General features: G+C 55.7%; 31 protein-coding genes and 1 tRNA gene. 16 read left to right on the top strand and 16 right to left on the bottom strand.

Annotated elements, in window-relative coordinates; translation table 11 throughout:
* Nucleotides 1-104 precede the first annotated feature (104 nt).
* Both mltC and AK59_RS0113115 read left to right on the top strand, forming a co-directional pair.
* The gene (gene mltC, locus AK59_RS0113120) at nucleotides 105-1,181 is read left to right on the top strand and encodes a membrane-bound lytic murein transglycosylase MltC (protein ID WP_013098675.1); all 1,077 of its coding nucleotides are present in this window, start codon (nucleotides 105-107) and stop codon (nucleotides 1,179-1,181) included.
* A 259-nt stretch (nucleotides 1,182-1,440) separates the two neighbouring features.
* Nucleotides 1,441-2,697, top strand: a complete 1,257-nt coding sequence (locus AK59_RS0113115) for a nucleoside permease (protein ID WP_013098677.1) — start codon at nucleotides 1,441-1,443, stop codon at nucleotides 2,695-2,697.
* A gap of 33 nt (nucleotides 2,698-2,730) precedes the next feature.
* Here AK59_RS0113115 and citG read toward each other — a convergent pair whose 3' ends face one another.
* Genes citG through AK59_RS0113075 form a run of 8 tightly spaced genes read right to left on the bottom strand, consistent with a single transcriptional unit; the run spans nucleotide 2,731 to nucleotide 10,039 of the window.
* Entirely contained in the window at nucleotides 2,731-3,534 is an 804-nt protein-coding gene (citG, locus tag AK59_RS0113110) for a triphosphoribosyl-dephospho-CoA synthase CitG (RefSeq protein WP_029882974.1), read from the bottom strand.
* Nucleotides 3,512-4,051: a citrate lyase holo-[acyl-carrier protein] synthase gene (gene citX, locus AK59_RS0113105; protein ID WP_029882973.1), complete on the bottom strand. Its 540-nt coding sequence runs from the start codon at nucleotides 4,049-4,051 to the stop codon at nucleotides 3,512-3,514. Before citX ends, citG begins: the two co-directional genes overlap by 23 nt.
* A 2-nt stretch (nucleotides 4,052-4,053) precedes the next feature.
* Nucleotides 4,054-5,571 (bottom strand): citrate lyase subunit alpha, encoded by a 1,518-nt coding sequence (gene citF / locus AK59_RS0113100; protein ID WP_029882972.1) that lies wholly within the window; start codon nucleotides 5,569-5,571, stop codon nucleotides 4,054-4,056.
* Nucleotides 5,572-5,581: 10 nt separating this feature from the next.
* Nucleotides 5,582-6,457, bottom strand: coding sequence for a citrate (pro-3S)-lyase subunit beta (citE, locus tag AK59_RS0113095; RefSeq protein ID WP_013098681.1), 876 nt, complete (start codon nucleotides 6,455-6,457; stop codon nucleotides 5,582-5,584).
* Entirely contained in the window at nucleotides 6,454-6,747 is a 294-nt protein-coding gene (citD, locus tag AK59_RS0113090; protein ID WP_013098682.1) for a citrate lyase acyl carrier protein, read from the bottom strand. The genes citE and citD overlap by 4 nt, the downstream gene beginning before the upstream one ends.
* 16 nt (nucleotides 6,748-6,763) lie before the next feature.
* Complete coding sequence (citC, locus tag AK59_RS0113085) at nucleotides 6,764-7,786, bottom strand: [citrate (pro-3S)-lyase] ligase (protein WP_013098683.1); 1,023 nt, start codon at nucleotides 7,784-7,786, stop codon at nucleotides 6,764-6,766.
* 10 nt (nucleotides 7,787-7,796) lie between these two features.
* Nucleotides 7,797-8,660 (bottom strand): fumarylacetoacetate hydrolase family protein, encoded by an 864-nt coding sequence (locus AK59_RS0113080; protein ID WP_029882971.1) that lies wholly within the window; start codon nucleotides 8,658-8,660, stop codon nucleotides 7,797-7,799.
* Between the two features lie 17 nt (nucleotides 8,661-8,677).
* Nucleotides 8,678-10,039, bottom strand: coding sequence for a 2-hydroxycarboxylate transporter family protein (locus AK59_RS0113075; protein WP_029882970.1), 1,362 nt, complete (start codon nucleotides 10,037-10,039; stop codon nucleotides 8,678-8,680).
* A gap of 344 nt (nucleotides 10,040-10,383) precedes the next feature.
* Here AK59_RS0113075 and AK59_RS0113070 point away from each other — a divergent pair, with 344 nt between their 5' ends.
* Together AK59_RS0113070 and AK59_RS0113065 are read left to right on the top strand one after the other, a co-directional pair.
* Nucleotides 10,384-12,021, top strand: a complete 1,638-nt coding sequence (locus AK59_RS0113070) for an ATP-binding protein (RefSeq protein WP_029882969.1) — start codon at nucleotides 10,384-10,386, stop codon at nucleotides 12,019-12,021.
* Nucleotides 12,011-12,703 carry a response regulator gene (locus tag AK59_RS0113065; protein WP_013098687.1) on the top strand — a complete coding sequence of 231 codons (693 nt, stop codon included), beginning with the start codon at nucleotides 12,011-12,013 and terminating at the stop codon, nucleotides 12,701-12,703. The genes AK59_RS0113070 and AK59_RS0113065 overlap by 11 nt, the downstream gene beginning before the upstream one ends.
* A gap of 86 nt (nucleotides 12,704-12,789) precedes the next feature.
* On the opposite strand, the gene AK59_RS0113060 is transcribed toward AK59_RS0113065, so the two are convergent.
* Complete coding sequence (locus AK59_RS0113060) at nucleotides 12,790-14,925, bottom strand: ornithine decarboxylase (protein ID WP_029882968.1); 2,136 nt, start codon at nucleotides 14,923-14,925, stop codon at nucleotides 12,790-12,792.
* 182 nt (nucleotides 14,926-15,107) lie between these two features.
* On the opposite strand from AK59_RS0113060, the gene AK59_RS0113055 reads away from it, so the two are divergent.
* A complete protein-coding gene (locus tag AK59_RS0113055) occupies nucleotides 15,108-15,821 on the top strand; it encodes a DUF554 domain-containing protein (protein WP_013098689.1) in 714 nt (237 codons plus the stop codon).
* 95 nt (nucleotides 15,822-15,916) lie between these two features.
* Nucleotides 15,917-15,992 (top strand) — tRNA-Phe (locus AK59_RS0113050).
* Between the two features lie 266 nt (nucleotides 15,993-16,258).
* Here AK59_RS0113050 and AK59_RS0113045 read toward each other — a convergent pair.
* The 4 genes from AK59_RS0113045 to AK59_RS0113030 all read right to left on the bottom strand — a co-directional run bounded on the left by AK59_RS0113045 (nucleotide 16,259) and on the right by AK59_RS0113030 (nucleotide 19,705).
* Nucleotides 16,259-16,750: a GNAT family N-acetyltransferase gene (locus tag AK59_RS0113045; RefSeq protein WP_029882967.1), complete on the bottom strand. Its 492-nt coding sequence runs from the start codon at nucleotides 16,748-16,750 to the stop codon at nucleotides 16,259-16,261.
* Complete coding sequence (locus tag AK59_RS0113040) at nucleotides 16,747-17,040, bottom strand: type II toxin-antitoxin system TacA family antitoxin (RefSeq protein ID WP_029882966.1); 294 nt, start codon at nucleotides 17,038-17,040, stop codon at nucleotides 16,747-16,749. The genes AK59_RS0113045 and AK59_RS0113040 overlap by 4 nt, the downstream gene beginning before the upstream one ends.
* Nucleotides 17,041-17,288: 248 nt before the next feature.
* On the bottom strand, nucleotides 17,289-19,076 hold the full coding sequence (locus AK59_RS0113035) for a hybrid sensor histidine kinase/response regulator (protein WP_029882965.1): 1,788 nt from the start codon (nucleotides 19,074-19,076) through the stop codon (nucleotides 17,289-17,291).
* Complete coding sequence (locus AK59_RS0113030) at nucleotides 19,073-19,705, bottom strand: response regulator transcription factor (protein ID WP_013098693.1); 633 nt, start codon at nucleotides 19,703-19,705, stop codon at nucleotides 19,073-19,075. Before AK59_RS0113030 ends, AK59_RS0113035 begins: the two co-directional genes overlap by 4 nt.
* Before the next feature lie 175 nt (nucleotides 19,706-19,880).
* Here AK59_RS0113030 and AK59_RS0113025 point away from each other — a divergent pair, with 175 nt between their 5' ends.
* Together AK59_RS0113025 and AK59_RS0113020 are read left to right on the top strand one after the other, a co-directional pair.
* Nucleotides 19,881-20,195, top strand: coding sequence for a lipoprotein (locus tag AK59_RS0113025; protein ID WP_013098694.1), 315 nt, complete (start codon nucleotides 19,881-19,883; stop codon nucleotides 20,193-20,195).
* Between the two features lie 116 nt (nucleotides 20,196-20,311).
* Nucleotides 20,312-23,329 carry an autotransporter outer membrane beta-barrel domain-containing protein gene (locus AK59_RS0113020; RefSeq protein ID WP_029882964.1) on the top strand — a complete coding sequence of 1,006 codons (3,018 nt, stop codon included), beginning with the start codon at nucleotides 20,312-20,314 and terminating at the stop codon, nucleotides 23,327-23,329.
* A gap of 81 nt (nucleotides 23,330-23,410) precedes the next feature.
* Here AK59_RS0113020 and AK59_RS0113015 read toward each other — a convergent pair whose 3' ends face one another.
* Nucleotides 23,411-23,938 (bottom strand): LuxR C-terminal-related transcriptional regulator, encoded by a 528-nt coding sequence (locus AK59_RS0113015; protein ID WP_050491987.1) that lies wholly within the window; start codon nucleotides 23,936-23,938, stop codon nucleotides 23,411-23,413.
* Between the two features lie 670 nt (nucleotides 23,939-24,608).
* Here AK59_RS0113015 and pgaA point away from each other — a divergent pair.
* The 4 genes from pgaA to pgaD are packed head-to-tail and all read left to right on the top strand — an operon-like array spanning nucleotide 24,609 to nucleotide 30,742.
* Entirely contained in the window at nucleotides 24,609-27,047 is a 2,439-nt protein-coding gene (gene pgaA, locus AK59_RS0113010; RefSeq protein WP_032618567.1) for a poly-beta-1,6 N-acetyl-D-glucosamine export porin PgaA, read from the top strand.
* A gap of 8 nt (nucleotides 27,048-27,055) precedes the next feature.
* A complete protein-coding gene (gene pgaB, locus AK59_RS0113005; RefSeq protein WP_029882961.1) occupies nucleotides 27,056-28,993 on the top strand; it encodes a poly-beta-1,6-N-acetyl-D-glucosamine N-deacetylase PgaB in 1,938 nt (645 codons plus the stop codon).
* Nucleotides 28,986-30,317, top strand: a complete 1,332-nt coding sequence (pgaC, locus tag AK59_RS0113000; protein WP_029882960.1) for a poly-beta-1,6-N-acetyl-D-glucosamine synthase — start codon at nucleotides 28,986-28,988, stop codon at nucleotides 30,315-30,317. The genes pgaB and pgaC overlap by 8 nt, the downstream gene beginning before the upstream one ends.
* Nucleotides 30,314-30,742 carry a poly-beta-1,6-N-acetyl-D-glucosamine biosynthesis protein PgaD gene (pgaD, locus tag AK59_RS0112995; protein ID WP_013098699.1) on the top strand — a complete coding sequence of 143 codons (429 nt, stop codon included), beginning with the start codon at nucleotides 30,314-30,316 and terminating at the stop codon, nucleotides 30,740-30,742. Before pgaC ends, pgaD begins: the two co-directional genes overlap by 4 nt.
* 47 nt (nucleotides 30,743-30,789) lie before the next feature.
* Here pgaD and gss read toward each other — a convergent pair whose 3' ends face one another.
* Nucleotides 30,790-32,652, bottom strand: a complete 1,863-nt coding sequence (gss, locus tag AK59_RS0112990; RefSeq protein ID WP_029882959.1) for a bifunctional glutathionylspermidine amidase/synthase — start codon at nucleotides 32,650-32,652, stop codon at nucleotides 30,790-30,792.
* Between the two features lie 183 nt (nucleotides 32,653-32,835).
* Here gss and yghU point away from each other — a divergent pair, with 183 nt between their 5' ends.
* Both yghU and AK59_RS0112980 read left to right on the top strand, forming a co-directional pair.
* The gene (gene yghU, locus AK59_RS0112985; RefSeq protein WP_013098701.1) at nucleotides 32,836-33,705 is read left to right on the top strand and encodes a glutathione-dependent disulfide-bond oxidoreductase; all 870 of its coding nucleotides are present in this window, start codon (nucleotides 32,836-32,838) and stop codon (nucleotides 33,703-33,705) included.
* A gap of 160 nt (nucleotides 33,706-33,865) precedes the next feature.
* Nucleotides 33,866-34,198, top strand: coding sequence for a glycine zipper domain-containing protein (locus tag AK59_RS0112980; RefSeq protein WP_013098702.1), 333 nt, complete (start codon nucleotides 33,866-33,868; stop codon nucleotides 34,196-34,198).
* A gap of 270 nt (nucleotides 34,199-34,468) precedes the next feature.
* On the opposite strand, the gene AK59_RS0112975 is transcribed toward AK59_RS0112980, so the two are convergent.
* On the bottom strand, nucleotides 34,469-36,016 hold the full coding sequence (locus AK59_RS0112975; RefSeq protein ID WP_029882958.1) for a methyl-accepting chemotaxis protein: 1,548 nt from the start codon (nucleotides 36,014-36,016) through the stop codon (nucleotides 34,469-34,471).
* A 552-nt stretch (nucleotides 36,017-36,568) separates the two neighbouring features.
* Here AK59_RS0112975 and AK59_RS0112970 point away from each other — a divergent pair.
* On the top strand, nucleotides 36,569-39,115 hold the full coding sequence (locus tag AK59_RS0112970) for an autotransporter outer membrane beta-barrel domain-containing protein (protein WP_231501497.1): 2,547 nt from the start codon (nucleotides 36,569-36,571) through the stop codon (nucleotides 39,113-39,115).
* A gap of 178 nt (nucleotides 39,116-39,293) precedes the next feature.
* A complete protein-coding gene (locus AK59_RS0112965; protein ID WP_023622102.1) occupies nucleotides 39,294-40,334 on the top strand; it encodes an aldo/keto reductase in 1,041 nt (346 codons plus the stop codon).
* The last annotated feature ends 43 nt before the right edge of the window (nucleotides 40,335-40,377 follow it).

Raw genomic sequence — 40,377 nt, 5'->3', positions numbered from 1 at the left:
AAGGGTAAAGACGCCCACATCGAAGGTTATCCGCCGCCGAAAAAATAACAGCGCGCGGGGGAAACCCCGCCGTTCAAGCAAACACAACACGCACTCCCGGAATGATGAAAAAAATTTTAGCGCTAGCCCTTGTTGCGCCGTTGCTTGTCTCGTGTTCATCCAAAAAAGGCGATGAATACAATGAAGCCTGGGTTAAGGACACCAACGGTTTTGATATTTTGATGGGGCAGTTTGCCCACAACATCGAGAACATATGGGGATTTAACGAAGTTCTTATCGCCGGACCTAAGGATTACGTTAAGTACACCGACGCCTACCAGACCCGTAGCCACATCAACTTCGATGACGGTACGATCACGGTTGAAACCATCGCGGGGACTGACCCTGCGGCGCATTTACGGCAGGCCATTATCAAAACCCTGCTGATGGGCGACGATCCGGGATCTATCGATCTCTACTCCGACGCCGACGACATTACCATTTCTAAAGAGCCGTTCCTGTACGGTCAGGTCGTGGACCAGACCGGTCAGCCTATCCGCTGGGAAGGCCGCGCCACGAAATTCGCCGACTATCTGCTGCAAACGCGTCTGAAAAGCCGTACCAACGGCCTGAAAGTGATTTATAGCGTCACAATTAACCTGGTGCCGAACCACCTCGACAAGCGTGCGCATAAGTATCTGGGCATGGTGCGTCAGGCGTCACGTAAATATGGCGTGGATGAGTCGCTGATCCTGGCGATCATGCAGACCGAATCGTCCTTTAACCCGTACGCCGTGAGCCGTTCCGACGCGCTGGGGCTGATGCAGGTTGTCCAGCACAGCGCCGGTAAAGACGTGTTCCGCGCACAGGGGAAATCCGGCACGCCGAGCCGTAGCTATCTGTTTGACCCGCAAAGCAACATTGATACCGGTACGGCCTATCTGGCGATGCTGAATAATGTCTATCTGGGCGGGATTGATAACCCAACCTCACGTCGTTATGCGGTCATTACCGCGTACAACGGCGGTGCAGGCAGCGTGCTGCGTGTCTTCTCGAATGACAAAGTGCAGGCCGCAAATATCATCAACAGCATGGCGCCGGGGGATGTGTACGCCACCCTCACCACCCGCCACCCGTCTGCGGAATCCCGTCGTTATCTGTATAAGGTGAATACGGCGCAGAAGAACTATCGTCGCCGCTAGAAAATAACACCCCTCACCCTGCCCTCTCCCAAAGGGAGAGGGTTAGGGTGAGGGGGCATCAGGCCGCACCTACCCCATCTCACCCCACCCATACGAAAATGTTATTTGCATCACAATCCAAACTGCAAATTAATGTGGATTGCATTTTTTTGCGGGAGGTAACAAAACATATCGTTGCCAACTGATAGAATTGCATCAAATAACAACCCTGAATGTTCCTATAACAACATATCTCCCGCTCACTTGTGAGGAAAGTAACATGAACCTTAAGCTGCAGCTTAAAATATTGTCGTTTCTGCAGTTCTGCCTGTGGGGTAGCTGGCTGACTACACTCGGCTCCTATATGTTTGTGACGCTCAAGTTCGATGGTGCGTCAATCGGTGCCGTCTACAGCTCGCTGGGTATCGCGGCGGTCTTTATGCCAACGCTGCTGGGGATCGTGGCGGATAAATGGTTGAGTGCGAAATGGCTGTACATGCTTTGCCACCTGGTGGGTGCGGGGACGCTGTTTATGGCAGCCCAGGTCACCACGCCGGGGGCGATGTTTATGGTGATCCTGCTTAACTCGCTGGCCTACATGCCAACGCTTGGGCTGATCAACACCATCTCCTACTACCGCCTGAAATCCGCCGATATGGATATCGTGACCGACTTCCCGCCTATCCGTATCTGGGGCACCATCGGTTTTATTATGGCAATGTGGGGCGTGAGCTTCGCGGGCTTTGAACTGAGCCATATGCAGCTCTACATCGGTGCGGCGCTCTCCGTGGTGCTGGCACTGTTTACCCTGACGCTGCCGCATATTCCGGTATCTAACCAGCAGAAAAACCAGAGCTGGAGCACCATGCTCGGCCTGGACGCTTTCGCGCTGTTTAAAAACAAACGCATGGCGATCTTCTTTATCTTCTCCATGCTGCTGGGCGCGGAACTGCAAATCACCAACATGTTCGGCAATACCTTCCTGCACAGCTTCGATAATAACCCGCTGTTCTCAGGCAGCTTTATCGTTGAGCATGCGTCGGTAATGATGTCCATCTCGCAGATCTCTGAGACGCTGTTCATCCTGACCATCCCGTTCTTCCTGAGCCGCTACGGCATCAAGAACGTCATGCTGATCAGTATTGCCGCGTGGATGCTGCGCTTCGGTCTGTTCGCCTACGGCGACCCAAGCCCGTTCGGCACCGTGCTGCTGGTTCTGTCGATGATTGTTTACGGCTGCGCCTTCGACTTCTTCAACATCTCCGGTTCGGTGTTTGTGGAAAAAGAGGTGAAACCTGAAATCCGCGCCAGCGCACAGGGTATGTTCCTGATGATGACCAACGGCTTCGGCTGTATCCTGGGCGGTGTGGTGAGCGGTAAAGTGGTTGAGATGTATACCACCAACGGCATTACCGACTGGCAGCCAGTGTGGCTTATCTTCGCCGCATACTCGCTGGTGCTGTTCTTCGCGTTTATCGTGCTGTTCCAGTACAAGCATGTACGCGAACCGCACGGCGCACAGCCAGTCGCGCATTGATTATTGTGCCGGGTAGGCGAAGCCGCCACCCGGCTATTTTATTGCAGCAAGCACCCACCCCACCGACAGCAAATCCGCGCTGCCGCCCGGGCTCAGGTTGCGTTCAATTAATGCGTTATCCATTCTACGCAACGCTTCACCATCCCAGCCGTCAGCCAGCAGTTCCCGCGCATAGTCCTGAACGTAGCCCAGCCCCTCAATGCCGCCGCGCGACACCAGATTGCTGTCCTGATTGATTGCCATCAGGCGTAACAGCAGGCCGTGAAGTGAATGTCCGTTCCACTGCGCCAGCGCTTTACGCACCGTCGCAAAACCACTCTCCGCCTCGCCGCGCGCGCCGGTTAAGCCGTACTGCCGGAACTGCCGCTCCCCCGCCGTCGCCTGCCCGCTGCGTTCGGCCAGCTCTCGCGAAACCAGCCCGTGGCAAATGTTACTCACCTCACAACAGAGGCTTTCTGCGGAGATATTTTTCACACGCCCGGCGGCGAAGCAGAGTAAACCAAGGGCAAAAATGCCCCCTTTGTGCGTGTTCACCCCGTTCGTCGCGGCATACATCGCCTGCTCACAGGCCATCCCCATCGGGCGGAGGATCCGTAACTGTTCGCCTGCGGGTTTATCGGCATGCGTGTTACCTAGCTCAGCAAAGCGCGAAAACCACGGCGTAATCGCCATAATGCTGCGGACAAACAGCGCGTGATCCATATCGCGATGGGAGCCGTTATTGAGCCTGTCCACCAGCCCCGGTTTCGGTGTCAGCGCCAGCTCCTGCCACAGCGCCTCTGCGGCAAGCGCGGGGACGTCAAGCGGGCGCGGTTTAGTCGCGAGCAAACCAGTCATCGATCATCTTCTCCACGCGCGCCACCACCTGCTCCACAGGATGTTTGCGCGAACGGGAACAGGCGTGGGCAGGTTCATCGCAAATCAGACAGCGTCTGAGATTTGAGCCCAGCGACTGACGTCCAACGTGGCCGTTTTCAGGGCAAATCACATCCAGATCCCACAGCCTGCCAAGCGGGTGCGTCTGCTCCAGCTCCGCACAGTGGGCTTTGATTTCTGCCGCGGGATGGGCCACGCACCACAGCGCTTCGGGCCCGGTCGGGAGCCACAGCACCTGGCGGTCCAGCACCTGCCAACGGTTTTCCCACAATAGCTGGTCGCACATTTGTAACGCCACGCCCATGGTGTTGCGATAGCGCAGGCTGTCTTTGATCTCCCCGGGTGTTACCAGCGTGAGGGAGATCACCGGTTGTTGATAGTGCGTAAGCCAGTCAGCCTGACGGGCTGCGCGGCGCTCTTTCGCCGCCAGCAGCGCGTCCAGGCTGACACCCGCCCGCACGGGTGTCGCAATGGTCATATTCACTCCTTTACCTGTCGAACGGTGTCGATCACGCTGCCGTCGCGGTAGCGGATCACCCCGACAATTTTGTCGGTGAATTCAATTGGTTTCGGTACGCCTGTCAGCGAAATTGCCCGCTCATAGAGGGCGTTGATATCCACAACCTTCAGCCCTGCTTCCATGAGGCGTTCGCGGATCTCCGGGCGCGCCGGGTTGACCGCAATGCCGTGATCGGTGACCAGCACGTCGATGCTTTCGCCCGGCGTGAGGCGTGTGGTAACGCGCTTCACCACCGTCGGAATGCGGCTACGCAGCAGCGGCGCAACGACGATGGTCAGGTTCGCCGCGGCGGCCACGTCGCAGTGCCCGCCGGACGCGCCGCGCATCACACCATCGGAGCCGGTAATCACGTTAACGTTGAAATCGACGTCAATCTCCAGCGCGCTGAGGATCACTACGTCCAGTTGGTCGCAGCTTGCCGCCTTACTGCCGGGGTTGGCGTAGACGTTAGTGGAGATCTCCACGTGGTTCGGGTTGCGCGCCAGCGAGGCCGCCGCCTGGCCGTCGAAGCACTGGGTATCGAGCAGCTTTTCAATCAGCCCCTTCTCGTGCAGATCCACCAGGCTGCCGGTGATGCCACCCAGCGCAAAGCGTGCCTTCACGCCGCTGCGCTCCATCTTCTCTTCCATAAAGCGGGTACAGGCGGTGGCCGCCGCGCCGGAGCCGGTCTGCATCGAGAAGCCCGGTTTAAAATAGCCGGAGTGCTCAATCACATCCGCCGCATAGCGGGCAATCATCAGCTCGCGCGGGTTACTGGTGACGCGCGCCGCGCCGACGCTGATTTTTGCCGGATCGCCCACGCTCTCCACCTGCACGATGTAGTCCACCTGATCCTGCACCAGGCTGGCGGGCATATTGGGGAACGGCACCAGCGCTTCCGTCAACAACACCACCTTGCGGGCAAAATGGGCGTCCACCATCGCGTAGCCCAACGAGCCGCAGCACGATTTCCCGTGCGTGCCGTTGGCGTTACCAAACTCATCGCTGCACGGCACGCCAAGAAACGCCACGTCAATGTTCAGCTCACCGTCCTGCAGCAGCTTTACGCGCCCGCCGTGAGAGTGAATTTGTACCGGCTCGTCCATCAGCCCGTGGGAGATGGCATCCGCCAGCTTGCCACGCATGCCGGAGGTGTAGATCCGGGCGATCACCCCGCTTGCAATATGCTCGATCAGCGCGTCGTTGCAGGTCATCAGCGAGCTGGAGGCGAGGGTCAGGTTTTTGAAGCCCATCCGCGCCAGCAGCGCCACGACGGTGTTGATCACCCGGTCGCCTTCACGAAACGCGTGGTGGAAGGAGATGGTCATTCCGTCCTTCAGGCCGCTACGCCTCACCGCCTCTTCAATGGAGGCGCAGAGTTTACGGCTGTGTTTCGCGTCGCTGTCCGCCAGCCACGGCGTGGCGCTGTGGGCGGTATCAAACGGTTTTAACTCCCGCAGATGGGGAAAATTCACATGGAGAAGTTCTGTCTGGTTCATTGTGTCATCCTTACCGACGCACGCCGGAGGCCGCCGCGCGTTCGAGCACCACCTGCGCGTGGTTAATAATCGGTGCATCCACCATCTTGCCGTTGAGGGATACCACGCCAAGGCCGTTACGTTCGCCCTCTTCTGCCGCTTCAATCACCCGCAGGGCGTGATCCACCTCTTCCTGGGTCGGCGCGTAGGCGTTATGCAGCAGGTCTATCTGGCGCGGGTTAATCAGCGATTTGCCGTTAAAGCCCATCTTGCGGATCAGATCGACCTCGCGCAGGAATCCGGCCTCATCGTTAACGTCTGACCACACCACGTCGAAGGCGTCGATGCCTGCTGCGCGAGCGGCGTGCAGCACGGCGCAGCGGGCGTAGAACAGCTCGGTGCCGTCGCCGCGCTCGGTCTGCATGTCCATCACGTAGTCAAAAGCCGCCAGCGCAATGCCGATCAGGCGCGGCGAGCTGCGGGCAATCGCCACGGCGTTGATAACGCCAATGGCCGATTCAATCGCCGCCATCACGCGGGTGGAACCAACCTCGCGCCCGCACTCCTGCTCGATACGCTCAAGGTGGCCTTCCAGCTCGTAGATGTCGTCCGGGGTGTCGGTTTTCGGCAGGCGGATCACATCCACGCCGGCGCGCACGGCGGCTTCCAGATCCAGCAAGCCAAACGGCGTGCTCAGCGGGTTTATGCGCACCACGGTTTCGATGTCCTGATACATCGGGTGCTGCAGGGCGTGGAACACCAGCATTCGCGCGGTGTCTTTCTCGCGCAGAGCAACGGCATCTTCAAGGTCAAACATTATGGAGTCTGGACGGTAGATAAACGCGGTTGAAAGCATGGCGGCGTTGGCGCCCGGCAGGAACAACATACTGCGGCGGAGTTTGCTCATTTCAGCGCCCCCCAGTTAATGGCCTGTTCATCGGCAGCACGCAGAAGCGCACTTTGCAGGCGGGCGCGGATCACACAGTCCAGCGCCCCTTTGTCTTCAATAATGATAAGTCCCTGGTGCACGTTCATGGCGCGCAATGTCTCGTTGACCACCTGGCGAATTTGCTCGCCAAACTGCTTAATCACTTCACTGTGGATGACTATCTCCAGCTCGCCGTGAGCGGGAGCAATTTTCACCATCAGGTCGCTGGACTCCTGCGTTCCGGCCAGCGCCTCCCTTACAATTTTCATGATAAATTCCTGGTAGTTAAGCGACTTCGGCACTCGCACGGTAGTGTGTTTCGAGGTGCGCGAAGGTGGAGTCCGGGACAATCTCCCGGATCCGGGAAAACTGCTGAGTCTTGAGCAAGCGGCGCACTTCGGACGCTGAAATGGCATTGCCGGTGGCCTTGATGCGCGGCATTTCCACCACCTCAATCTGCGGGCTCAGCAAGGCGTGCAGCGTCTGGTTGTACTGACGGGTGATATCGCAAAACGGCTCGGAGCCGATAAAACGATGGGTAATGCCCAGCGCCGGTGCGATAAAGTCGCGGAAGATCAGCACGTCGATTTCGCTCCACGCCTGCTGCACTTTGCCGGTCTCTTTCAAAAAGTAGGCCGGGAAGGTGGCGCGGGAGATGATGTACTGTGAGCCTTCGTGCACGGTCACATTTGGCAGATGCGCGACGCCCGCACGCACCATTCCGAGGCGCGCGCTGAACGGAAAGAACGAGGCATCTTCACGCACCACAAACAGGTGCAGGGCGTCACACTGCATCGCCGCCTGCTCCACCAGATGACGGTGGCCGAGGGTGAACGGGTTGGCGTTCATCACTATCGCGCCAGTCTTCTCCCCGCCCTTGCGCATCCTGCCCAGGGAACGGCAGTAACGCTCGATCCCCTGCGGAGTGTTCTCCATCAGCACGGCGTTGTTGCCGCTCTGGGCAATCGGCCAGAAGCCGCTACGCGCAAAGCGCTCCTTATTGCACGGTCGCGTGCAGAGGAAGAGGTGAAAATGACCGCGCTCCAGCGCCGCATTCTGCACCTCCGCCAGCAAGCGCGCGCTGAGGTTCTCGCCGCGAAGCTGCTCGTTCACGGCCACACACTTGATGACGTTGGCGGCAAGACCGGCGCAACCCACCAGTTGCGCGCCGGACCAGGCTTCGACAAACAGCGTGATGTCGTTGTCCAGGCCAAGGCCGCTGTCTGCCAGCAGGTAACGGATCTGGCTTAAGCGTTCCGGGTGTTTCGCCACCAGCGTGTGGCGAAAATCGATGGGTTGACTGTTCATGCCGCCTTTCTCAGTGTGCCGCCGCAAGCCCGATGGCTGGCGCTTCCACAATCACGTTGCTCAGATGACCGATATGCTCGATCTCCACTTCAATGCGATCCCCCTCTTTCATAAACAGCGGCGGATTACGCTTTTTACCCACCCCGCCCGGGGAGCCGGTGATGATCACATCGCCCGGACTTAAGCGGGTAAAGGTGCTGATGTACTCGATCAGCTCCGCAACCTTGTGGATCATGCTGCTGGTGTTATCTTCCTGCACCATGCGGCCATTCAGCCAGGTGCGGATCGCCAGCCTGTGCGGGTCCGGGATCTCATCGGCCGTTGCCATCCACGGGCCAAACGCGCCGGTCTGACGCCAGTTCTTACCGGCTGTAAACCAGGTGTGCTGCCAGTCGCGGGCGGAGCCGTCCATATAGCAGCTGTAGCCCGCCACGTGGCGCAGCGCCTCGTCACGGCTGATGTTTTCCCCGCCCTTGCCGATGATCACCGCCAGCTCGCCTTCGTAGTCGAATTCGCTGGAGTGACGCGGCTTCAGCACCGGCTCGTTGTGGCCGGTCTGCGAATCCGGGAAGCGCACGAACAGCGTCGGTGCCGGGTTGTGCTGGTCAAACTCCTTGCGCTTGTCGGCGTAGTTCATGCCCACGCAGAGGATTTTTTCCGGCTGCTCAATCACCGGTAAGAAGGTGATGGCGCTCATCGGCACGTCCACGGCATCGTTCAGGTAACGGGTGGCCTGCGCCAGCCCGTTGCCCTGCAGCAGCGCTTTGAGGTCGCTGTAGCGGTCGCCGAGACGGCGACCTAAATCAATCACACCTTCGGCCTGGACGATGCCGTAGCTGCGTTTTCCCTGGTATAAAAAGCTTGCGAGTTTCATTGTTCTTTCCTGAAAACTTAAACGAGGAAGTTGCCCAGAATCAGCAGTGAGATAGAGACGTTAATCGCGCCGCCGATACGGGTAGCAATCTGGGCGAAGGGCATCAGGCTCATACGGTTGCCTGCGGTCAGGATCGCCACGTCACCGGTACCGCCCTGGCCACTCTGGCAGCAGGAGACGATGGCGACATCAATCGGGTGCATACCAATCTTTTTGCCGACGAAGAAGCCGGTCGCCACCAGTGAAGAGACGGTACTGATAATCACCAGCAGGTTAGTCAGCGTGAAGGCCGCGACCAGTTCATGCCATGGGGTGATCGCCACACCGACTGCGAAGAGGATGGGATAGGTCACCGAGGTCTGGAAGAATTTGTACACCACCTGAGAGCCTTCCAGCAGACGCGGAGAGGCACCGTTGCAGAGCTTCACCAGCACCGCCATAAACAGCATGCCAACCGGCGCAGGCAGACCAATCAGCTTGTGGCCGAGCATGCCCAGCATGTAGAGCAGCACCGCCAGCAACGCACCGGAGGCGATGGTGGTGACGTCCGCTTTGCCAGAGAACGCCGGTTGAGAAACGGTGGCATCGGCATTCGCGCGGTTCGGCATCAGCTGACCTTCACCGGTCAGGTGTGGATAACGCTTGCCCAGTTGGTTCAGACAGCCGGAGATGATGATAGCGGTCAGTCCGCCGAGCATGACCATCGGCAGCACGCGACCGAGCGCCACGCCCTGATCCATGTGCAGCAGGGTGGCGTAGCCGATGGAGAGCGGGATAGCCCCTTCGCCCACGCCGCCTGCCATAATCGGCAGAATGATAAAGAAGAAGATCTGGAACGGCTCAAGACCCAGCGCCAGACCCACGCCCATCCCCACCAGCATGCCGACGATCTCGCCGCACAGCATCGGGAAGAAGATGCGCAGGAAGCCCTGAATCAGCACGGTGCGGTTCATGCTCATGATGCTGCCGACAATAATGCAGCAGATGTAGAGATAAAGAATGTTGGTGGATTTATAGAACTTAGTGGTGGATTCCACTACCACATCCGGCAACAGGCCGTAATAGACCAGCGCGGAGGGGATAAAGGTGGCGCAAATCGCCGCCGCGCCGAGCTTGCCGACAATCGGCAGGCGTTTGCCGAACTCACCGCAGGCAAAGCCGAAGAACGCCAGCGTCGCCACCATCACCACGATATCGCTTGGCAGTTTTCCGCCCAGACAATCAATGGCAATCAGCACGCCCGCCAGGACAAACAGCGGCAGAGGAATAATCCCGATTTTCCAGGTATCCATAATATGCCACCAGCGCTCTTTGAGCGATGGCCGCTGAATATCAATCGGGTCGTGGGTAACAGAGAAAGAATCGTCAGTTGTGCTCATAATAAGCCCCTTAGTTATTTTGTGCGTTCAGCTTAGAGTCACAAAGGCTTACTTTATGTGAGGAATGGCATATTAAAAGCGAAGTTTTAATGGCGACTATGGTTTTAATGGTTTCTTTTATTTAATGTGATTTGCCCCTTATTTATTGCCGTGGTTTTTATGGTTTCTTTTCTAAACCGAACAAACAAATAACATTTACACGGTGGTGTTTAAGGGAAAACCCTTTCAGATAATTCTTTTGCAGGCCTTGCTGTGCAAGGGATCACAAGTTTTCGGCAAAGCGGGTATCCACGCGAAAAAAGATGATATATTGACAAACTTCGTTGATACCACGCGTGATTGTTATGAAAGTATCGTTTCAGATTAAGCTGTTTGTTTCGCTGGTTGTCTTTTTCTCAGTGCTTTTTGCTTTGCTGGGCGGATATTATTATGTCGACGTTAGCCGACAGCTTTATCAGGAAATGAGCGCACGCGCAAAAATACAAGCGGAAGAGATCGCCCTTATTCCGTCATTACGAAAAGAGGTCGAACAAAAAGATATCAACGCCATTCACGATTTTATGCAGAAAATAGCCACCCACAGTGATGCCAGTTTTATTGTGATTGGCGATAACAAAGGGCTGCATCTGTTTCATTCCGTTTTTGCCGACAGAGTGGGCCATACGCTGGTCGGCGGAGACAACGAAGAGGTCCTGCGCGGTAAAAGCACCACCACCATCCGCAAGGGAGGATTAGGCATTTCGCTGCGCAGCAAAGCGCCCATTTTTAACGATGCCGGTCAGGTAGTGGGAATTGTCTCGGTAGGCTATCTCACCAGCTATCTTGAAACCATCACCGTCAGTAAAGTGGTTAACATCCTGATCGCCGCCGTACTGTTACTGCTTGCCCTCTTTATCTTCTCCTGGTTCTTTACCCGCAGTATCAAGAAGCAGATTTTCTCCCTGGAGCCGCGAGAGATTGGTCTGCTGGTGCGCCAGCAGAAGGCGATGATGGAGTCCATTTATGAAGGGGTGATCGCCATTGACGATGAACGGCGAATAGAAGTGATTAACCAGGCGGCACGCAAACTGCTGGGCCTGAGCCAGCCGGCCCGGGAACTGCGCGGACAGCTGATAAGCGAGGTAATCGATCCTGTTCCGTTCTTCGAAACACAAACGATGCTCGCCAAAGATACCCATGACGAGATTTGCCGCTTTAACGATCTCACGGTGATCGCCAGCCGGGTGCGCATCATGCTTGAGAACTCTCTGCAGGGCTGGGTGATCACCTTCCGCGATCGCAACGAGATCGACTCGCTCAGCGCCCAGCTCAGCCAGGTCAAACGCTATGTTGATAACCTGCGCATTATGCGTCACGAGCAGCTAAACCGGATGACTACCCTCTCCGGCCTGCTGCATATGGGCCGCTACGAGGAGGCGATTGGCTACATTCAGGCGCAGTCGGAACACGCTCAGGAGCTGCTGGACTTTATCTCTTCGCGCTTCAGCTCCCCGACCCTGTGCGGCCTGCTGCTGGGGAAAGCCGCGCGGGCGCGGGAGAAAGGCGTCGAGCTGAACTTCGACCCGACCTGTCGTCTGGACAGACCGTTCCTGGCGCTGCCTGAAGAGGCGCTGATTTCTATCATTGGCAACCTGCTGGATAACGCCATTGAAGCGACCCAGCGCTCGCCGCTTCCGCATGCTCCTGTGGAAGTGCTGATAAAACTGAGCGAACAAGAACTCATCATCGAAGTGGCCGATCAGGGCGTTGGCATTAAACCGGAGATCCGTGACAGGATATTTGAGCGCGGCATCACCACCAAAACGCGCGGCGATCACGGCATTGGTTTGTATCTGATCGAAAGCTATGTCACACAGGCTGGCGGTGCAATTGAGGTTGCCGATAATACGCCGCGGGGGGCGATTTTCTCACTGTTTATCCCCGCCACGGGAACCGCCCGGCATCCCGCACAGGAACAGGAAGATACCGATTATGCAACATGAACTTATCGACGTACTGATAGTTGAAGACGAGAACGAACTGGCGCAACTGCACGCAGAGCTGATCGGCAAACATCCGCGTCTTAGACTGGTGGGGATTGCCTCGTCGCTGGCGCAAGCGCAGGTTGAGCTTGAAAGTAAACAGCCGCAGCTGATGTTGCTGGATAACTACCTGCCGGACGGGAAAGGCATCACCCTTATCAGTAACCCGATGCTCGCCCGCGCCAACTGTTCGGTGATTTTCATCACCGCCGCCAGCGATATGGACACCTGCAGCCAGGCCATTCGTAACGGGGCGTTTGATTACATCCTGAAGCCGGTTTCCTGGAAGCGGCTCAGCCAGTCGCTGGAGCGTTTTGTGCAGTTTGCTGAGCAACAGCGGGTCTGGAAGATTGTTGACCAGCAGAACGTCGATTCTTTATACCAGCTACAGGCGAAAAACTACCGCCAGGACAACGGCAGCAAAGGCATTGAGGAAAATACACTGGCGCGGGTGCAGGCGCTGTTTAACGACAAGGCGACGCACTGTTTTACGGTGGATGAGGTGGTGAGTGAAACGGGGCTGAGTAAAACCACCACCCGGCGCTATCTGGAGCACTGCGTGGAGGCAGGTTTTCTGACGGTGGAGATGCTGTACGGCAAGATTGGGCATCCGCGGAGGATGTACAAGCGTAGTGCGGCTTAACACCCCTCACCCCAAAGGGGCGAGGGTGAAAAGACGGCTCCGTGCAATCCCCTCTCCCCTTTGGGGAGAGGGTTAGGGTGAGGGGGCTACTTTAATACATACCCATAAAGCCGCTTAATCCCGTCGGCATCCTTTTCGCTGTAAACGCCCTGCAGCTCCGGCGAGAAGCCCGGCAGCAGGTTAATCCCCTCTTCCAGCGCAAGGAAGTAGCGCTGCACCGCCCCGCCCCAGACTTCTCCCGGCACCACGCACAGAACGCCAGGCGGATACGGCAGCGCGCCTTCGGCGGCAATGCGCCCTTGCGCATCACGGATGCGCACCAGCTCCACGTTCCCGCGAATGTACGCCTGATTGGCATCCTGCGGATTCATCACTACCGCGGGCAGGCTCTCCTTGCGGAACATCGCTTTCTGCAGATCTTTCACATCAAAACTGACGTAGAGATCGTGCATCTCCTGACACAGCTGGCGGAGTGTGTAATCCCGGTAGCGTACCGGGTATTTCTGATAGATGGTCGGCAACACGTCCGCCAGCGGCGTATCGTCTTCAATATGCTGTTCAAACTGGCCAAGCATCGCCACCAGCTGCGCCAGCTTCTCGCTGCTTTCGGCAGGCGTCAGCAGGAAGAGGATCGAGTTCAGATCGCACTTCTCCGGCACGATGCCATTTTCCCGCAGATAGTGCGCAAGGATGGTCGCCGGAATACCAAAATCAGTATATTCCCCGGTTTCAGCATCGATGCCCGGCGTGGTCAGCAGTAGCTTGCACGGATCGACAAAGTACTGATCGCGGGCATAGCCCTCAAATCCGTGCCATTTGGCCCCCGGCTCAAAGCTGAAGAAGCGACGTTCGCTGGCGATGGCCTGAGTTGGATGATCCTGCCACGGACGGCCTGCCACCACTGGCGGAATAAACGGTTTGATCATATGGCAATTTGCAATGATCGCCTTACGCGCTTCAATCCCCAGCTCGACGCACTCCGCCCACAGCCTGCGTCCGCTCTCCCCTTCGTGAATTTTTGCGTTCACATCCAGCGCTGCAAACAGGGGATAAAACGGGCTGGTGGAGGCGTGCAGCATAAATGCGTTGTTCAGGCGCTTGTGCGGACAGAAACGCGCCTGACCCCGGATGTGGTTATCCTTTTTATGGATCTGCGAGGTTTGCGAGAACCCGGCCTGCTGTTTATGCACCGACTGGGTCACGAAAATGCCCGGATCGTTCTCGTTCAGCTCCAGTAACAGCGGGGAGGTTTCCGCCATCATCGGAATAAATTGCTCGTAGCCCACCCACGCAGAGTCAAAGAGGATGTAATCGCACAGATGGCCGATCTTGTCGATCACCTGACGGGCGTTGTAGATCGTGCCATCGTAAGTGCCAAGCTGGATCACTGCCAGGCGGAACGGGCGGGGCTCGTCTGCTTTCTCCGGCGCAACATCGCGGATCAGATTGCGCAGGTACGCGTCGTCAAAGCAGTGTTCGTCAATCCCACCGATAAAGCCAAACGGGTTACGCGCCGCTTCCAGATACACCGGCGTCGCGCCCGCCTGAATCAGCGCCCCGTGATGGTTGGATTTGTGGTTATTGCGATCAAACAGCACCAGATCGCCACGGGTCAGCAGCGCGTTGGTCACCACCTTGTTGGCCGCCGACGTACCGTTCAGCACGAAGTAGGTTTTATCCGCGTTGAACACTTTCGCGGCGAACTTTTGCGCATGCTTGGCGGAACCTTCGTGGATCAGCAGATCGCCGAGCTTCACGTCGGCATTGCACATATCGGCGCGAAAAACGTTCTCGCCAAAGAAGTCATAGAACTGTCGTCCCGCCGGGTGTTTTTTGAAAAACGCCCCGTGCTGGTGACCCGGACAGGCAAAGGTGCTGTTGCCCATTGCAACATACTGGCTCAGGGTGTCGAAAAACGGCGGTAACAGGTTCTCTTCGTAACGGCTGGCGGCAGACTCCAGTTCCAGGAACTCCTGCGCTTTACCCGAGATGACAGCCGTGGCGCCATCGGGCACGTCCGTCGGCTCTTGCGAGAATAAATAGACCGGTAAATGAAAGCCCGTGCGTTTCAGCAACGCAAGAATGCCACTGCGACTCTCCGCGAGCGTAATGACGACTGCCGCCACATCGGTAAAATCAGTGTTATCCAGCGTCACCTTTTCGCGATGCGTGGACACAGTGGAAACCAGCTCACGGCTGACGGCGATTTTCATGGTTTTCATAGGCGCTATATACCCTCACCGAACGGTGAGACAGGGAGGAGAAAATTCGCGCAATAATGTCACCTTTTATTTTGAGGTGCAAGAAGGAATCAGTATGCACTTCACCACCCAAAGCTAAGCGTAAAAAAGCGCTGGCGTGTCATAATCATGCAATACCTATGATTAAGTAACAGGAGTTTTCCGTGGTTATCGGGCCATTTATCAACGCGAGTGCCGTATTGTTGGGCGGCGTACTCGGAGCAGTGTTAAGTCAGCGATTACCGGAGCGTATTCGCGTCTCTATGCCCTCCATTTTTGGACTGGCCTCCCTCGGGATTGGCATTCTGCTGGTGATCAAATGCGCCAACCTGCCGGTGATGGTGCTGGCCACCCTGCTCGGGGCGCTGATTGGCGAGTTTTGTTATCTGGAAAAGGGGATTAACAACGCGGTCAGCAAAGCGAAAAACCTGATAGCCCGTCCGGGCAAAGCCAAACACGGCACCCATGAGACGTTTATTCAAAACTACGTTGCCATCATTATTCTCTTTTGCGCCAGCGGCACCGGGATTTTCGGTTCGATGCAGGAAGGGATGACCGGTGACCCCAGCATTTTAATCGCGAAGGCGTTTCTCGATTTCTTCACCGCTACGATTTTTGCCACCACGCTCGGTATCGCGGTGGCCGCGATTTGTGTGCCAATGCTGCTGATTCAGCTGGCTCTCGCCACCTGCGCCACCCTGATCCTTCCGCTGACCACGCCCGCAATGATGGCAGATTTTACCGCCGTTGGCGGTCTGCTCCTGCTGGCAACAGGGCTGCGCATCTGCGGGATCAAGATGTTCGCGGTGGTGAATATGCTGCCCGCCCTGCTGCTCGCCATGCCGCTTTCCGCGCTGTGGACCCACTTTTTCGCTTAAGATTGCGACGAACTGGTGAGAGATTGTGCATCCTGTAACGAAAACAACATTTTTCGTTGACGGCGGAGAGTGAATCGGGTTTAATGCGCCCCGTTGCCCGGATAGCTCAGTCGGTAGAGCAGGGGATTGAAAATCCCCGTGTCCTTGGTTCGATTCCGAGTCCGGGCACCACTATTTAAAGAACCCGCCCAAAAGGCGGGTTTTTGCTTTTGAGCCAGTCTAACAGCTCAATGCTTCCTACTTTATGTTCTTAGCCAACGCGGTGCTTTTAACGTTTCGGCACAGGATCATGGCGCTTCCCTAAAACGCTCGCAGTTATCCGCGAGTTCCGTGAAGTCGGTTTTGTGATTGAAGGGAACGGTAAATAAAGGGCGAATCGAGGTTGGGATAGTAGCCATAGAGCTCTTTATTCAATACTAAAGAGTTCTGTATATCTGCTAAATACTCGCCATCAAATCCCCCAACGTCACCATCAATATCATCGGATCCATTGGCGATGGCTCAAACCCCACCCGCAGATAAAATTCCCGCGCTTCATCCGACAGCGCATGAACCAGCATTCCGCGAATGCCGATGGTCTCCGCCACCTGGATCACCCGCAGCCCAGCATCGCGTACCAATGCCCGACCAACGCCCTGCCCATGCAGAGACTGATCTACCGCCAGGCGTCCCAGCACAACAACCGGGATGGGATCGGGCATATTGCGACGAAAGCGACCGGGTGCGGTATTCGTCATGACCGCACTGGATGCCAGCGAGTAATAAGCCAGAACGTTAGAATCGTTGCCACAACAGACAAAGGTACGGGATGCACCACTGACCTGATTTTTCATCGCCCGCTGCTTCAGCCAGTTATCCATCGAATCCACACCACAGCAAAATGGAGTAAGAATATGACCGGCGTGAAGGGGCTCTGGGGCAGAGATCATTTTTCCCGCTCCCACGGCGCAGGGGTCTGCATAGTTTTACGCAGTGTGGCATTAGGTGCTGGAGCCTGATCCAGACGAGCCAGAAATTCCTGATAAGCCTCTGGATCGGCCATTATGATGCGTTGTTCGATCAGTGCCTCTTCCGCAGCAGCGCGGGCTGCTTCCAGCACAAAGTCAGTGCGGTTTTTCCCTCTCGCTTTCGCCGCCCGATCGATAAGATCTCGCTCGGCAGGCCTGATACGCAGGTTCAGGGTTTCGCGTTTCATCGCCATAGTGTTTGCAGCTGGCATGGTGTTGTCCTCCTGTGTTTCATTGGGTATTAAGTATACAACACGCGTAACGCAGATGTCATTACAACGATTCTAAAGGAATCGAATCGAAAGGATTTCTACTTATTAATATTCACCTTTATGTTTTATAAAATGAAATAAGACCCACTCTCTGGGACTTCACAATAAATAACAAAAGAATTTTCGAAAGAAATCAAATCGGTAAGTAATTTGGAACCCGCAAAAAATCAATACTTCTACACGCCCTTCTATCCACGACTCCCCGACCACTGTGTCAGCAACGCATGCAGTTTAGCCGGCTCCAGAGGCTTACGTAGCACCATGTACCCTTCCTGCTCCGCCTCCAGCAGAACCGGCGAATTAAATTCGCCGCTGACCATCGCGCCACTCATGTCCGGCAGACGTTCAAATAGCGCTTTCAGGATGTCGAAGCCGCTTTCGCCGGATCGCAGACGCTGGTCGCACAGCACGGCGAACGGCGTGAAGCCATCGTCGATGATAGCGAACGCTTCTTCAGCGGAGGCCGCACAGCGCACGTTGATTCCCCAGATGCTCATCAGGCTCTCCCAGGCAGACGTCACCAGCGGGTCGTCATCAACCACCAGACAGGAACCGTGCAGCGGCGCATAGCGTACCGGCGTGGCGATGTTGTCATAGGCGGGTGGCATCTCCGGCGCGATCTCTTCGCCAGCATATTGGGTAAAGCACATCCAGAAGCGTGAACCTTTACCTTCAATGGATTGCATCCCGTACTTCACCTTCATCAGCTTGGCACAGCGGGCAACGACGGCCAGACCCAGCCCGTGTCCTGCACTGTCGATCTTCCAGGCCAGTTCGGGGCGATAGTAAGGTGAGAAGATTTTACCTTTCTCGTCATCGGCAATACCGACACCTGTGTCCCACACCTCCACCATACACCTGTCACCACGTGGTCGGATGGCGACCAGCACGCCGCCCTGTAGCGTGTAGCGGAGGGCATTTTGAATAAGGTTAATGAGCGATTGTCGCACCAGCAGCGGATCGCCCATCACGTAGATGCGGCGTTTAGGCCGCCAGGTGCGCAGCCTGAGTGCACGGCTGTTTGCCTCTTCGCGAAACAGCGTGATCACCGAGTCGAGCAGCGCGCCGATGTCCACTCTGGCAGGGGCAGTAAGCACATTCCCGGATTCAATCTTGCTGAGGTCAAGGAGGGAATTGAACATCAAATGCACCGAACGGACGCTCTGCTGCAGATCAAGCAGCTGGGGCGTGAGGCTGTCGTCCTGGTTTCGGTGGATAATCGCTTCGATCAGAAACCCCATGGCGTGTACCGGTTGGCGCAGGTCGTGGCTGGCGGTCGTCAGGAACTGATTTTTATCCAGCAGCGCCTGCTCAGCTTCCTCTTTGGCCTGGCGAAACTGTTCTGCCAGGCGTGAGCTTTTTTCCTCAAGCAGCGCCTGCTGAATAAAGAACGCGTGCGATGTTAATGCATGGCGGTAAATGGCGAAGCCGTACAGCAGGTTCAACATCAGCACAATGAACATCAGATCGTCCAGCCGCCAGATAATGCCAAGATTCAGTACACCCCAGGAGGCGAAGAAAAAGCATGTAAAGGTGCTGATGACCGGCGTCAGATGCGTCGCATTGGCGGCAACGATGGCGGCAATACTGATATTGAGGAGCAGGAAAAAGTCAAAGTTCTGCGTCTGCGGCGTAATTAAATAGAGAGATGAAATCCCCAGCCCGTGAATAAAAGCGATCTTATTTATACGCGGCAGCCAGCGGCGCAGGACGTCCGCTTCATCATGCTCTTTCGCTTCGCGCTGGTAGCGTCGGTGCAATATTCGGATCGCCACGGCACATAGCAGGTAAATAATTATCCAGGTAATGGTTGGGCCGAGTTCATCGCCCAGCAAATTAATCCAGATGGCGAAAGGAATACCGACGAAAGGGACAGCGCTGAAACTGAACACCAGCCGCAAAAAGGTATTATTTAGCAAACGGATCTGCGCGGGAGGAGAGATGCCAGCGTTCTGTAAGCTCTGTAAAAATCTCATTCCGACGGTTCCCGTTTGCCATGCAGAAGCGTGATGGCTTCGACCCGACTGTTAACGCCTATCTTTTTCAATATATTGCTGATGTGCTCTTTGACTGTAGGCTCAGAAATAGAAAGTTGCGCGGCAATTCTTTTATTTGGCAGGCCACGCATAATCATATTTAACACGTCTATTTGTCGCGGCGTTAAGTTAAATTTACTTAACTTCTCATTATTCGACTCAACGGAAAATTCGTTTCCCTCAGGAAACCAGGTGAGATTATCAGTGAGGGCAAAAACGGCCCGTGAAAACATTTCAGGTGGCTCGCTTTTCAATACGAAACCGTGCCCCCCGGCGGCGTGAACTTTCTGCCAGATATCGTTATTATCATCCCCACTAACCACCAGGAGCCTTACCTGTGGGTAAAGTTGTTTTACTTCTTTGAGTAATTTCAACGCGGTACCGGACGAGAGCCAAAAATCGATTACCAGCAAACGTGGCGGGCCATTATCCCTAATTTGACGGTAGCAATCATCCTCATTCGTCACCACACTCGCCTGCTTAAATCGGCAATGTGTAATCAGAAAATTGGCGATACCGCTTGCTACCAATGGATGGTCATCAACGACCAACGCATAATTCTGCCCCAAAGGATCCTCCTTTTACCTTCGCATATTAGAGAGTACGGATGAATTATTATCTACCCACCCTACTTTAGGAGGGTTTTTTCGATTAGGAAAGGGAAATATATTATTCGCAGATTTGAGTAATAGAAAACATAAATACAATCAGCGAAATTAACTGATTGGATATAAAGGATAATTTATGAAAAAACCACTACTCTTTTTAACCGTTACGTTGATGCTAGCCGGTTGTTCCACGCTAAAAACCGATCAGGCCATTCCACTTCTGCAGGCGGAAACCGCTAAAATGCTGGGGCTGGGCTCATCGGATGAAATAACCGTAACCAATGTTAATGGCGCCCAACCGGATGCACTGGGAGGGCAAAAGCTGTCTTATCGCGCTACGACGGAAAAAGGGCGTATTTTCGATTGCTCATCGATGATGATGCCAGGGATTTTAGGATCCGCCCCGACGCTGAGCGCGCCAACCTGTACACCTGTGGTCACCCATAAATAATTAACTTCACATCAAAAGGCGTACACATATTACGCCTTTTACTTTTTCTGTCGTATCGCATTTTTCATATAAAACCGATTTTCCAGACATCACGCTAATGAGTACGGAGATACCCTGTGAATAACTCTACATCGCATTCTTTAGCGGTAAAGACGCCGCTTTCCAGGCTTTACCTCGCTCTATTTTCCGCGCCGCTGTTACTGCTTTCACCTGCCGATTTCGCGCGTGCAGCCGATGCCATTTTTGATGGCGACTCGCGTATTACCGAAACGCTGGGTTACACCGGAGACGTTTACGTTGGACGCAATCAACGCGGAAACCTGCTGATCGATAATGGCAAAATCACCGCCTATAACATCAATATCGGTCGGCTGTTCGACGGCCAAATTTATGAAAGCGTGGTCACAGTCCGTGGGCCAAACGCTGAGCTTAACGCGGTGAACGATCAGTACGTCCTGCGCGGCGACCTGAATCTTGGCCTCGGCACCCTGCGAGTCGAACAGGGCGCGCTGGCGAGCGCAAAAGAGATCGTTGTCGGCACCACCCGCGGCTACGACAGCCACCTTATCGCCACGGGCGCCGGATCTCGCGTAACCAGTAATTTCCTTAGCGTAGGTACCGATCTGGGCGCACGCTCCACGCTGGCGATTGAGGACGGCGCCGCGCTCAATACCACCTACGATGCGCGCATCGGCAATGGTACCGGGCCAGATGAAACTGACACACTGAGCCCGAAAGCCACCGTCATGGGGAGCGGCTCACAGTGGAATGTTGGCCGTACGCTGACGCTTAATGGCGACCTGGACGTGCTGAACGGCGGAGCGGTTAACGTTGGCGGCGTGCAGGTGGCGGGCGTTTCCGGGGCCGGAAAAACCGCCGAGCTGGTTATTGCGGGCAAAGACTCGCGCTTTACCAGCGACAGCAGCGTTAGCGTGGGCGATTATGGCAATGGCGTGCTGTCGGTTATTGACGGCGGTTCATTTTCCGCAGGCAGCAATGCGCTGATTGTAGGGACATCGGGCTCCGGTTCGAACCGGGGGGCGCTCATCATCGGCAGCCGCGGCAACATGGACACCGGCACGGGTATAACTGAGCCAACGCTTGGTACGGCAGGCGGCGCGGGTACCCTCGATGCGAAGACGGCAATCAGCCTGCGTGGCGGGCTATTCGGCAGTTATGTCTATTTCAACCATACCGACGAAAATTACGTCTTCAGCAACAAGATGAGTGGCGAAGGTGAGGTGATAAATACCTCCGGGCAGACAACGCTGAACGGCGATCTTTCGGCGCTTCAGGCGAACGTGACCGCGCGCGGTGGCAAAGTCATTATTGCCAGCAACATCAACACCCAGCCAGAAGACGATATTTTTGAGATTCAGACCCTTAGCGCCGAGAACGGCGGTACGCTGATCCTCAACGCGACGGCGGGATCCGACGTTAACAACGGACAAGGTTACAGTAGCGCCGCGTCAATCAAGGCCGGTGGCACGCTGGGGGGGAACGGCACGTTGGGCCAGACTGAGATCCTGTCCGGCGGGCATATCTCACCAGGGGATGGCGATATCGGCACGCTGACGCTGAAACGTTATCTGAATTTTATCGGCGAATCCTTCTATGACGTTGATATCGCGGGAGATGGCCGCAGCGACCAACTGCTGGTATCGGGCAAAACCACCATCAGCAATCAGGCTAAGGTACAGGTCACCGCGCTGGATCCGCAAACCAGCTATAAAACGGGACAAAGCTATCGCATTTTAACCTCGAACGGGGGTATTGACGGCCAGTTCGCCGGAGCGATTTCCAAATCCGCCTTCCTGGACGTGGCGCTTAAGCAGAGCACCGACGCCGTCGATCTGACCATCGCGCAGAAAGAGACCGGCGGCGAGAATCCTGGAGGTGAAAACCCGGGCGGTGAAAACCCGGGGGGTGAGAATCCAGGAGGAGAAAACCCCGGCGGTGAAAACCCGGGTGGTGAGAACCCGGGCGGTGAAAACCCCGGCAGCGGCAAGCCAGGGATTTTCCAGACCGTGGCAAAGAGCAGCAACCAGTGGAATACCGCCGGCGCGCTCTCCACGCTCACGCAAAGCGGCCCGTCGCTGGCGCTGTATAACTCGCTACTGGTGCTGAGCGCACCGGAAGCGCGCGAGGCGTTTAACCAGCTGTCCGGAGAAGTTTATCCGTCAATGCAATCCAACCTGATAGCCGGCAGCACGCAGGTGTTTAATGTGTTAAACCAGCGTATGCAGCGCGCGTTTGATAACGACAGCCTGCCGATACCACCGTTAGCGATGTCGCTGGTGCAGCAGCCGGAGCCGCAAAACAATGGCGTCTGGGGCCAGACCTTCAGCTCCTGGAGCCGAAGCAGCGGCGACGGTAACGTGGGCAAGCTGGACGGCAACACCACCGGTTTCCTGCTGGGGGCAGATCGTAAGCTGGCGGATCATAACGTACGTGTCGGTGGTTACTTCGGCTACAGCCGCGGTGATTACGACGTCGACAGCCGTCGTTCCTCAACAGATACCGACAACTATCACCTCGGCCTGTATGCAGCGGGTCAAGGGGATGCGTTCTCCCTTCGCGGCGCACTGGGTTACACCTGGCACAAGATCGAAGGCGAGCGCAATGTTGATTTCAGCGGCTTCTCGGATCGGCTGAAGTCTGATTACGACGCCAACTCGCTGCTGGCGTTCACCGAAGCGGGCTACCGTTTCGGCCAGCCAGAGATGAATGTCGAGCCCTTTGTTAACCTCTCCTGGATTCGACTGCATACCGACAGTTTCAGGGAGGACGGCGGTGCCGCCGCGCTGAGCGTACGTAACGAAACGATGAACACCTTCTATTCCACCCTCGGGGTGCGTGGTGTGACCGGATTGCCGAAGAACGTTAACCTCTACGGTTCGTTGGGCTGGCAGCACGCCTATGGCGATAAGAATACCTCTTCGCGTATGGCATTTGCGGGCAGCGACGCGTTCATTACCCAGGGTCAGGCCGTGGATGAGGACGTGATGGTGGGTGATATCGGCGTGAGCGTACAACTGTCGCGTGCAGCGACGCTGGATGTGGGCTATCAGGGGCAATATGGTGCCGATACCCGCGTCAACTCGGTTAACGCTAATCTGCGCTGGTCGTTCTGATTGATATCAACGCTGAAGTGCCGGGTTGCGCTACGTCGACCCGGCCTTCGTGGCGGTTTTTTCTTTTGGTTTATGACCCAATCAGGGATCGTTCCCATCTCCATCCAGCAGTTTGTTTTTAAAGATAAACAAACACGCCTCGTTAAAATTCTCCGCCCCCAGTCGTTCAGAGAGCGCCGTTCGCGTCCGGTAGAGGCTTTTAATCGAGGTGTCCAGTTCCTCCGCCACCTCTTCCATCGACATGCCCGCCCTGAGCAACCGCAGCATAATCGCTTCATGGGTACTCAACCGTAAGTTAAGCAGCCATTTGGTCGTCAGGCGCCTGCCTTTCATATTCAGCACCAGATTAAACAACGACGCCATGTCAGCCACCGGAAGCGCAGTATTCATAAACATCCTCATGCTGAGCTGATTCTCCTCCCGGTGCCGCATATCGAGCATGACGCAGCCGATTGTTTTTCTCGTTCTGGCCGGATGGCGTATCAGATAATCATACAGACGGAGCGGTGAACGGCTGTCAATCAGCACAGAATATTCATCTGCACTGTTATCAAATATCTTTCTGTCAATCGAGTCCAGCAGGATAATATCCGGAAAAAATATCCTCATTCCTCTGACGAGGTAGCGATCCTGTGTCACTAACACTATTGAAGTTGCCACTAACCATCCCTTTTAGATTAAAGCAAGAACGACCCTTCAGAAAGAAGACGCCTTCGTTTTATAGCGCTTTTACATGAACGATAAATGTATTCTGGCTTTGATCATCCCTCGACACGCACATTGATTTGTAAGACTTCCCATAGACTATCACTCAATGTCTGCTATTAATTATAAGTAAAAAACAATCGCAGAAAAGTCACCTCTCAAGATATTAAGAATTTTTGTCACGAAACTTCCCAAACATGCACCAGAAAGTACTTTAATTTATGCACCAAAGCCGCATTAAAAATATAAACAAAAACGTCACAATAAAAATAAATACATTATATATCAACGCATTACAAATATAGACTCCGTTAAAAATAATCATAAAAATCACCCGGATACAGAATTATCTCAAAACAACAACCCGGCTTTTCAACATATTTATCCGTCAACATATCAGGTGTACATTACCTTTCACCGGTCCATAACGATAAGGATCCATAATTACCTTTAAGTAAGTACCTCATAACGTAACTGCATTCACATTTTACGCTCTCATTTATGGCCTTTAACGCTACGTATAAAGGCGGCCGTGTTGCGCAATGGATTTATGATAAACAAATGGCAAATAGATATGGAAAGATCACTTCGCTTCAATACTTTATTCTTTTACCGCGTTCCAAAATTATTGTGTCTGCTATTACTGTTTCCCATTCTGGTTCAGGCTGCCGAATCCGTATATGAACAACAGATTCAGCAGGCGCGCAATGGTAATTACACTTCGTTTCTCCATTACCTGCAGCGTTATCAACAACAGCATGCCCTGACGCCAGAACAAGTGGCAGACTGGCTGCAGGTTGCCTCCTGGGCGGGACGCGATGATGAGGTTATTGAGGTGTGGTTGCGTTATCACGTTTATATGCCACTGCCCGCCCGGGGAGTGGCCGCAGCCGCGCAATCCAGGAGAAATCAAAAGCAGTGGCAACCTGCGCTCGCGCTCTGGAAGCAGGCCTGTAGCCTTGCACCGGAGAACGACGACTACCGTATCGGGTATATCAAAACCCTTGCCGATGCCCGCATGGATCGGCTGGCCCTGCAGGAAGCGCAAAAACGGGTAACAGCGCACCCCAGCCAGATAAACCTTGAGACGCTCGCCTATGTGTACTTACGCCAGGGAAAAAGCTGGGATCGTCTATTAGCGGACACCCGCGCCCTGAAGAGCGCCCCCGAGAATCACGTACTGCTCAGCGCGCTCGTCGACGCCCTGAACGATAACCGGGTCAGTACGCCTGCCCTGCGGCTGTCACAGGGGATTTCTCTGCCGCCCGCACAACGGCGCCAGCTTGAACTTAACGCCGCCGCCGAACAGGTACGCCTTGCCGATGCGCCTGGCCGGACGGAAAAAGAGCGCCTGCGTCTCGCGCAAGCCGCACTGAATCGCTATGACGCCCTGCTTGCCCGCTGGCAACACGAACCGCAGGCGGCAGAAGATATCATTCGCGCCCGCGTCGACCGCCTTGGTGCGCTGTATGCGCATGGTGATTACCCGCAGGCGATCGCTGAATATCGCGCGCTGACGTCAGCTCACCATCCGGTGCCGGGCTGGGCAATCGGCTGGGTGATCTCTGCGTATCTGCAGGAGCAAAACGCCGATGCAGCCCTGGCACTCCTGCAAAAGTATCCTGACTATGCGCGTAACCCACAGGATGAAGAACATCAGCTTTTCTATGCATATCTGGACACCGGACAGTATCAGGCCGCCCGTCACTATCTTGCGCAGATGACCCGCAACGTTCCCTGGGCTCGCTACGATTACGGCTCGCCAACCGCCCAGCCCAACGATCAATGGCTTATCGGCCAGTCGCTCACGTTTCAGTATTTGCTGGCAACCCATGCCCTGCCGCAAGCAGAAGCCGTGGCGCACCGTCTGGCTGCCACGGCACCCGGCAACCAGGGGCTACAGATTGATTATGCCGCCCTGCTTCAGGCCCGCGGCCTGCCACGGGCCGCAGAGCAAAAGCTCAAAATGGCGGAGGTACTGGAGCCGTCAAATACAGAGCTGGAGCAGCAGCAGGCTTACGTCGCGATGGATCTGCAGGAGTGGCGACAAATGGAACTTCTGACCGACGACGTGCTCGCCCGTGCGCCACGTGACCGCAGCGTCCAGCGCCTGGACAGGCTCAGAAATGTGCATCATATGTCTGAACTGCGTCTGAACGCAGGCAAGGGATTGCACTCCGACAACCCGGTCAGCGGGACACACGATCTGAACTGGGACGCCACGCTCTATGGCCCACCAGTCGCTGATAACTGGCGACTGTTTGGCGGCACCCGCTTTACCGAAGGCAATTTTGACGAAGGCAAAGGCACCAGCCGCCATCTGGTCGGCGGCGTCGAATGGCGGTCACGGGATATCTGGCTTGAAGCGGAGCTCTCCGGCAACCGTTATCACGGCACCCACACGCCTGGCGCTCGCCTCTCCGGTCAGTACAGCCTGAACGATCGCTGGCAATCTGGCGGCAGCCTTGAACGGCTGTCACGCACCACGCCGTTGCGGGCGTTACGCAATGGGATCAGTGCAGACCGCGCAGAAGGCTGGGTGCGCTGGTATCAGAACGAACGTCGTGAGTACCAGCTCAGCGCCGCCATCAGCCATTTTTCCGACCATAACCGCCGACAGGAGTACACCCTCACCGGCAAGGAGCAGCTCTGGCAAACGCCGACCCTGACGCTGGATCTTGAACCAGGCATCTCCGCCAGCGCGAATAGCCAGCGGGATACGCTCTATTACAACCCCGAGCGGGATCTGTCCGCGACGGCTGCGTTGTCCGTCGATCATCAGCTGTACCGCTATTACGACACCCTCTGGAGCCAGCAACTGGTCGCCGGAGCCGGAGGATACTGGCAGAAAAATCAGTCTGCTGGCGCCATCACCCTGCTCGGCTACGGGCAACGCGTTCAATGGAACAACGTCGTGGATACCGGCGTGATGTTGAACTGGGATAAGCGCCCTTACGACGGCAAACGAGAAAGCAATCTCACCGTCACTTTCGATGCGACTTTACGGTTTTAAGGATGAATATGTTGACCATTCGTTTTCCTGTGGGCCTGCTCATCATCGGCTGGTTATGCCTCAGCGCAAGCGTCTGCGCCCAGGCCATTTCGTTTATTTCGCCCAACGAGAGACCTCAGCCGGAAGCCAGTAAACCCTGGCCGAAGAATCACTTTCTCGTGCTGGCCTATCACGATGTGGAAGATGACGCCGCCGATCAGCGCTATCTCTCCGTGCGGACCAGCGCCTTAAACGAGCAGATAAGCTGGCTTGTGCATAACGGGTATAACGCCATCAGCGTGCAGGATATTCTGGATGCCCACGACGGTAAAAAAACGCTGCCGCCAAAGGCCTTTCTGCTCAGTTTTGATGACGGCTACAGCAGTTTTTATACCCGCGTCTGGCCGTTGATCCAGGCCTGGAATGTGCCGGCGCTGTGGGCCCCGGTAGGCAGTTGGGTGGATACGCCAGCACATCAAAACGTGAATTTTGGCGGTTTGATGACACCCCGGGACCGTTTCGCGACGTGGGACATGGTGCGCGAGTTAAGCCAGTCCCCGCTGATTGAGATCGGCTCGCATACCTGGGCTTCGCATTACGGTATACCGGCCAATCCACAGGGAAGCCGCGAACCGGCTATTGCCAGCCGCTTTTACGATAACGCGACAGGGCGTTACGAAACTGACCAGCAGTTCAGCCAGCGCATCGGCGATGACGTGCGGAAAGTCACCGAAAAAATCGCCCAGGTGACGGGCAAAGCGCCGCGTGCCTGGGTGTGGCCCTACGGTGCTGCCAACGGCACGTCGCTCGCCATTGCCAGACAGCAGGGTTATCAGCTGGCCTTTACCCTTGAGGACGGGCTGGCAGATGTGCGTCACCTGGACAACATCCCGCGCCTGTTAATCTCCGGGAATCCCTCGCTTAAAGCCTTTGCCAGCAGCATCGCGCAGATTCAGGAGACCGACCCTGTGCGCGTGATGCATGTCGATCTGGATTACGTTTATGACCCCGATCCGGCTCAGCAGACCAAAAACATCAATACGCTGATCCAGCGGGTCTACGACATGAAAATCAGCCATGTTTTCCTGCAGGCATTTTCCGATCCCCTCGGCAACGGCACGATTAACGCGCTCTACTTCCCCAACCGTCGGCTGCCCGTGCGTGCCGATCTCTTTAACTTTGTCGCCTGGCAACTGCAAACCCGCGCGGGCGTAAAAGTCTACGCGTGGATGCCGGTTCTCTCGTTCGATCTCTCCCCTGCACTGCCGCGCGTGCAGCGTCGGGATCGGCAAACGGGCCAGGTACGCGCCGCCACCGAGCCTTATACCCGGCTTTCGCCGTGGGATCCGCAGGTTCGACAGCAGGTGACCGAAATCTATGAAGATCTGGCCCGCTATGCCAGCTTCAATGGGATCTTGTTCCATGACGATGCGGTGCTGACGGATCAGGATGATGCCGGGCAGCAGACAACGCGCCAGAAAAGCCAGACGCTAATCGGGTTTACCCACGCCCTGAGCCTGGCGGTGAAGCATATCCGCGGTCCGCAGATAAAAACCGCGCGCAATATGTTCGCCCTGCCGATCCTCGACCCGGCGAGCGAGGCGTGGTTTGCGCAGAATCTTGATGACTTCCTGGCGGAGTATGACTGGACGGTGCCGATGGCCATGCCGCTGATGGAGTCCGTCCCGGCAGACGAGAGCAACGCCTGGCTAACGCGCCTGGTTAAGACCGTTGCCACTCGCCCCGGCGCGCTGAATAAAACCATTTTTGAGCTGCAGGCCCGTGACTGGGCGCAGACACCGCAACGCGCCGTACCCGATAGTCGCCTGGCGGAGTGGATGCGCGTGCTCCAGCTTAACGGCAGCAAACATTACGGTTACTACCCCGACGATTTCATCCATAACCAACCTGATCTTTCCCGTATCAGGCCTGAATTCTCTTCGTACTGGTATCCTGACAATGACTGATCGCCTTATCGCCTTCTCAATTTTATGCCTGGTATTTGGGTTGCCATTAGGCGTGGCCGCCCTCTTTACCGGCGAACTGATTCTGGATTTTGTCTTCTTCTGGCCCCTGTTCATGTCCGTATTCTGGATCACCGGGGGGCTCTATTTCTGGTTTCAGCTGGAACGACACTGGTCATGGAACAGAAAAACGCCCGCCCCGACGTTAGAGGGCGATCCGTTAATTTCGATCCTCATTCCCTGTTTCAATGAGGAACGCAACGCCCGGGAGACGATCGGTGCCGCGCTGGCCCAGCGTTACCCGAATATCGAGGTCATCGCCATCAACGATGGTTCTTCCGATAACACCGCGCAGGTGCTGCAACAGCTGGCGCAGGAGCAGCCGCGACTGCGCGTCATTCATCTGGCGGAGAATCAGGGGAAAGCCGTGGCGCTGAAAGCGGGCGCAGCGGCGGCCCGGGGAGACCTTCTGGTCTGTATTGATGGCGATGCCCTGCTCGATCGCGATACCGCCGCTTATCTGGTTGCCCCGCTGATCCACTACCCCCACGTGGGCGCCGTGACCGGGAACCCGCGTATTCGCACGCGCTCCACGTTAATTGGCCGCATTCAGGTGGGCGAATTCTCCTCCATCATAGGGCTCATCAAACGCACGCAGCGGATCTATGGCCGGGTCTTTACCGTCTCTGGCGTCATCGCGGCCTTTCGCCGTCAGGCGCTGGCGGACGTAGGATACTGGAGCCCGGATATGATCACCGAAGATATCGACATCAGCTGGAAGCTTCAGCTTCGCCACTGGGATATTTTTTTCGAGCCGCGCGCGCTGTGCTGGATCCTGATGCCGGAGACGCTAAAAGGGCTGTGGAAACAGCGCCTGCGATGGGCTCAGGGCGGCGCGGAGGTGTTTCTGGTCAATCTTCGCAAGATCGTGCGCTGGGAGCATCATCGCATGTGGCCGCTGTTTTTAGAGTACGCCCTGTCAACGCTGTGGGCGTTTGCGTATGCGGTGACGGTGCTGTTATTTATCATCAGCTCCCTCACGCCGCTCCCGGCAAACCTGACCGTCACGAGCCTGTTCCCGCCGGAATTCACCGGGCTCCTGCTGGGGGTGATGTGCCTGCTGCAGTTCCTCGTCAGTTTGTATATCGAGCGACGCTATGAACGTAACGTGGCGAGTTCGCTTTTCTGGATCATCTGGTTTCCGATGGTGTACTGGATGATCGGCCTGTTCACCACCCTCGTCGCCTTCCCAAAGGTCATGCTTAAACGCCAGCGCTCACGCGCGCGCTGGATCAGTCCGGACAGAGGAAAAGGGAGTATTCAATGAACGAAAACACGTTAATCCTGACTGAACATCGGCTGGTGCCACGGCTGTTTGATGCAGCGTTAACCCTGCTGGCCTGGGGAGGATTTCTCTTTTTCCTCTATGCCAACCTGTGGATGCAGATAACCAACGAGAGCGACTACCGCTGGGGCGTGATTATTGCCTCCTTTAAGACGGTGCTGATCTATTTACTGATCGCCGCGCTAAACGGCTGGCTGCTGATCCTGTGGTATCAATATAATCGCCGCCGCGCGCATGCAAGACGACATCGCCGCCCTGCAACGCTTAAGCACGACGAGCTGGCCCGCAGCTTTAACGTGACGCCGCAAATCATCTCTGAGATGAGCCAGTACAATTTACTGACGGTCTATCATGACCAGATCGGTCGCATCATTGATTTGAAAATCAGTCAGCAGGACGAGGAATAAACCTCAGGCATCCGCAGGTTATCCCTGCGGATGCTGATTCTGCACGGTTACTTATCCTTCACCACAATCAGCGGTTCAATATCGCTCTCTTTTTTCACCACCAGCGTTTCATCCCCACGCAGACAGGTTCCGCCGTAATTCCCGCCCACGGTAAAGGTACAGACCTGAATATATTTGCCGTCCACCTTCGGCAAACACCACAGCTGTTGGTAGATATTCTTGCGATCGACAAACTTGCCGCTGGATTTATCCAGCAGTTCATCCTGGGCGCTGATCAGATCGATATTGCTGCCGCAACGGCCGGCAATGGGTTTGACGGCATAACCGGTCTGCTTCAGCAGCGCGTTAACCTCAAAATCGGTATCGAGCAGGTAGCGGTGGTTAGGGAACAGCTGCCACAGCACCGGCAGGATCGCCTTATTGCCAGGGATCACCGTCCACAGCGGTTCAAACACCAGCACTTCCGGGCGCAGCAGGACGTCAATCAGCCGCACCTCGCCTGCCGGGTGGCCGGTGCGGATCGGCACGGCAGCGTATTCGGTTTCGCTGACCTCCCGAATCTGCTCGATTGCCGTCTCCCACGCCCAGGTTTTCCACACGCAGTTGACGTGGCGACCTTCGTCGTCGATTAACTGCCCGGCAGCATCCCAGCTCAGCGCGCCCAGACCGTGCAGAATTTTGGTGTCAAACCCGGCCTGCAGCAGCGAGCGCTGAATAAAGAGCGCGTGGTAGTCTTCTTCGACATCGTTGTCCTGCATGATGTGCACGAACGGACGCGCATGGCTGTGTTTCCACGCGCCGGTCAGCTCCTCCAGCAGACCTTCTGCCGGGTTGTGCCCATTGCCGCGATAGCCGTTTTTGACCCACTCTTCCAGAATTAACCCGCCCTCGGTGTGGCAAGAGGCGGAATCAGCGTTGTACTCGTAAACCTTAATGCCGCGCTCATCCATACAGAAATCCATACGACCGGTGATCATATGGTGGCGACGCCACTGCCAGGAGAGACGCAGGCGCGGCCAGAGGATTTTGGGGATGTCGAAAAGCGCCAGTAAGTTGTCATCTTTCAGCACTTTGTCGGTGGCGTGCAGATACATCAGATGCAGTTCATTGGTCGCTTTAATCAGCTCCTGCTCGGCGCTTTCGGTAATCGTGAAATAGTGGCAGGGATCGTTATTAATAACGTGGCCGTTGGCGCGGATGTAGGCCTGCTGCAGGGCGTCATTTTCGTTGAGCCATTTTCCGTCGTATTGACGTTTATTCTTCAACCGCGCACCGCTGATTTTCAGCAGTTCGCCGTCAGGTTCGGGCTGGGGAATGCTGTGCTCCGTGTCGTCCGTCTGGATCATCCAGCCAAGGATTTCGGTATCGCTGAAGGTGTCATGAAGCGTGTAACAGCCGTTCTCAACGGTCATGCGCAGTTCGCGGGTCCACTGCTGTCCGAGCGGAAGCGGGGAGTGAATAACATTCTGCTCGGCAATGCGGACCTTGCCATCCAAAAGCTGGGTGATTACCGCGACATGGCCGGTTTCATGGAACTCGCCGCCCTTTTGCCAGATGAGCAGCGCCCCGGCCTGCGGCGCGCGTTTCGAGCCGTTGGCAAAAGCCTGTAACGGCAGAATATTATCGTTCACCACCTGGCGCAAAAAACGCAGGGAGAAGATCTCCCACGCCATCCCGACATCGGTAAACACAAAGCCATAGTTGAGGAACAGAAAACGGCGGGCGAACTCCACACACTGCCACTTGTGGCCCATGTATTCGTTGCCAATATAGCTGCGGAAATCCGCGTCTTGCGGGTACTTACGCGGGTCCAGACTGCCGTAATTTGAAGAGTAAATCGCCACGCCACCGGGCGCATAGCCTAACAACGTCCCGAATGGCGCATCACTGCTTAACTTTCCTTTACGCATGTATCCAACCTAAAACAGGCAGGCGGCAATTTTTGGAAGGGTTGTCGTCGTCTGCACGTTGTAATTAACCTGACAGAGGTGGGGTTATCATACACCTCCCCTGACCTTTGCGCTCAGTTCGTTAAACGGTCTATTCATCTCCTGCTACACTGCCTCAACACATCACAAAAAAGGCAGGCCAACATGTCAGACGAAAATACCTATCAGCCACCCAAAGTGTGGGAATGGAAAAAGAACGGCGGCGGGGCGTTCGCCAACATCAACCGTCCTGTTTCTGGTGCCACACATGAGAAAGATCTGCCCGTCGGTTCGCACCCGCTGCAGCTTTACTCCCTGGGCACGCCGAACGGCCAGAAAGTGACGATCATGCTCGAAGAGCTGCTGGCGCTGGGCGTAACGGGCGCGGAGTACGACGCGTGGCTGATCCGCATCGGTGAAGGCGATCAGTTCTCCAGTGGCTTTGTTGAGGTGAACCCGAACTCGAAAATACCGGCGCTTCGTGACCACTCCACCACCCCGCCAACGCGCGTATTTGAATCCGGAAACATCCTGCTCTATCTGGCAGAGAAGTTCGGGCATTTCCTGCCAAAAGATCCGGCTGGCCGCACGGAAACCCTGAACTGGCTGTTCTGGCTGCAGGGCGCGGCCCCGTTCCTCGGTGGCGGTTTCGGCCATTTCTACAACTATGCGCCGGTGAAGATCGAGTACGCGATTGACCGCTTCACGATGGAAGCCAAGCGCCTGTTCGACGTGCTGGATAAACAGCTCGCCCGCGGCCGTTACGTGGCGGGTGAAGAATACACCATCGCCGATATGGCGGTCTGGCCGTGGTTTGGCTGCGTGGCGCTGGGCAGCGTCTACAACGCCGCCGAGTTCCTGGACGCAGAGAAGTACACCAACGTCCAGCGCTGGGCAAAAGACGTAGCGAACCGCCCTGCCGTGAAGCGCGGACGGATTGTGAACCGCACCAACGGTGAGCTTAACGAGCAACTCCACGAACGCCACGCGGCGAGCGACTTCGAGACCAAAACCGAAGATAAGCGTCAGGCGTGATGCACTGCCGGGCGGGTAACCGCCCGGCCAGGCAAATCCTTGCCCAGGGCATGATTAGCTTAAGGGTTGGGCCGGTATTACTGGCACTATGCGGACGTTTTTCTCCAGCCAGACGGCGAGAAGCGACGTTTCAACCGACAGCAGTCACAAAGGATTTGTTATGAAATCAATCAATACAGCGCTGGTGATCAGCATCCTTCTTTTTTCTACCTCTGGTATGGCGATGGATAAAACCGCCGCCGGTGCGGTAGCAGGCGCGGCGATTGGGGCGGCCACAGGTAAAGATCTGAAATCCACCGTAGGCGGCGCGGTCGTGGGTGCAGGCACGGGTGCGATGTTCAAAAACGGTGACAAAGGTAAAGCCGCGCGTAAAGGCGGTGCCGTAGGCGCTGTTGTTGGTGCAGGTGCCGCTGCCGTGACGGGCAACAGCGTGCTGAAAGGTGCAGCTGTCGGTGCGGGTTCAGGCGCGCTGATTGGTGAAGCGACGCACTGATAAACGCCGTGGTTCTGACTTTCGAACCGGTAGGTTGAGTTTAATGACAAACCCCGCTATCAAAAAATGAACCGCCTGTTTTGCCGGGTGGCGCTACGCTGACCCGGCCTACAATCGACAACAATATCAATAAATTGGCACTGTTCGTTGTAGGCCCGTGCAAGCGTAGCGCCGCCGGGCGAGGGGCACATCTCGCACGATATCAGCAGCCTCAACCCAGCGCTTACGCTGGGTTTCTTGTTTTCTCTGGTCAGGCAACCAACCGCAACATTATGCCGTGAGACGGAACTTCTGCACCGAACGCTGAAGCTCTTCGGTCTGCCGCTCAAGTGCCGCTGCCGCGGCGGAGACCTGCTCCACCAGCGAGGCATTTTGCTGGGTTACACCGTCCATCTGCGTAATGGCAACCCCGACCTGGGAAATGCCTTTGCTTTGCTCCTCAGAGGCTGACGCAATCTGCTTCATGATGGTGGTCACTTCCGTTACATCGCGCAGAATCGCTTCCATGGTGGTCCCCGTGTCGTTCACCAGTTGAGCCCCCTGCTCGACGCGAGCGACGGAATCGGCAATCAGCCCTTCAATCTCTTTCGCCGCGTTGGCGCTGCGGCTGGCCAGATTACGCACCTCACCTGCCACCACGGCAAAGCCACGGCCTTGCTCACCCGCTCGCGCCGCTTCCACTGCTGCGTTGAGCGCCAGGATATTGGTCTGGAAGGCGATACTGTTAATCACGGTGGTGATTTCAGCAATTTTCTTCGAGCTGTCGGAAATACCGCTCATGGTGGTCACCACCTCCTCCACCAGCGAGCCACCGCGGCTGGCCGTGGTCGATGCCACATCCGCCAGCTGGCTTGCCTGACGTGCGCTTTCGGCGTTCAGCTTCACGGTGGCAGTGAGTTGCTCCATGCTGGCTGCTGTCTCTTCCAGCGCGGCAGCCTGCTCTTCGGTACGGGAGGAGAGATCGTTGTTACCGCTGGAGATCTCGGTCGCCCCGCGCCAGATATTTTCACTGCCCGCACGGATCGTGCTGACCGCCTCGCGCAGGCTGTCCTGCATGGCACTCAGCAACGGCACCAGCTGTCCCACACAGTTACGACCAAACGGTTCAATGGGCTGGCTGAGATCGCCCTGCGCAATCTGGCGGAACTGCTGACGAATTCGGTCCAGCGGTTTCACCAGCATCGCCACCAGGTAACGGTCGCTAAAGAGCAGGATCAGCAGACCAATCACGGTGGCGGCAATAATCACCGTGCGGGTCATGCTGGTCAGGCCATCCACCACTACGCGGGTACTGTCGAGGGTCTTCGCAGCGGCGTTATTGAACTCCTCAGCGGCCGCACCAAACGCACGGCTCAGCTGTGGCGTGACGTTATTAGCCTGCTGGCGATAACCATCCAGCGCGCCCAGCTTCGCCTGCTGCATTTGTGGCGTAACGCCCTGCTCGAGCAGCGCCTGCCAGGTGCCGATCACCCGGGAGGAGACCTGTTCATCCATCGGACCCGGAGAGATCGCTTTCATCTCGGCCAGTTTTTTGCCCATGTTATCCAGCGCCTGCTGGGCGGAGGCCAGATCCGGCGTACCGCCGGCGGCTTTGACTTCCATCGCGCGGCTCAGTCGGGTAACGAAGCGGAAATACTGATCGTTGCCCTGGCTGAGTATGGTCATCTGTTTCACCAGCTGGCGATCGACTTCATTGCCATCCGAAACGCGAGAGAGGGACCAGGTGCTGTAGAGTCCAACGCCTGCCCACATTAAACAAAAGATCCCCAGGATCGTCAGCATGACGAAACGGATCGTGAAATTACGGAGCATGTTCATAAGTGTTCCTTGCCGTGAGGGTGAGTTCGCCCAGAGGCGAGTACTACTCTCGTTATCGGCAGGAACCGGGGAAGTTATACTTTTTCGCGAATAATTTTATAAAATTATTTACTGCCTTACCGAGCGCTGGAAAAGCGATAATCGCTGCGGGGAAAATCTCCCTGCACAATACGTGTTTTAATATTTCAGCAGCTGTCGATATGTAAAACAGACAAACAGTTAATTAACCTCATAACCCGAAAGGGTTAATATTCTGGTGATATGGGGCGATCAAAGTACCGCACATCCAGTCAAGAAACCCCTTAATTTGTATGCAAATCATTCCAAAATATTTACCACATGAATTAATTAAATTTTATCAATCAGGTTTAATTATTTAACTGTTAATTATTTCGCGGGATATATTTTTAGATTTCATTACATCCCCACCCCGTAAGAAAGTTCTTATTTTAAATAAATTCATTTAAAAAGAGCCGGACAATTATCGACTCATCCAGAGAACTTAAAATGCGCAACTTAATGAATCGTACGTTGCTTTCGCAATGTGTTTTAGTGGCTTTAACGTCATTTGGCGCCCAGGCTGCCGTAACGCCCGCCACGCCCTGCCAGCCCGGCGTGACATCGCAGACCTGCGGCTTATCGAAGTACAAAGATAATAGTTTCTATCAGGATCCCGGCGTGACTAATGCCATTATGGCCGACACCACCGCAAATAATATATTTATGGATGGAAGCCGTGAATCAGGAGATACCCAGTCATTGACCGTTTCCGGCACCGACATGTCCGGCCATTATATTCAGGGCAGCAACGGGGGGACGGCTAATATTACGCTGAATAACGGCGCCACCGTCGATATGATCGAAGTGGGCAATACTGGCGCAACCACCAATACGACGGTTACCATCGATGCCGCTACGCTGAATGGCGAAAATGACGCCGGAAGCTATGAGGGAAAGAAAGCCTATATGATGGGTTCAGCCATTTACCTCGACCCGATGGATAAAGGCTACCACAACGTGATCGTTGAGAACGGCAGCTTACTGCACGGCAGTATTCTCAGCGCGGGAGCCGGTGCGCAAAATATTGCCATCAGCGACAGTACGATGGATAGAGGCGGTATCTACGCGGGTAGCGATAAATCTGATACCAATATTACGCTGACTAACGCTTCCGTGGATGCCTCGCAGAGCGAAATCGCGCAGAACATCGACACGCTGGCGGTAAAACTGAGCGAATACAAGCCCTTCAGCGACATCAACCTGGATGCCTTTGGCGATGTCGCCATTGCAATGTACGGAACGAAGGCTGATTCGCTGGCGCTGAATAACAGCACGATCACCGGAGACATTGGAGCCATTAACGAAAACGGCACCACCCATATCTCACTGACAAATAACAGCGTTGTAAATGGCAATGTAACCGTCGATGGTAATTCCGCAAATTCCGTTCTGGTGGATAACAGCACCGTGAATGGCGGGATAAATACCAGCCAGAATAAGGGCAGCAGCACCATCACGCTGCAGAATAATGCAACCGTCAACGGTGATATTACAACGGGTGCGGGTGATGATACGATCGTGCTGACCAATGATTCACATGTAAATGGCAATGTTAACGGCGGTGACGGTAGCGATACTCTTTCAATGGATGCGGGCAGTTCCATATCCGGACAAATAAGCCAGTTTGAAACGGTGAATACCACCAGCGATAACAGTATTGCCATTGATAAAATTAACGATGCAACCAGCTGGAGTTTGCAAAATGGTTCAACCCTGATAGCCACCACCACCGGCAGCAATGCACTGGTTACCATGAGCACCGACAGCTATGTTAATTTCGGTAATATCACCGGCGCCAATAACGCAGTGATTGTGAATAGCATCACCCCATCAGCACTGAATCAACATAACGTTATTCTTGGTACGTTCACCACTTCAGGCAGCAGCGCACCAGAAAATTATGCCGCCGCAAGTTTTACCAACGGCCAGCAGAATGTTGAGAACCGTAGCGGCGCGTATAACTACAACAATAGCCTGAATATTGTTGCCGCCGACGGCTCACCTCAGACTCAGCTTACCGCAGATAATAGCCAGAGCTGGAATATTGAATTTAACAGCCAGAAGGGAAACCTCGCGAGCGACGTTCAGGGGCTGATCGCCGGACTGGATGCCGCCGAACAGGCCGGACATCAGGTTGCTGATGACATCAGCAACCATATGAACCAGGTGCATCTCGCAAATATGTTGGGAGAACAGCAGGATGGCGCACAGGTCTGGGGGGATTTTCTCTATCAGAACGGCAATTTCAGCAACGACGTCGACTATAAGAGCATTACCCAGGGGGCACAGGGCGGCGTGGACTGGACCGCTCATCTGAACAACGGCGATAGCGTAACCGGCGGTATCGCACTGGCGTGGACGCGCAGCCGCGCGCAGGACACCAGCGACAGTGTCGACGGCTTTAAAGACAGCGTTTACGGCAATTACTACAGCATTTACGGCGGCTGGCAGCAGGCGCTAGACAGCAGAAACTGGGGACTGTTCGCTGATGGCAGCTTCAGCTATGGCGATATGCGTTACTCCCTGTCTGCCAATAACGTTACGGGCAACACCAGCGGTATGACGGAAGCGCTGCACGGCTCCACCGATGGTAGCCTGTATCTTGCACAGGCCCGCACGGGGGTGAACGTACTGCTGCCTGGCGAAACGCTGCTGCAACCTTACGCCACCTTAGGCTGGGATCAGACCAAAGCAAACGGCTTCTCTGACAGTGAAGTGGCCTTTGCCGACAGCCAGGTCTCGTCATGGAACGGGGGTGTCGGGGTTCGGCTAACGACCACGCTTCGGGATCTGAATAAGAACTTGCAGGTGATGCCGTGGATTGACGCGCGCTTCCAGAAAGAGTTCAGCGATGATACTGACATTCAGGTAGCGGATTACCACAACACCTCAGGTCATAACAACGCCATGGGTATGTTTGGGGCGGGTATTAATGCCACCGTCGCCCACAACTTTACCCTTAACACAGGTGTATACGTCGGCACGGGCGATGTGGATAACGATGCCAGCGTGCAGGCGGGGATGAGCTACAGCTTCTGAGTGTCGTCTGATGCCCGGTACGCTGCGTTTACCGGGCAGTACGGTGCACGCCATCAAACAGGTCCTGGGGAAAGTGCTGTCAGTGAGGTCTGGCATCGCTTCTTCCCAGGATTTGTGTTTTGATAAGGACAGAATGAAAACGCTGTTTCAAAAATTCATCGATAAGAAAGGAGACATCATGTCCTGGCACCCTAACCCCGGCCGTTATGAAAATATGCAGTACCGCTACTGTGGCAAAAGCGGGCTGCGCCTGCCTGCGCTGTCGCTCGGCCTGTGGCATAGCTTCGGCCATGTTCAGCCGCTCGACACCCAGCGTGCGCTACTGCGTAAAGCCTTCGACCTCGGTATCACCCATTTCGATCTTGCCAATAACTACGGCCCGCCTGCGGGGAGCGCGGAAGAGAACTTTGGTCGCCTGCTGCGGGAGGATTTTGCCGCCTGTCGCGACGAGCTGATTATCTCCACCAAAGCGGGTTACGACATGTGGCCGGGACCGTATGGCTCGGGCGGCTCGCGCAAATATCTGCTCGCCAGCCTCGACCAGAGCCTGAAGCGTATGGGTCTGGAATATGTGGATATTTTCTATTCCCATCGCGTGGATGAGAACACGCCGATGGAAGAGACCGCTGCCGCGCTGGCCCATGCGGTGCAGAGCGGTAAAGCGCTGTATGTCGGAATTTCGTCCTATTCAACGGCGCGCACGCAGAAAATGGCTGACCTGCTTCGCGAATGGAAAATCCCACTGCTCATCCATCAGCCGTCGTACAACCTGCTTAACCGCTGGGTGGATAAAACCGGCCTGCTGGAGACGCTAAAGCAAAACGGTACCGGCTGTATTGCGTTTACCCCGCTGGCGCAGGGGTTGCTGACCGGAAAATACCTCAACGGTATTCCTGAAGGTTCGCGGATGCAGCGCGAGGGGAATAAAGTGCGCGGGCTGACGCAGAAGATGCTGACCGAAGCCAATCTGAACAGTCTGCGCTTGCTCAATGAGATGGCACAGGCACGTGGTCAGACAATGGCGCAGATGGCGCTAAGCTGGCTGCTGAAAGATGAGCGCGTAACGTCCGTGCTGATTGGCGCGAGCCGCCCGGAACAGCTGGAAGAGAACGTTCAGGCGCTGAAAAACCTGCGCTTTAGCGAAGAGGAGCTGATACGCATTGATAAGCATGTTGCGGATGGAGAGTTGAATCTGTGGCAGGCGTCGTCGGATAAATAGTGCGGTCTGTTACCCTCTCCCACAGGGCGGAGGGGTCCCCCCC

This window comes from Enterobacter sp. T1-1 (assembly GCF_000710795.1).
GTDB classification, from domain to species: domain Bacteria; phylum Pseudomonadota; class Gammaproteobacteria; order Enterobacterales; family Enterobacteriaceae; genus Enterobacter; species Enterobacter cloacae.
Note: the sequence above shows the minus strand (reverse complement) of the source record. Positions and strands in the feature narration are given on the sequence as shown.

Bases quoted from the DNA above. Each gene is read 5' to 3' on its own strand.
- AK59_RS0113060 (WP_029882968.1), bottom strand. From the start codon at position 14,925: ATGAAAACCATGAAAATCGCCGTCAGCCGTGAGCTGGTTTCCACTGTG.
- AK59_RS0113035 (WP_029882965.1), bottom strand. From the start codon at position 19,076: ATGAGATTTTTACAGAGCTTACAGAACGCTGGCATCTCTCCTCCCGCG.
- AK59_RS0113065 (WP_013098687.1), top strand. From the start codon at position 12,011: ATGCAACATGAACTTATCGACGTACTGATAGTTGAAGACGAGAACGAA.
- citG (WP_029882974.1), bottom strand. From the start codon at position 3,534: ATGACTGGTTTGCTCGCGACTAAACCGCGCCCGCTTGACGTCCCCGCG.
- AK59_RS0113070 (WP_029882969.1), top strand. From the start codon at position 10,384: ATGAAAGTATCGTTTCAGATTAAGCTGTTTGTTTCGCTGGTTGTCTTT.
- AK59_RS0113115 (WP_013098677.1), top strand. From the start codon at position 1,441: ATGAACCTTAAGCTGCAGCTTAAAATATTGTCGTTTCTGCAGTTCTGC.
- pgaD (WP_013098699.1), top strand. From the start codon at position 30,314: ATGAACGAAAACACGTTAATCCTGACTGAACATCGGCTGGTGCCACGG.
- citX (WP_029882973.1), bottom strand. From the start codon at position 4,051: ATGACCATTGCGACACCCGTGCGGGCGGGTGTCAGCCTGGACGCGCTG.
- AK59_RS0113080 (WP_029882971.1), bottom strand. From the start codon at position 8,660: ATGAAACTCGCAAGCTTTTTATACCAGGGAAAACGCAGCTACGGCATC.
- mltC (WP_013098675.1), top strand. From the start codon at position 105: ATGAAAAAAATTTTAGCGCTAGCCCTTGTTGCGCCGTTGCTTGTCTCG.
- gss (WP_029882959.1), bottom strand. From the start codon at position 32,652: ATGCGTAAAGGAAAGTTAAGCAGTGATGCGCCATTCGGGACGTTGTTA.
- AK59_RS0113040 (WP_029882966.1), bottom strand. From the start codon at position 17,040: ATGCCAGCTGCAAACACTATGGCGATGAAACGCGAAACCCTGAACCTG.
- AK59_RS0112975 (WP_029882958.1), bottom strand. From the start codon at position 36,016: ATGAACATGCTCCGTAATTTCACGATCCGTTTCGTCATGCTGACGATC.
- pgaB (WP_029882961.1), top strand. From the start codon at position 27,056: ATGTTGACCATTCGTTTTCCTGTGGGCCTGCTCATCATCGGCTGGTTA.
- pgaA (WP_032618567.1), top strand. From the start codon at position 24,609: ATGGAAAGATCACTTCGCTTCAATACTTTATTCTTTTACCGCGTTCCA.
- AK59_RS0113025 (WP_013098694.1), top strand. From the start codon at position 19,881: ATGAAAAAACCACTACTCTTTTTAACCGTTACGTTGATGCTAGCCGGT.
- citF (WP_029882972.1), bottom strand. From the start codon at position 5,571: ATGAACCAGACAGAACTTCTCCATGTGAATTTTCCCCATCTGCGGGAG.
- citC (WP_013098683.1), bottom strand. From the start codon at position 7,786: ATGAACAGTCAACCCATCGATTTTCGCCACACGCTGGTGGCGAAACAC.
- citD (WP_013098682.1), bottom strand. From the start codon at position 6,747: ATGAAAATTGTAAGGGAGGCGCTGGCCGGAACGCAGGAGTCCAGCGAC.
- AK59_RS0112980 (WP_013098702.1), top strand. From the start codon at position 33,866: ATGAAATCAATCAATACAGCGCTGGTGATCAGCATCCTTCTTTTTTCT.
- pgaC (WP_029882960.1), top strand. From the start codon at position 28,986: ATGACTGATCGCCTTATCGCCTTCTCAATTTTATGCCTGGTATTTGGG.
- AK59_RS0113045 (WP_029882967.1), bottom strand. From the start codon at position 16,750: ATGATCTCTGCCCCAGAGCCCCTTCACGCCGGTCATATTCTTACTCCA.
- AK59_RS0113015 (WP_050491987.1), bottom strand. From the start codon at position 23,938: ATGAGGATATTTTTTCCGGATATTATCCTGCTGGACTCGATTGACAGA.
- AK59_RS0113075 (WP_029882970.1), bottom strand. From the start codon at position 10,039: ATGAGCACAACTGACGATTCTTTCTCTGTTACCCACGACCCGATTGAT.
- yghU (WP_013098701.1), top strand. From the start codon at position 32,836: ATGTCAGACGAAAATACCTATCAGCCACCCAAAGTGTGGGAATGGAAA.
- AK59_RS0112965 (WP_023622102.1), top strand. From the start codon at position 39,294: ATGTCCTGGCACCCTAACCCCGGCCGTTATGAAAATATGCAGTACCGC.
- citE (WP_013098681.1), bottom strand. From the start codon at position 6,457: ATGAGCAAACTCCGCCGCAGTATGTTGTTCCTGCCGGGCGCCAACGCC.